This is a genomic window from Nocardia sp. NPDC049190 (assembly GCF_040648115.1).
GTDB lineage: Bacteria > Actinomycetota > Actinomycetes > Mycobacteriales > Mycobacteriaceae > Nocardia.
Window position 1 is genome coordinate 57,672 of the sequence record NZ_JBEZDE010000008.1, and the last position, 57,671, is coordinate 115,342.

Below are 57,671 nucleotides of genomic sequence, written 5' to 3' on the forward strand. Positions count from 1 at the left end.
GTCTTTCACCCCGGCACTGGCGACGTGGTTCGCTCTACGCGCTCGGCGCGGTGGCGCTGGTCGTCTCGGTCGTCGCGATCGGGGCGGCGCTTCCGCTGACCCGCCCGTTCTTCTTGGCCGACCGCTACGCGACCGTCTCCGGCGCGTTGATCGCCTCGATGATCGTCATTCCGCTGCAGACCGTGATCCCCGAGGAGCTGGCCTTCCGCGGCGTGCTGCACGGCACCCTGCTCCGCGCGTACGGTGCGCGCGGCGTCTTCGCGGCGGGCTCTGTACTGTTCGGCCTCTGGCACATCGCGTCTTCCTTCGGCCTCACCGCGGGCAACCGCGGCCTGACCGACATCATCGGGGACGGCCTCGCCGGACAGGTCATCGGCATCGCGCTCGCCGTCGTGGCGACAGCCGCGGCGGGCGTGGCGTTCACTTGGCTGCGCCACCGCAGCGGAAGTCTGCTCGCGCCGATCGCGCTGCACTGGTCGGTCAACGGCTCGGGTGCACTGGCGGCCGCCATAGTCTGGCACACGACACTCACCTGATCCGGCGACGCCGCGATTTCCGACCGGTAACCAGGTCTTGCGTCGGCGTCGTTCGTGACACAGACCGGAAAATCATCAGCCGAGATTCGCAATCAACAGCCCGATCGCGCCTATCGGACACCGAAGCGGTGGGAAATCGGCTCATTGTGACAAGTGAATTCGAACCGAGTTTCGACACGCGGGGAAAGTGAATGAAAGCGCCGCTCATCCGGATATTCGATGCACGCCGTGGATTTCAGTAGCGCGGCGTGTCGCTCGCCGCCACAAGACCGCCACATTGACCACGGGCAGAGGTCGGTTTAGTCTCACTCCGATCACACATATGTTCGAGCACTCAGGTCTACATCACGGACATGACACCTGCGTTTGGGAAGGCTCGCGATGCCCGACGAACTGTCGAATGGTAGTTCCGAGATTGCCGCGCTGGCACAACAAGTCGAGACCGCACGCGGCAAATTGCCCCTGCAACTCGATCCGGCGCTACTGCGGGTGCTCTCCGAACGCGAGATCGCCGCGGAGCGCGAACTCGCGGAATGGATTCGGGCGCAACGCCGCCGGCAACGGCGCACCGAAATCGTAGAAGAGCTGGCCGCCGAGCGGCGCGATCGCAAATCAGCGGCCGCAGTGCGCCGCTCGGACGAGGCGGATGCCCGCTGGCACCGCCGCGCGCTGGCCGCGCGGCGGCGGGTGTCCAGCGAGGATGCGCGTCTGGCGCAGCTCTACCGGCGGGCCGAATGGTCCTCGCGCGCCTTGATCGCCGTCGTCGTGCTCGGCATGGTGTGGGCCGGAGTCAATGTGCAGCACAATCTGGTGCCCAGCGGCGACATGACCGATCCGCTGTACTGGCTCAGCTACGGCATCGAGGCGATGATCTCGATCCCGATCATCACCATCATGGTCGCGGCGACGACGGCCGCGCGCTGGGGCCGGGAGCTGGCACGGGGCAAAGTGATCTTCTTCGAGGCCGCCCTGCTCGGCACGACCGTCGCGCTCAACACCGGGCCCCATGTCGCCGCGCGCGAGTTCGGCCGGGCCACCGAGTACGCGATCGCTCCGGTGATGGTCGGTGTCGTCATCTGGCTGCACGCCTGGGTCTCTGCGCGATACGCGGTGCTGATCGACGGCGCGCCGGTGGTCGATCGCGACCCGCAACCGATCCGGGTCGACGCGGAGCGCGCGCACCGAGATGGCGGCCGTTATCCCTCGGGCGAAGACTCGTCGACGGACGGCGGCCGATTTCGTCGGGACGGACGCCCCGGCGCACCGCAGGCGAGTGGCGAATACGATGCGGACTCCGGAGCGCGGATCGAATATCCGGATGGCTGGGGCATCCGTCGAGCCGGGTACGAACCTGTCGATGGCTACTCGTTTCCGCTCGGCACCACGAGTTCTCCCATCGAGGGAGGGCGCGACGAGTCCATCGCGGCGACGGCGACGACGGCGGTCGCTCACCCCGACCGGTCACCGGCCGACGGCCATGTCGTCGATTCGCCGACCACTGGCCACGTCAGCCGGGAACAGACCAACGGTCATTCCGTCGATCACGCCGCAGGCGATCACCACTCGCTGCCGATGAACCAGGTGGAAGGTAGCCCCCGCACTACATCCGCACCGGCGAGCCGGCCGGACAGGCCATCCGTCAACGGCCACCCGCACCGCGTTCCGCTGAACGGCCACACCGCCGAAAACACCACCAGCGGCCGCACCCACAACCACCACGTCGACGGCTACACCGTGCCCAGCACAACCGATCGCAACGCGCACAACCCCGTGGCCGGCGAGCACATCGCGTCGGCCGCCGATGGCCACCCTGTCGAGGACACGATCAACGGCAAGACGCACAACTCGGACGTCAAAGGACACGCGGTTCTGCCGAGCACCAACGGCAATACGAGCGACACTCGAGACAACAAGCATCCTGCACTTTCCGCAACAAATGGGCGTACCGCGGCGGACGGCAGCCACACGGGCGTGCCCGTCCCCCAGGACAGCACGGGCGAATCCACAGCAGCGAGTCTGCGGATTTCGCCCACACGCCCGCAATCCCCGGTCGCCGACTACGTATTCGATCTCTCCAGCAACGGGCACACGCCAACGGAGAACTCGGCGGCACAGCAATTCTCGGCCAGCACCCGAGCAGCGGGAACGGCGAGCGCGGGGGTATTCGTCGTTTCCAGCGACACAGTGGAAATCCGCGAGGACACCAGGACGAACACCGGCGAGCCTCCGCTCGAATCCGCGAAGGCAACTGCGCCACAACAGATCTCGCTCGCCGAACTGCACGACGGATTCGAATTCGACGACCGATCCGCGACGGCGACCGCTGGCACGAACCCTCTGGTCGCACAACAACTTCCGACTACACATCGCGCGAGCCGTTCGTTCGATCGCCCACACCGCGGCTCGGACGGTAGCCGCCACCCGAGCCCCGGCGGCATCGATCCTGTGCGCACACCACCCCCCTTGCAGGCCGCCGATACCGCCGCTCAGGTACACCCGGCCGCCACCGCCCCGCGCACACCGAAACGCGAGAATTCACTGGCTGCCGAGCAGAGCGACCGCTCCGCCGACGCGGAGAGCGAACGACTCGCGCTCGACGAAACTCCGGAGCCCCCGCTGTTGGTCGCCGAGCGGATGCCGCTTCTCGATGTGGACGACGAGGACGACGATTCCCGCGCCGAGCCCGAGGAAGCCGACACCGACGACGACGAGATCTCGGCCATCGCCCGGGCCATCACCGGCCGCCGCCTGTCCGCCCTGCCGATCGAAGAGGTCAGGGAGATTCTGACCCTCGCGGACCAAGGCGGGTCGACCCCCGCGATCGCCAACGAACTCGGTGTTTCCCGCGCGGCGGTCACCCGTGTTCTGGACTCCGCGATCAAGGTGCACCGCCCCTACGCGATTACCGGCTGACCGCCTGCCGAGATCGGACCCCGGTTCCGGCGGATCACAATACGGTCAGCTCCCACCACCACAGCCACCCCCACTACCACCGCCACAGCCACCCCCACCACAGCTGCTTCCGCCACCACAGCTGCTTCCGCCACCACAGTTGCTTCCGCCACCGCCGCAACCGGACCCACCGCCGGAATACCAACCGCCGCCTCCTGCGCCCCAGCGGCGCCTGCGCTGCCGCTGTCGCTGTCGCTGAGCGTTGTCGGATCGACTCTTGGCAATGCCCGCGACAGCGATGAGCACGATTACGACGACCACTAGGAAGAACCAGAACCCCATAGCACAACGCTATCCATCGGGCTGCCATCACACAGCAATATCGTTGCGCCACAAGAGCTGTGCACCGCGGAAGTTCCGGGTGCACAGCCCCCGTGCCGTCAATTCGGCCCGAGCGGGCCCCGTATCACCGGATCAACTTTCGACCGCCGCGGCTCGCGCCTCTTCTGCCACGGGCGGGGTCGTCATAGTTCCCCGCCGCGGCTGATTCGGCCCCGAATCGTCCGGCTTGCGGTCACCGTGCCCTGGCCACCACGCTGTGTGCCCGATGATCGCGGTGAGCGCAGGGGTGAAGAACATCGCCATGACGAAGGCCGCGATCGCGATGCCCGCCGAGATGGCGAAGCCCATCTGCGCCAGCACGTTGTTGCCTGCCAGCATCATCGACGCGAACGTTCCCGCGAGGATCACGCCCGCCGCCGCGATGGTCGGTCCGGTGTGTCGCAGGGCCAGCGCCGCAGCCTGTTTCGGCTCGTTGCCCTCGCGCGCCTCCTCGCGCAACCGGGCAACCATCAAGATGTTGTAGTCGGTGCCCAACGCGACGACGAAGAGATACATGATCACCGGCAGCGTGAAGATCAAGCCGGATTCGCCTCGGCAGTGCTGGAACACCAGCACTGCCGCACCGAGCGTGGCCGCGAAGCCGAGGAACACCGACGCCATGAGATACCACGGTGCGACCAGACTGCGCAGCAACAACCCCAGCACGATCATGATGAGCAGGGCAGCCACCGGGAACACGATCGAGTAGTCGCGCGCCATCGCGTCCTGGAAGTCGACGAAGACCGAGGTCAAACCACCGACTGCGACCGTCGCTCCGGCGGGCGCCGCCGAATGCGCCGTCTCCCGCAACGGACCCTGCACCGTGTCGAGCGCGGCATCCGATTCCGGAATGTCGGCGAGCGTCACCACGTAATCGGCGATCGTTCTGTCCGCGGACAACTTCGGCTCGGCGACCTGTCCCACGCCCGGCACCGCGGCCAGCGCACCACGGTAGGCGGTGAGCTGATCGACGGTCAGCTCACCACCGCCGGAGCGCAACAGCACGTCCGAAGGCTGGGTTGTCCCGGCGGGCATGCCCTTGACCAGTTCCTTGCTGTAGACCACGGATTCGGACGCTTCCGATGTCGACCCGGAGCTCAGGTCGAAGGTCGGGTGGAACCCGAGAGCGAACACGCCGAACACGACCAGCACACCGCCGGACACCACGGCGAAGGCGCCCGGCCTCCGGCCGAGCGCGTTGCCGACCGCGGTGAACCTCGCGCCCTTCGGCTCGGTCCGCCACGCGGTGGACGGCCAGAAGACCTTGGTGCCGATCAGCGAAACCACTGCCGGCACCAGAGTCAGCCCGGCCACCAGCGCGATCGCCACCGCGATGGCCAGTGCGGGCCCCAGCGCGCGGAACATGCCGAGTGTGGACAGCACGAGTGCCAGGAACGCGATGATCACCGCACCCGCCGCGGACGTGATCGCCTCACCGACCCGGGTCACGGCGCTGATCATGGCGGTCTTGGAGTCCTCGCCCGCGCGCAACCGCTCCCGGTAGCGGAACATGAGGAACAGGATGTAGTCGGTGCCGACCCCGAACAGCACGACGACCAGAATGGCGTTGATCGATGCGTCGATCTGGAGGTCGAATGCCTTGGCCACCACCGCGATCAACCCGCCGACCATGCTGGAGATCGTGCCGATCACCACGATCGGAAGCACGGCGATCACCGGACTGCGGAAGATGACCAGCAGCAGCACCAAAATCAGGACGATAGTGGCGATGCCGATGATGGTCATCCCCTTCTCACCCGATTCCAGTTGGTCGAGCACCTGCGCCGCCTCGCCGGTGATGCCGGCCTTCAGCTCGGTATCCGCGATCCGCTGCTTCAGCTCCGCACGCAGCGCCTTGACCGCGTCACCTCGAGTGGTGTCGTTCGGATTCGTCACCTTGGTCATCTGCACCGCGATGATCTGGATCAGCCGGTTCTGCGACGGTGGCATCGGTTGAATGGCCGTGACATCGTTGATCTGCGCGCCGCGTAGGTCAGCGGCGACCGAGAGGACCGAAGCCGCGTCCGCGTCGGTGAGCGCGGCGCCGTCCTTTCGCGCGAACACGATGATCGCAGCCGGGGCGGAGCTATCCGGGAATGCCTCTTGCTGCAGGTGCATTGCCTGAATGGACTCGTAATGCGAAGGCAGAAAGGCCGATTGGTCGGTCGTTGATTTCAGTTCCGGCGCCGTAGCCACCACCGCGACGGCGAGCAGTACCCATAGGCCGATCACCTTCCACGGATTGTGGACGACTACAGCCCCCAGTCGTGCGAACATCTACAGTGAAATCCTTTCTGGATGTGGGAAAACCGCCGATATCTCAGAGGTGAGAATTGCGCGAGTTCGGGTTCTCGGCCGCATCGACGACCGTCCGATAGATGTGGTCGGGAATCCGGCCCCGCAACTCGGCGGGCGAGTTCGCGATCTCGACTGTGTAGTCACCCCACGCGCGCTCATCGCCACCCAAGGCGGCGAGCAGTTCGCGCCAATTCGTCCAGTCGATCGCGACGGACATCTCGCGCCACGTCGACTCCTGCCGGTGCACCACGAACTTGCCTTTGCGGCTCAGATAAACCCGCACCACGGTGATCCCGACCGTGCTGTACCGCCGGGACCGGCCCAGGAGCCTGCCGAAGAACCGCTGCCTGCGCCCGCCGCCCGGACCCACGCGCAGCACGATCTCACCGCCATCCTCCGGTCCGCCCGGGTGGTGCGGCTCGCCGGTGGCGCTGCCGACCTGCTCGTCGGCGATCGCGACATCGACCAGGTTTTTCGGATCGGTGGTCATGACATTTCCCCGTTCGTGGATGAATGCACACCCGAGCGTGCGCCTACCGTCAGCCGGCCCGGTCCAGAACCCGCTGTGCAGGTGCGGATTCGATGGTGTCAGAAAGTTCGGACCGCCATCTCACTATAAGTAGATGTATACGTATAGAGCAAGGCCTGATCACAGAACACTCGAAACGCCAGCCGGGGACGAGACAGCTCCCGAGACGCCGGTGCACCGGTAGGGCCGCGAGTACATCGGCGGCGGAGTAGGCGATTCATCCACAGGCGCACACAGGGCAGGTGTCCGCTACCGTGCCGCCTTCTCGGATCTGTCCACATCCGGGAACGACAAAGGCCCGCCCTCCCGAATGGAGGACGGGCCTTCGTTGTTCGACTTGCCAGCCGCGTAGGAGGCTTACTTGGCCTTCTCCAGGACCTCGACCAGCCGCCAGCGCTTGGTCGCCGACAGCGGACGGGTCTCCATCAGCTGAACGCGGTCGCCGATGCCGGCGATCTCGTTCTCGTCGTGCGCCTTCACCTTCGAGGTGGTGCGAATGATCTTGCCGTAGAGCGGGTGCCGGTTACGGTCTTCCAGCTCGACGACGATCGTCTTGTTCATCTTGTCGGAGACAACGTAACCGACACGCACCTTACGGCTGCCGCGCTGCCCTTCTACTTTGTCGCTCATGCCGCATCTCCCTTGCCAGCAGGTCCGGTGGCCAGACCGAGTTCACGCTCACGCATGACCGTGTAGATGCGCGCGATCTCATGACGGACGACGCGCAGACGACGGTTGTTGTCCAGCTGACCCGTCGCCATCTGGAAGCGCAGGTTGAACAGCTCTTCCTTGGAGTCGCGCAGCTTGGCCACCAACTCCTCTTCGGTGAGCTCGCGGAGCTCTGCGGCCGGTGTTTCGGTAGCCATCAGAACTGCTCCTCCCTGGTCACGATCCGGCACTTCATCGGGAGCTTATGCATCGCGCGGCGCAGGGCCTCACGAGCGGTCTCCTCGTTCGGGTAGCTCATCTCGAACATCACGCGCCCTGGCTTGACGTTCGCGACCCACCACTCCGGCGAACCCTTACCCGAACCCATGCGGGTTTCGGCGGGCTTCTTGGTCAGCGGACGATCCGGGTAGATATTGATCCAGATCTTGCCGCCACGACGGATGTGGCGAGTCATCGCGATACGCGCCGACTCGATCTGCCGGTTGGTGACGTAAGCAGGCTCCAGCGCCTGGATGCCGAAGTCGCCGAACGCCACCGAGGTGCCGCCCTTGGCCATGCCGGAACGGCCGGGGTGATGCTGCTTGCGGTGCTTCACCTTACGAGGCATCAGCATGCGTCAGCCCTCCTGTGTCTCTGCCGGAGCGTCGGCCACCGCGGTGGCGGCGCGCCCGGCCTCGGTGCTGGTCGCCGTGGTGCCGGCGGAACCGGACCGACGCGGGCGGCTCGGCCGCTCCCGGCGCGGACGCTCGGGCGCGGCGGCAGCGGCAGCCAGCTCACGCTTGCCACCGACGATGTCGCCCTTGTAGATCCAGACCTTCACGCCGATGCGACCGAAGGTGGTCTTGGCCTCGTACAGGCCGTAGTCGATGTCGGCACGCAGCGTGTGCAGCGGCACCCGACCCTCGCGGTAGAACTCCGAGCGCGACATCTCGGCGCCACCGAGGCGGCCCGAGCACTGCACGCGGATGCCCTTGACGTTCTGCGCCCGCATGGCCGACTGGATGGCCTTACGCATCGCGCGACGGAACGCCACACGGTTGGACAACTGCTCCGCGACCGCCTGAGCGACCAACTGCGCATCCGACTCGGGGTTTTTGACCTCGAGGATGTTCAGCTGAACCTGCTTGCCGGTGAGCTTCTCCAGCTCGGCACGGATGCGGTCGGCCTCCGCGCCGCGGCGACCGATCACGATGCCCGGACGCGCGGTGTGGATGTCCACCCGCACGCGGTCGCGGGTGCGCTCGATCTCGACCTTGGAGATGCCCGCCCGCTCCATGCCGGTGGCCAGCAGCTTGCGGATCGCGACATCTTCCTTCACGTAGTCCGCGTACTGCTTGTCCGCGTACCAACGCGACTTCCAGTCGGTGGTGATACCAAGGCGGAAGCCATGGGGGTTGATTTTCTGTCCCATTTACTTTGCCCCTCCCTTCCGGCGGCTACGAGTGGATCCACCGGCGGTGGGGATGCTCTCGACCTCGATGGTGATGTGGCTGGTGCGCTTGCGGATTCGGAACGCACGGCCCTGGGCACGCGGCTGGAACCGCTTCATGGTCGCGCCTTCGTCGACGTAGGCCGTCGAGATGACCAGCGTCGCCGGGTCGAGGCCGAGATTGTTCTCGGCATTGGCCGCTGCACTGGCGACGACCTTGGCGACCGGCTCGCTCGCGGCCTGGGGCGCGAACTTCAGCAGGGCGATGGCGTCCTCGACCCGTTTGCCGCGGACCAGGTCCACAACACGACGAGCCTTCATCGGGGTCACGCGAACGTGCTTGGCCGTCGCGCGCGCGGTCGGGTTCGTCGGAGACGTCAGCAGTGTCTGATTGCTCTTCGCTTCGCTCATCGCCGCTTGCTCTTCCGGTCTTCCTTGACGTGGCTCTTGAACGTCCTGGTCGGCGCGAACTCACCGAGCTTGTGCCCGACCATGTTGTCCGAGACGAACACCGGCACGTGCTTGCGGCCGTCGTGGACCGCGAACGTGTGCCCGATGAAATCGGGGATGATGGTCGAACGACGCGACCAGGTCTTGATGACCTGCTTGGTGCCCTTCTCGTTCTGCACGTCCACCTTCGCGAGGAGGTGGTCGTCGACAAACGGGCCTTTCTTGAGGCTGCGTGGCATTTCTTACCTCCTCCTTCAGCGCTTCTTGCCGGTCTTGCGACGGCGGACGATGAGCTTGTCGCTCGGACGGTTGGGCTTGCGGGTGCGGCCTTCCGGCTGACCCCACGGCGAGACCGGGTGACGACCACCGGAGGTCTTGCCTTCACCACCACCATGCGGGTGGTCGACCGGGTTCATGACGACACCACGGACCGTGGGGCGACGACCCTTCCAGCGCATGCGCCCGGCCTTGCCCCAGTTGATGTTCGACTGTTCGGCATTGCCGACCTCGCCGACGGTGGCGCGGCAGCGCACGTCGACGCGACGGATTTCGCCGGAGGGCATACGCAGCGTGGCGTAGGGGCCTTCCTTACCGAGCAGCTGGATGCTCATGCCCGCGGAACGAGCCAGCTTGGCGCCGCCGCCCGGACGCAGTTCCACGTTGTGGATGGTGGTACCGGTCGGGATGTTGCGCAGCGGCAGGTTGTTGCCCGGCTTGATGTCGGCCGTGGGGCCGGACTCGATCGGGGTGCCCTGCCGGATGCCCTTCGGCGCGATGATGTAGCGCTTCTCACCGTCTTTGTAGTGCAGCAGCGCGATGTTCGCGGTCCGGTTCGGGTCGTACTCGATGTGCGCGACCTTGGCCGGGATCCCGTCCTTGTCCAGTCGACGGAAGTCGATGACCCGGTAGGCCCGCTTGTGCCCGCCACCGCGATGCCGGGTGGTGATGCGGCCGTGCGCGTTACGACCACCGCTCTTGGACAGCGGACGCAGCAGCGACTTCTCCGGCGTCGACCGGGTGATCTCGGCGAAGTCCGAGACGCTGGCGCCACGACGGCCGGGCGTTGTCGGCTTGTACTTACGAATTGCCATGAGTTCTTCTCTACTTTCTGGATTCCCAGACGCTTACGCGACCGGGCCTCCGAAGATCTCGATGGGCTTGCTGTCGGCCGAGATGGTCACGAGCGCACGCTTGGTGTCCTTGCGCTTGCCGTAACCGAAGCGGGTCCGCTTGCGCTTGCCCTGACGGTTGGCGGTGTTGACGCTGGTGACCTTCACACCGAAGACCTTCTCGACGGCGATCTTGATCTGCGTCTTGTTCGAGTCCGGGTGCACCAGGAAGGTGTAGGTGCCTTCCTCGATCAATCCGTAGGACTTCTCCGAGATGACCGGCGCCAGCAGGATGTCGCGGGGGTCGGCGATGGTGGTCACTTGCTCTCCTCCTGTGCCGCCACAGTGTCCTGCGGAGACTCCGCGGGCCCGTGAACGAAGGTGTTCAAAGCCTCCACGCTGAACACCACTTCGTCGCTGTTCAGCACGTCGTAGGTGTTGAGCTGATCCGGGGCGATCGGCTGCACGTTCTGCAGGTTCGCCACGCTCTTCCACGCGGCGACGTCCTCGCGTCCGACGACGACCAGGAACTTCTTGCGGTCCGACAACTCGGCCAGGAAGGTCTTGGCGGTCTTGGTCGACGGGGCCTGCCCGGCGACCAGCTCGGTGATCACGTGGATGCGCTCGTTGCGGGCCCGGTCCGACAGGGCGCCGCGCAGGGCGGCGGCCTTCATCTTCTTCGGGGTGCGCTGGCTGTAGTCGCGCGGCTGCGGGCCGTGCACGGTGCCACCACCGGCGAACTGCGGCGCGCGGGTCGAACCCTGGCGGGCGCGGCCGGTGCCCTTCTGCCGGTAGGGCTTGCGGCCACCACCGGAGACCTCGCCACGCGTCTTGGTCGCGTGCGTGCCTTGGCGGGCCGCGGCCAGCTGCGCGACGACGACCTGATGCATCAGCGCGATATTGGCGGTCACGTCGAAGATCTCCGCGGGGAGCTCGACGGTGCCGTTGGTCTTGCCACCGATCTCTTTCACCGGCAGCGTGAGGTTGGCGGACTTCTTCTCGGTGTCCGATTTCCGCGTGTTCACTGCGGAGCTGCTCATGCGTGCGCACCACCCTTCACGGCGCTCTTGACGATCACGACGCCGCCCTTGCGACCCGGGATCGCTCCCTTGATCAGCAGCAGGCCGTTCTCGGCGTCCACCTTGTGCACCGACAGGTTCTGCGTGGTGACTCGGTCGTTACCCATCCGGCCCGACATGCGCATGCCCTTGAACACGCGGCCGGGGGTGGCGCAACCGCCGATGGAACCCGGGCGGCGGTGCACCGCCTGCGCACCGTGCGAAGCGCCCTGGCCGCGGAAGCCGTGGCGCTTCATGGTGCCGGCGAAGCCCTTGCCCTTGCTGGTGCCGGTGACGTCGACGTAGGCGCCCTCTTCGAACACGTCGGCGTTGATCTCCTGGCCGACCTCGAAGGTGGAGGCGTCCGCGACGCGGATCTCGACGACGTGGCGACGCGGGGTGACACCGGCCTTGGCGAACTGGCCGGAGACCGGCTTGTTCACCTTGCGCGGGTCGACGGCGCCGAAAGCGACCTGGACGGCGCTGTAGCCGTCGCGCTCCACGGTGCGGATCTGGGTAACGACGTTCGGTCCGGCCTTGATGACGGTCACGGGAACGACGCGGTTCTTGTCGTCGAAGACCTGGGTCATGCCGAGTTTGGTGCCCAGGATGCCGGCCGCCGGCCTGTTCTTGTTGTCAGTCATGTCTCGAGTCCCCGTCACTGAATGTTGACGTCGACGCTGGCCGGCAGGTCGATACGCATGAGCGCATCCACCGTCTTCGGCGTCGGGTCGAGGATGTCGATAAGCCGCTTGTGCGTACGCATCTCGAAGTGCTCGCGCGAGTCCTTGTACTTGTGCGGCGAACGGATGACGCAGTACACGTTCTTCTCGGTCGGCAACGGCACCGGGCCCACGACGCGTGCCCCGGTGCGGGTCACCGTCTCCACGATCTTGCGCGCAGATGCGTCGATCGCCTCGTGGTCATAGGCCTTGAGCCTGATGCGGATCTTTTGTCCCGCCACGCTAAGTGTCCTTTTCTCCGCTTTCCTTCGTGGCCCGGAAGCTGGCTGCGCCAACTGTCTGGACCACCCTCAATGTGCACAGCCCGAACACACGAAGACGTCTCTGCCCGAGAGGTCAGGGCCCGGAGGCGGCGGCCTGCGTAACCTCGCAGGGCCCCCGATCGGGCACTATCCAACACAGTCGAGAACGCGACCGGGCACGCCCGGTCCTCGCCGCTGTTCATCTGTCATGGTTCTCCGGTCCACGCGGTCGGGCGTGTCGCCCGTCCGCTCATTCCTCGGCCATGGAGAAATTCACCATCAGGCCTGGAACACTGTCCCGGACGTACCCACACCGGAAACCCGATGAGGTACACGATTGGAAACTGCTCGCCTCGCCCGACCACAACCCGTTTCACACGGAAACAGGCACGGCCCGGTTCAAGGCAACCCGAACAGTATGCCCGACGCACTCCTACACTTCAAATCAGGTGCCGTGTTCGGTTCGGCAGCGCTGGGCGCTGCGGGTTTACGGCCCGGCGCTCACGTCCGGGCGAGCCGGGCCGCAGCGGGGAAGACCCGGTCTCACTTCACTCGACAGGAGGAGTTGCGCCGAACTCGCCGTTCGGTCGGCAGTCACCAGTAGCCGGTGGACCTGGACCGCGCGCGAACTCTCGACTGTAACTTACTTGCTAGTAATATAGCGGTCATGACGACGGAGACCGCCACGTATCGCAGCTGGAAGAAGCTGCCGGACAACCGGCTCGGCCACCTCCTGTTCTCGCTGGGAATGGTGGCCAGGGTGCCGTACTTCGGCACGGTGCTGCCGAGCGTGGTCCGACTCGAACCGGGACTGTGCGAGGTGACCTCGCCGAAGTGGTTCGGCATCTACAACCACCTGCACACCTTCCACGCGATCGCGGCATGCAACCTCGCCGAGGTGGCGATGGGCATGCTCAGCGAAGCGACCGTTCCCGCGACGCACCGGTGGATCCCGAAAGCTATGCATGTGCAGTACTTGGCCAAGGCCGAGACCGGACTGCGCGCGGTGGCGAAACTGCCCGAGGTCCCCGAGTTCGCGACCATCACCGAAGGCCACGAACTGATTGTGCCGGTGTCGATCTACGACAACCACGGCGTCGAGGTCGTGCACGCCGACATCACCACCTGGGTGACACCCGCATAGCCTCGGTTGTCGGCCGCCGACCGGCCGGTCTCGCCGCGGCGGCCATGTCTCGCGCGGAGGCCCGTCCGGGGCGGGCAGGTCAGCACGGAAGGGGTCGGTTGTCGTCGACGAGTGCCGCGAGCACGGCCGCCGCCGCGCGCGGGTCGGTGAGCAAGCCGCCGTGATCGGCGGCATCGGCGGGACAGCCGTCTTGCAGCCACACATTGCGATCGCGGTCGGACGGGGCCGCGAGCAACGCCGTGTCCTGCGGGGTGATCACGTCGTCGGTATGCGAAGCGATCGCCGTGTACCGGATACCGGGCGTTGTCTCGCCGCCCGCGTTCAGCCGGTTCAGTAGTGGCGACCCCACCATCTGCTGTTGCCCCGCGGTTCCGTAGACCTGGGCGGCTATCTGATTGTCGTTCAGGCCGAGTACGGCCAGGTCCGGGTAATCGGTGCGCAACCCGGCCCAAGTAGAGCCGCGATATGGCGTCCCCAGCGTGACCACTTGCGCTGCCGCGTCCGCTCCGCGGGTCCACAGATACTGACGAATAACGGTGCCACCGGTGGAATGCCCGACCAACGCAACCCGGCTCGCGCCGGTCACCTGTCGTACCAACTGCACGACATCGGCGAGTTCGCCTGCCATCCGGTCGATATCGGCCACGCCGAACAGGGCTTGCCCGAGCAACGCCGCGCCGATCGGTCCGACGCCGGTCGAACTGGATCCGGCCCGCCCGGTCATCATGTCGACAACGCCGGGCGCCGCACCGAGATTCGCGGCGAATACACAGTGCCCCTCGGCCCGCAAGGCGGGCGCCAGCACCGCGAAACTGCGGGTGGCGTCGGTCCCCGACCCGTGCACGAGTACCACCGGCTCCGGTCGTCGAGCCGTAGGCCGACAAGTCCACTCGTTGGCACCGTCCAGTGCCGGAATCTGCACCACGGCAACCGCGCTCGGCGCGGGCAGCAGGGCCGCGCAGGCGAGCGCCGCCACCAGGCCGCAGATCCGCGCGAACCATGCGCGAATACCCATGTCATATTCCCAACGCGGCGGCCAGAACCGGCCAGGAATCCTTCAACGCGTCCTCCCAGTAGCCCCAGGAATGAGTGCCCTCCGGTCGGAAGTTGTAGTGCGCGGGGATGCCGAGGCCGTCCAGTCGGGCTTGCATATTGTGTGCGCAATAATTCGTGGCCGCTTCGATCAGTCCACCGAGTACCAGCTGATTCGAGAATCCCCATGGACCGGGCAGTGAAAATTTCCCGCCATACTGGTCGTAGACGCCGGGGATTCCATTCCCACTGGAAATATAGATCGCTTTTCCACGCAAACCCTCCGCATGAACGTAGGGATCGTTGGCCATCCACTCCGGGTCACCCTCGGGTCCCCACATATTGTCCAGCTCCGCCAGCCCCCATTCCTCGACGGTGAGCCGAACGAATTCGCGGCCGATCGGGTCACTTGTCTGCGCACAACCGCTGTAGGCTGCGACGCCGGAGAACAGATCTCCGGTGGTCGCGGCCAGCGCAAGCGTTGTGGTCGCCGACATCGAGTATCCCGCGAGCGCATTGCGACCATTGGTTCCGAGATAATTGTCGATCAGCGGCGGAAGCTCCCTGCTCAGGAATGTCTTCCATTTCTGACGCCCGAGCCTGTCGTCGTCTTTCTGCCAGTCCGCGTAGTAGCTGAACATCCCGCCGATCGGCGTGATGACGTGCACGTTCTTGTCCGAGAGAAAGCTCATCGCATCGGTTTTCGTGGCCCAGGTCGAGCCGTCGACACCGCCGCCCGCACCGAGCAGCATATACAGCACCGGACGCGGCGCACCGGTATCGGCGGCACGCTGCACCTCCACTGGAATATCAAGGTCCATGGCGGCTGAATGCACCGTTACAGTATGAATCCGCGCCGTGTGCTCTTGCACGGAAACAATAGATGTCTCCGCGGGCGCCGCAGACGCCTGCTCCGGAACGACCACAGATGCGACCGCGCCCACCGCGGCTGCGAACAGCACCAGCCGACGGAGATGATTTCCTCTCATGATTCCCCTTCTCGAGAACGGAACGCAGCACGTTCCGAGCTCAGAATATGGAGCGCCCCAAGTAATCTCACGACCGAAGTTGCGGGGCCACCAATTCTGGGGGCATGCCCGAAAGGGATTTCGCCGATGTCCGGCTTGCGCTCGATGCGCGAGACCCCAATTCTTCGGGCTCGCCCGGTCTCGGTAGTTGCGCTCGCCTCGGCCGAGCCGATTGAATGCCCTCATGGGTGCCAGTACGGTCCAGGAGGTCGATATCTGCGTGGTCGGGCTCGGTCCTACCGGACGGGCGTTGGCCCATCGCGCACTGCGGGCCGGGCTGTCGGTGACCGCTATCGATCCACGCCCCGACCGGATGTGGCCGCCCACCTACTCCTGCTGGGTCGACGAGTTGCCGGACTGGCTGCCCTCTGACGTCATCGCGACCACGATCGCCGCGCCCACCGTCTGGACGACCACCGAGCATCACATCGATCGCCCCTACTGTGTGCTGTCCAAACCCGGTCTGCGGGAGGCGCTCCCGCTCGACGACGCCACCGTCGTGGCGGGCCGGGCGACGCGGGTGGACGCGCACGAGGTGGAGCTGGCCGACGGCACGGGTCATACCGCGGCGACGGTCGTCGACACTCGCGGACTGCCCGCGCTCGGACGCCGCAGAGCCGCGAGCGCGCACGGCGTCTTCGTCGACGCCGAGACCGCCGCGCCGATGGTCGCCGAGGGCGAGGGCCTGCTGCTGGACTGGCGGCCGGAGAACGGCGCGGGCCAGGACGCGCCGCCATCGTTTCTCTACGCCGTACCGCTCGGCGACGGCACGGTGATCTTCGAGGAGACCAGCCTCGGCCTGCCCGGCGGTATGCCGCAGCACGAACTGCGCAGGCGGATGCTCAACCGCCTCGCCGCGCACGGTATCCGGCTCACCGGCGCCGAACCGAGCGAGGCCGCGCATTACCCGCTCGACCAGCCGCCGCCGCGCAAGGGCGAGGCGCGGGCGATTCCGTTCGGTTCCCGCGGCGGCATGATGCACCCGTGCACCGGCTACAGCGTCGCCACCTCACTGACCCTGGCCGACACCGCGGTCACCGCGCTGCGGCAGGGCCGCGACCTGATCGCCGAGTTGTGGCCGTGGCGCGCACGACTGGTGTATTGGATGCGCACGCGCGGTCTCTACGGGCTGGGCAGACTTACCACCGAACAATCCGTCGCCATGTTCGAGGCATTCTTCACCGCCTCCCCGCGCGGCCGGCGCGCCCTGCTGTCCGCGCGCGACGACTACACCGCGCTCGGCGCCGTGCTGTTCGACACCGTCGCACACACCTGGCCATTCCGCTGGCGCTACGACCTGGTCGGCTGGACCAACCGGAGCCGCTGGGAGGACTACGACTTCGGTCAGGCGCCGGTCTCGGCCGCACGGCGATAGCCGCGGACCGCGGGGTAGGCGAAGACCACGATCATCCCGATCGTCCACGCGAGGGTCTTCAGCAGCGGCTGCGCTACCGGGCCGCCGTAGGACAGTCCGCGCATGGCGTCGATGGCACAGCTCATCGGCTGGTTACCGACCACACCCTGCAGCCAGCTCGGGTAAACGAAAGTCGGGACGAATCCGGAGTTGAAGAACATCAGCAGCGTATTGACGATCCCGATGATGTTCACCAGCATCACGCCCTCGGACACCGTCGCCAGCGCGGTGACCAGTACGGCGAAAGCGACCCCGAACAGGACCGGAATACCGATCAGGGCCAGTGCGGCCGCCGGCCCTTGGTCGAAACGGAAGCCGATGGTGAACCCGACCAGGAGCACGAACAACGTGGTGACCAGCACCCGGATCGCCTCGGCGAGCAGTCGCCCGGTCACACCGGCCGCGCGATGGATCGGCATGGTCCAGAAGCGGCCGAGCAACCCGGTCATCTTCTCGACCTTGAAGCCGAGCGCGCTCACCACGGCGCCGGACATCGCCGCGACCAGAGTGATCAGCGGAACTGTTCCGTAGACGCTCGGTTTGCCGGTCGCCAGCGTGATCGAGTCGCCGAGCACGATACGGAACATCAGCAGGGTGAGCGCCGGGTAGAGCAGGGTCTGGATCGTCGTCGCGGGATCGCGCGCCCACGCCAGCAGCAGTCGCCTGCACTGGATCAGGCTGTGCGCAGCCCAGGTGCGCACCGAATCCTCCGCGCGTGCGGCCACCTCGGGCAGCGACGACCGGCCTAGGTGCGCGATCACGTTGTCGGCGGGTGCCACGGTCGCCTCCACAGAACTCATGACCGCCTCACACTCGCCCAGATCGCCAACGGGATGAATACCACCGCGAGTCCGGTCACCCACACCAACGGCACCCACAACACCTGCCAGGACACTCCGTCCGCCGCCATATCGCGCAAAGCGAAGGAGAACTGGGAGATCGGCTGGTTGCGCACGAACGGCCGAATCCACATCGGAAAGCTCCGTTCGGGCACGAACCCGCAGGAAAGCATGCCGAAGATCAGCGTCGGAAGGGTCAGCGCCTGACTCAGCGACTCCGGGCTCTTGGTCAGACTGCCGAGCGCGTCGGCGCCGATCGCGAGCACCGTACCGATGGCGAGCGCGAAGCCACAGAACAGCACCGCCTGCCCGAGACCCGCGACGAAGCGGAATCCGATGACGTAGCCGAAGGCGAGCGCGGCGGTCAACGAAGTGACCGACCGGACCAGCCCGGCCGCGATGCGCGAGGTGAACGGGACGAGCGTGCCGATCGGCATGGTCTGCATTCGGGTGCTCAACCCGGTCATCGCCTCGAACGCGGCCACCTGCGCGTTGGACATCATCGTGAAGGCCATGGTCTGCAGCACGATGATCGGCATGACGAATTGGGCGTAGTCGATGCCCTGGAACTTCATCACGTAGCGCAGCGGCAGGTAGAAGCCGAGCGTGAACACCAACGGCGTGACCATCGCGACGACCAACTCGCCTTTGGTCACCATGGTGCGGACGATTCGACCGGTCAGCGCGCGCCACTGCGCGAACGACGACAGCCGCGCGTCGGGAAGCTCGGCGAAGAGAGTCGCCACGGCCGGTGTGCTCTCCGAGGCGGTCGCAGCGGTCACGCGCGACCGCCGGTGTGCCCGGTGATGGACAGGAACACGTCGTCCAGGGAGGGGCGACGCAGTGCGATGTCGGCCAGATCCACGCCCGCGCTGTCGAGCCTGCGCAGCGCTTCGGTCAGCGTGACCGCGCCCTCGGGCGCCGGAATGGAGAGCCGGTCGGCGCCGTCGAGGTCGGCGAGCAGCGCGGGCGGCACCAGGTCGCCGAGCGCGTAAGCGGCGGTGCGCAGCTTGGTCGGATCCAACGGGACGACCTCGCAGTAGCTCCCGCCGGTCTTCTCCTTGAGTTCGTCGGCGGTGCCCTCCGCGATCACAGTGCCCTTGTCGATCACGATGATGTTGTCGCTGAGCACGTCGGCTTCCTCGAGGTACTGCGTGGTCAGCAGCACCGTGATGCCCTGCGTTTTGAGCGCGTTCACCAGATCCCACACACCCTGGCGGCTGCGCGGATCGAGGCCGGTGGTCGGCTCGTCCAGAAACACCACCTCCGGGCGTACCACGAGGCCGCAGGCGATGTCGACGCGGCGGCGCATGCCGCCCGAGTAGTGCCGCACCGCGCGGCGGCCCGCGCTCACCAGGTCGAACTCCTCGAGCAAGGTGTCGGCGCGCTTACGGGCCGCGGATTTGGCCAGGCCCATCAGCCTGCCGAACAGCTCCAGGTTCTCCCGGCCGGAGAGATTCTCGTCCAGCGCCGCGTATTGCCCGGTCATCATGATCGAGCGGCGGACGCCCGCCGGATCCTGCACGACGTCGTGCCCGGCGACGACCGCGGTGCCGGAATCGGGGCGAAGCAGGGTGGACAGGACCTTCACCATCGTCGTCTTGCCCGCGCCGTTCGGGCCGAGGACACCGAGGACGGATGCGCGGTCGGCGACGAAGCTGACGCCTTGCAGTGCATGCACATCGCCGAATGACTTGCGGACATCCGCTACCCGGACCGCTGGCTCACTCGCATGCGAATCTGCTTGGTTGGAACTCGGCATCAACTCTCCACTATCGGCCGGTGCGGCGACGAGGTCGCCCGAGCGCGGGCTGCGCTCCGCTTGGTGATCCGTCGCGCTCGGCGTGATGTTACCGGCCCGGCTGCCTCGGCCATCTCGTCGCGCGCTATACCCACCCGGTGGTGCACCAAATGTGCGCTTACTCACATTTGCCGCTTTCAGTCGACACACCAAGGATCGGCGCTGGTGAGGGCGATCACAGAGGCGAAACGAGGTCGACGACCAAGCCTTGTCGGCCCGCGTCGGCAGACCATAGTCTGCTTGCGGGGGACTACACCCACTCGTCCACGACGGTGCCCCCGCAGACCGGTCCACACGCTGTTGTCGACACTGCGAGAGGTGACCATGGCCGATTCCGCGCAGCCACGATTGGCGGCGCAGCCGGGAGGAACGGGCCGATCGACCGTGCTGACCTCCTACGACCCGCGCACCGGCGAGGCGGTCGGCAGCTATGCCGTGATGCATTCCGGTGAGCTGACCCGCGCCGTGCGCGCCGCGCGCGCCGCCGAGAAGTGGTGGGCGGAACTGGGATTCAGCACCCGCAAGCGCTGGCTGCTGGACTGGAAGCGCGACATCGTCCGACGCTCGGGCGAGTTGATCGACATCGTGTCCGCGGAGACCGGAAAACCGGAAGCGGACGCCGCGATCGAGGTGATGCTCGCGGTGGAGAATCTGGACTGGGCCGCGCGCAACGCGAGCCGCGCGCTCGGCCGCCGACGACTCGGCTCCACCTGGCTGTCCCGCAACCAGTTGGCTTCGGTCGGCTATCTGCCGCTCGGCGTGGTCGGCGTGCTCGGACCGTGGAACAACCCGGTATTCACCCCGATGGGCTCGATCGCCTACGCGATGGCGGCGGGCAACGCCGTGGTGTTCAAACCGCATGAGTTGACCACCGGCGTCGGGGTGTGGCTGGCCGACAGTTGGGCCGGACTCGCGCCGAATCAGCCGGTGCTGCAGGCGGTGACCGGCGACACCGCGACCGGCGCCGCGCTGTGTCGCGCCAAGGTCGACAAGATCGCCTACGCGGGCTCGGAAGCGGGTGCGCGCGAGGTGATCGCCTTGTGCGCACAGACCATGACTCCGGTTGTCGTGGAGCGCGGCGGCAAGGGTTGCCTGGTCGTGCACGTGGACGCGAAGCTCGACGACGCCGCGGCGGCCGCGGTGTTCGGCGCGATGGCCAATTCCGGCCAGAATGCCACCGGCATTCACCGCGCCTACGTCGCCGAGTCGGTCTACGACCGGTTCCTGAAACTGGTGGTGGACCAGACCCGCAAGCTGCGGCCGGGCGCGGACCGGAAGGCTTCGTACGGTCCGATGACCATGGAGTCCCAGATCGACCTGGTGCGCAGACAAGTACGCGACGCGGTGGCCAGCGGCGGGCGCACGGTGGTCGGCGGGCTGGATTCGATCCGTGAGCCCTATATCGCGCCGATCGTGCTCGCCGAGGTGCCCGAGGCGAGTATCGCGGTCACCGGCGAGGGGATCGGCCCGGTGCTCATCGTGAACAAGGTGGCGAGTATGGACGACGCCGCCGAGCGGATCAACGCGGTCGGCTCCGATGTCGCGGTGTCGGTGTTCACCAGGGATGTGCACGACATCGAGGCATTCGCCGAACAACTGCGGGTCGGGGTGGTGACCATCAACTCCGCCACGGCCCACGCGGGTATCCCCGCACTGCCTTTCGGTGGCGTCGGCGAGTACGGGCACGGCCACAGCCACGGCGACCAGGGGCTACGCGAGTTCAGCCGGACTCTCGCCATCGCACGGAAGCGTTACCGAGCCCCGGTGAGCCTGTCCACATTCGACCGCCACCCGCGGCATCTACGACTGGCCAGGACGATCTTCCAGGTCCGGCACGGGCGCCGCGCCTGAGGACTGCACCGGCATGAGCGGTCAGGGCCCGGAGGCGGGAGCGCAGCGTAACCACGCAGGGCCCCCGCTCATGCCACAAAAGGCACCGGCATGAGCGGTCAGGGCCCCGGAGGCGGGAGCGCCGCGTAACCACGCAGGGCCCCCGCTCATGCCAGAAACGGCACCGACTCAGCCCAGCAGTACCGCGTCCATCAGTGCCGTGACCCGCGCCACGTGCGCGGGACGGGAATCGAATCGGATCAGCCTGCCGACGTCGATCACCTGGCCGATGGCGGCGTGCACCCGAAAGCGCGCCTCGACCGGATCGCCGTCGAGCAGGTTGGCCCACTCCAGCACGTTCTGCCGCTGGATGGCACGCAGCTTGTGCTGCTCGGCCTGCGGCAGGTTGCTGAATTCGGCGTAGTAGACCGGCATGATCTCCGGCATGGCGAAGCTGAGTTTGGCGTAACGGTCGGCAATGCGCCGCGCCGCGTCCTGCTTGCTGGTCGCCTCGGCCAACGCCTCGGTGATCGCGATGGCCAGCCGGTCACCGGTGCGGTAGAAGGCCGCGGCGAGCAGGTCGGCTTTACTCGCGAAGTATCGGTACACGCTGGAGGCGTTGATGCCGACGGCCGCGCCGATCTCCTCGATACTCGCCTCGTGGTAGCCCTGCCTGCCGAAGATCCGGATCGCCTCGGTGAGCAACTGCTCGCGCTTCGAGGTCACCGGGATGCCCCGCACGGACGGCTCGGTGTTCGGTTCCGCGGGAGCGGGGGGCAGTTCGGCGCGCAGCATTGCCCAGGCCATATCCGCTTGCAGCGGAAGCAACTTGGCGCTCGACAGCGCGGTGCGATGCGCGGAGATGCTGGCGATCGCACTGAGCACGCCTGCGGCGAGCATGGCCACGTCGGCGGGTGGCGCGGCCGGCCGTAATTGCGCGATCGGCGTCGCGAGGGTGTTGTTCAGATCGTCGTAGATCTTCTTGATCCGGGTCCGGTCGGCAGGCTCGAGATAGCGGCGTTCCCAGCGATAGAGGCCGGCCTCCCGGCGGATCTCGATGGTGTGCTCGCCGATGGCGCGAATCAGCCGGTCCAAGCGGCCTTTCGGGTCGAGCCGCTCGTCATCGGCGGCTACCGCGACATTCAGCAGATGGCGAGCGCCCTCCTCGGCCGCCGCGACCAACAGCGCGTACTTGTTGGTGAAATGCCGATACAGCGCGGGACCGGAAATGCCCACCTCGGCGGCGATCTCGTCGACGCCGACCGGGTAATACCCGCGTTCGCTGAACGCTCGCGCGGCCGCCCTGATGATCTGCACCTTGCGATCCTTCGGGCGACGTCGCGCCGACGAGGCCGCGGTGGCGCCTGCCCTACTCCCCCGGTCGGGCCGCGCGGGAGCGAGATCGATCTCGCTGCGTTCGGCGACCATGCACCTCTCCGTTCTCCGGCGACACTGGTGGTTGACAGTGCCCGACATGAAACCTAAGTTAACCACAATTCGCATAGTTAACCACTATTCACAGCGAGATATCCATCGAACGACCTGGGTAGGAGCGAAAATGAGCGACCCTGATTCCGCAGGCTCGACTGCCGCCCCCCTGCCCACGCCGGGGTTCGCGACGGTCAAGGACGGCGCGGTGCTGCGGGTCACCATCACCCAGCCGAAGCGGAAGAACGCCATCGACTACGACACGATGCTCGCGCTCGGAGACGCCTTCCACGCGGCAGCCGAGGACAGTGCCGTGCGGGTGATCGTGCTGACCGGAGAAGGCGGTGATTTCTGCAGCGGCGCCGACCTGTCGGCGACCGCGCGCGCGGCGCGGCGCGGCGCGGTATCAGCTCGGACATGGTGATGGACGCGGCGAACCGACTGGTGCGCGCCGTCGTCGACGCTCCGGTTCCGGTGATCGTGCGGATCAGGGGCGCGGCGGCGGGCATCGGGGTCGGCATCGCGCTGGCGGCCGACCTGGTCTACGCGAGCGAGGACTCCTATCTCCTGCTCGCTTTCATCAACATCGGGCTGATGCCCGACGGCGGCGCCTCCGCGCTGGTCGCCGCGGCGGCCGGGCGCCCGCTGGCCGCGGCGATGGCACTGCTCGGTGAGCGGCTGCCCGCCACCGCCGCTCGAGCGGCCGGCCTGATCACGGCGGTCGTACCCGACGAGGAACTCGACGCGACGGTGCAGACCGCGGCCCCGAAGATCGCCGCAGGCCCGCGCCGTGCGCTCGAACTCACCAAGAAGGCGCTCAACCAGGCGACACTGACCTCGCTGGATACGGCACTGGCCACCGAGAAGGCCGGCAGTCCGAATTGCTGCGGTCCGCGGATTTCGTCGAGGGCGCCACAGCCATGCTCACCAAGCGCAAGGCCGTCTTCGCGGACTGATCAGCCCGCCGTAACGGACCGGCCGATCGCAGACTATGTTCATCGGCTATGACTTACCTGGTTACCGGGGCAACTGGGTTCATCGGTCGGTTCCTCATCCCCGAGCTGCTCGAACGCGAGGGTGACATCCATGTGCTGGTACGGCCGGGCGACGCGTCGGCCGACCGGTTCGCCTGTTGCGCGCGGGAGTGGGCGGGCGGCGACCGCGTCCGTCCGGTGCGCGGCGATCTCGGCGCGCCGGGGCTCGGCGTCGACCCGGCCTGGCTGGACGAGCACCGCGGCACGATCGAGCACGTCTTCCATCTGGCTGCCAGCTACGACCTGACCGAGCGCGGGGCGGGGACCCGGCATGTGGTCGACGTCGCCGAGAACCTCGAAGCCGGTCTGCTGCACCACATGTCGACGGTGGAAGTGGCCGGGTCCAGCGCGGGCCTGTTCACCGAGGACATGTTCGACCGCGGTCAGGCGCTGGCCACGCCGATGCAGCGCGCCAAGTTCGAGGCCGAACGAATCGTGCGGGAATCCCCCCTCCGGTGGCGCATCTACCGGCCCTCGATCGTGATCGGTCATTCCAGGACCGGCGAGATCGATCGGATCGACGGCCCCTACTATTTCTTCCGCCTGCTGCGCATGGGCGCGCAATTACCGAGGCTGCTGCCGGTGCTGGTGCCGAGACTCGGCGAAACCAACATGGTTCCGGTCGATTTCGTCGCCCGCGCCCTGGACCACATCGCCCACCGGCCCTGCTCGGACAAGACCACCTACCATTTGGCCGATCCGCGCAGGCAGGGCGCCGTCGAGGCGCTGAACCTGTTCGCCGACGAGGCGGGCGCGCCGCACCTGGTCGAGGTGATGCCCAAGCGCACCCTCGACATGCTGCTGCGCGTCCCCGGTGCGAACGCACTGCTCCCCCGCGTCGGCGTTCCGCTGGATGTGCTGGAGCACAGTGAATTCACCTGCTGGTTCGACTGCCGACACACCACCGCGGCCCTCGCGGGCACCGACATCAAGGTCCCGCCCCTGGCCGGTTACGCCCCGCTGATCTGGAAGTACTGGATCGAGAACTGGGTCTGAGCCGCTGCGCGACGGGCGTAGCCGCAGCGAGCCGATGGGTAGCTCACGCCCGGCGAGATAACCGCATGACCGGCGCAGCTCGCCGCCCGCGCCGGGCGAGCGAAGGCAGGGCAGCCGCCTAGCTACCGGTGACGGTGAGGTAGATCAGGGCGATATTGAGCATCGAGATGATGGCGGCGACCAGCCAGGCCAACATCGTGGTCACGCGATGGTTGACGTCCTCGCCCATCAGGGCGCGGTCGCTGGTGAAGCGCACCAAGGGGATCAGCGCGAACGGAATGCCGAAGGAGAGCGCCACCTGCGAAACGATCAGCGCGCGCGTGGGATCGATGCCGGCGGCCAGGATCACTATGGCCGGGACCAAGGTGACCAGGCGGCGCCACAGGAGCGGAATGCGCTTGCGCAGCAAACCCTGCATGATCATCGCGCCCGCGTACGCGCCGACCGAGGTGGAGGCCAGACCGGAGGCCAGCAGACCGATCGCGAGCAGCAGCGCGGCGACCGGACCGAGCGCGTCGCCGACGGCGGCGTGCGCATCCTCGATGGTCGTGACCTCGCGCCCGCGCAGCGTGTTCGCCGCCATCAGGAGCATGGCCAGGTTCACCGTGCCCGCCAGAATCATGGCGAGGCCGACATCGACCCTGGTCATCCGCAGCAACCTGGTGCGCGGCGGACCCGGCTGCGGGTGCCCATGCCGGTCGCGGGCCAGCCCGGAATGCAGGTACACCGCGTGCGGCATGACCGTCGCGCCGATCATGGCCGCGGCGAGCAGCACACTCTCGGCGCCCTGGAAGCGCGGAAGCAGGCCGCCGACGGTGCTGCCGACCGATGGCGGCGAGATCACCACGCTGGCCAGGAAGCCGATCGCGACTATCGCCAGCAGCCCGGTGATCATCCGCTCGAACGGCCGCTGCCCGCGCCGGTCCTGGACCAGCAGCAGCGCCATCGATACCGCGCCGGTGATCACGCCGCCGACCAGCAGCGGCAGCCCGAACAGCAGGTTCAGCGCGATCGCGCCGCCGACCACCTCGGCGAGGTCGGTGGCCATGGCAACCGTCTCGGCCTGGCCCCAGTACGCCAATCGGACCGGGCGGCTCGCCTTTTCCCGCACCGCCTCCGGCAGCGACAGACCGGTCACCAGTCCCAGCTTGGCGGAGAGGAACTGGACCAGACCGGCCATGACGTTCGCCATCACGATGACCCAGACGAGAAGGTAACCGAACTGCGCGCCCGCGCTGATGTTGGACGCGACGTTGCCGGGATCGACATAGGCGATGGCGGCGACGAACGCGGGCCCGAGCAGAACGGTTGTCGCGCGCGCCCGCTGTGTGGCGGATCGGGCGGACTCGACCAAGGCGATACTCACAACAGTATTTTACGGGTTGCCAAACTTTTTGGTTAGCTGAACCCGCAAAAAAGCGACCGCCCGGCCGCGCAGTGGGCGCGACCAGGCGGTCGGGTTCGTGTTCAGCCGGGATATTCGGCTCGGCTCACCGGCTCAGATGCCGAGACCCTTCGCCAGGACCGGCCACGAACGCAGGAACTCGTCGCGCCAGTATCCCCACGAGTGCGTGCCCGAATCCCGGAAGTTCCAGGTCGCCGGGATGCCCAGCTCGTTCAGCTTGTTCTGCAGGTTGTGCGTGCAGTAGTTGGTCCCGGCCTCGATCACGCCGCCGATGACGATCTGGTTGGCCAGGCCGTAAGCGCCCGGCAGCGCGTACTGGCCGTTGAGCGTGTCGTACTGCCCGGGAAGGCCGTTGCCGGTGGAGATGTACAGATCGAGCCCACGCAGCCCCTCGGCATTCACGTACGGGTCGTTGGCCACCCACTCCGCCGACCCCTGCGGGCCCCACATGTTGTTGGTGTCACCGCCACCCCAGGTCTCGACGGTGAGTTTCACGAACTCCGAGCCGATCGGATCGCTGGTCTGCGCGCAGCCGCTGTAGGCCGCGACCGCCTTGTACAGCCCCTGCTTGGCGATCGGCAACGCGAGCACGGTGGTGCCCGAGGTGGACAGGCCCGCAATGGCGTTCACGCCGTTGGTGCCGAGCGCGCCGTCGACCAGCGGCGGCAGCTCCTCGGTGAAGAACGTCTTCCACTTGTTGCGGCCGAGTACCGGGTCGTCCTTGATCCAGTCGGTGTAGTAACTCCACTTGCCGCCGATCGGCTGGATCACGTTGACGTTCTTGTCCGACAAGAACTGCAGCGCGTCCGACTTCGCCTGCCACGACGCGTCGTCCTCGCCGCCGCCGGCGCCGTTGAGCAGGTACAACGTCGGGCGCGGCACCGACGCGTCGGCCGGGCGCTGGACGTCGATGATCACCTTCTCGTCCATCGCCGCCGAGTACACGTACAACCGGATGTTGCGCGCGTCCTTGTATTCGGCCTTCGCGATACGCGAACCATCCGGGGCGGTCGGGTTGCCGAGCAGGGTTTTGGAATCGATGATCGGGTCAGCTGTCGCACTGGTCGCGCCGAGACCGGTCATGACCCCCGCAAGCACCGCTGTTGCCGCGATCGCGGCCGCGGCACGTAGGCCGCCACGCCGGGTCTGTCGACGTATCAATTTCGCACCTTCGCTTCGTCTCGAGATTCTGCATTCCCCACCTACCGGGGTCGATGCCCTGGACATCACGCCCGACCATACGGCCAATGTAATCGTGACGACAGCGGGCTTCGTTACCGCAGCGTTGCCCTATCATGCCCGAACGATCCGGGTCCGATCATTGCTGCCCCACATTCCGCGTTGTCGCCGGCGCCGGCGAATCGAGTAGCTCGGACAACCGAGGACCGATCTGCGCCAGCGCTTCCGGTGCGGTCATCTGATCGTGCGCTACGCCGACCCGATGGTCGTCGACCCAGCCCTCGACATACGGGCGCCAACCCGACGCCGCGCTGTCGTGACCCGCCGCGCTGAAGTAGTCCAGCCTGCCGCGGAAGACCTCGGGCCGATGCTCGGCGATCAACTCGGCCGAACGCACCGCGCTGCGATAGATCCGACGCACCCGCTCCGGGGTGAGTACCGCCATGTCCGGTGGGATGGTGGCATGCAGCGCGGCGAGCGCGTCCTCGCTCAAATCGTGGATGTCGCCCTCGCCGGGCAGGAGCGCGTCCGCGCCGATGCCGAGTTCGGCCAGCGCCTCGCGGATCGCCGCGCGGAAGTCCGTGACGTCGATGTCCGGATGGCTGTCCAGCATCGCCAACAGGCCGATCTCCTCACCCGCGGCTTGCAACTCGGTCGCCACCGCATGTGCGAGCACACCGCCGAGCGACCAACCGAGTAGCCGGTAAGGCCCGGCCGGCTGTACGGCACGGATCTCCGCCAGGTAGCGGTGTGCCATCTCGGTCAGCGACTCCGGCAGGTAGCGTTCCTCGGTCAGCGCCGGCGATTGCAGACCGAAGATCGGCGTGCTCGCGGGCAGGTAACGCGCGAGACCCGCGTAGCACCAGGACAATCCGTACATCGGATGGAGGCAGAACAGCGGCTCGGCGGCGGCGGTGTCGTGCGGCACCATGGTCCGGATCGGCAACAGCACGCCGAGCGCGGCATTCGAGTCCAGGTCGTAGTCATGGTCGTCGGCCAGCACCGCCAGGATCCGGGCGGCCAGTGCCGCCGGGGTCGAGTCGGTGAAGAACCACTGCACCCGCACTTCGGCGCCGGTGCGGGTACGCAGTCTGCTGACCGCGCGTGTCGCGACCAGCGAATTGCCGCCCAGTTCGAAGAAATCGTCGTCCATCCCGACCCGGTGTCCGTCGCCGAGATCGAGCACGTCGGCGAAGACGTCACTCACGGTGCGCTCCAGCGGCGTGCTCGGCGCGCGGTACGCCCGACCGGTCGGTCGCGGCGCCGGCAGCGCCGTACGGTCGAGTTTGCCGCTGGCGTTCAGCGGCAACGCGTCCAGCACGATCATCGCCGAGGGCACCATGTAGGGCGCGAGCGCGCCGCGCGCGTGCCGCAGCAGCGCGGTCTCGTCGATGCGCTCCCCAGGCGCCGGGACCAGGTAGGCGACCAACTGGTCCCCGGCGGCGCCACGCACCAGGGCGACCGCGGCATGACGCACCTGGGCGTTGCCGAGCAGCGCGGTCTCGATCTCGCCGAGTTCGACGCGCTGGCCGCGCAGTTTCACCTGGAAATCGCTGCGACCCAGATATTCCAGTGCTCCGTCACGCCAGCGCACGATGTCGCCGGTGCGATAGAGGCGTTCGCCGCCCCCATGCGCGACGAAACGCTCGGCGCTGAGCGCCGGGGCGCCGAGGTAACCGCGGGCCAGTTGCACGCCGGCGAGATACAGCTCGCCCGCGGCACCCGGCGGCACCGGGCACAGCTGCCGGTCGAGCACGTGCACGCGAGTGTTGGCCACCGGGATGCCGATCGGGATCGCCACGCGGTCGGTGTCGCGCACCGGATGGTCGGTGACCACCGTGGCCTCGGCAGGGCCGTACCAATTGATCAACGCGGCGCCCGGCACGGCCGCGGCGAACCTCGCCGCGGTCTCGCCGGACAACGCCTCGCCCGCGGCGAACACTCGCCGCAGCGAGGGATATTCCCCGATCGGATCGGCGGTCGGGTCGAGGAAAACATCCAACATCGAAGGGACGAAATGCACGGTGGTCACCGCGTTCTCGACGATGGTCGCGGCCAGGTAGGCCGGGTCGCGGTGGCCGTCGGGCTCGGCGATCAGGATCGCCGCGCCGGTCTGCAGCGGCCAGAACAGCTCCCACGTAGAGATGTCGAAGGTGATCGGGGTCTTGTGCAGCACCAGGTCGCCGACGCCGTGCGGATAGCTCAGCTGGGCCCAGCGGAACTGGTTGGCCATCTGCCGGTGCGTGATCAGCACACCCTTCGGGCGGCCGGTGGAGCCGGAAGTGTAGATCACGTAGGCGACGTTGTCCGGGTGGATATCGCTGTCCGGCATGGCCACCACCTGCGGCGCCAGATACAGCGTGTCCACCGCGATCACCGGAATCCCCGTGGCGGTGTCGAACCCGTCGGCAGTCGTGGTCAGCGCGCAGATCGGGGCCGCGCTGTTCAGCACGTACTCATTGCGTTCGGCAGGGTGGTCCGGATCGATCGGGACGTAACCACCGCCCGCCCGTAACACCGCGTATATCGCGACGACCAAGTCGAGGCTGCGCCGCATGGCCACCGCGACCAGTGTCTCCGGACCGACGCCCCAGTTCATCAGCTCGATGGCCAATGCCTTCGCGCGCATGTCGAGTTCGGAGTAGGTCATGGTGGCCGCGCCGAAGCGGACCGCGAGCGCGTCCGGGGTGCGCGCCACCTGCGCGTCGAACAGCGAAAGCAGCGTCGCGTCGTCGAGCAGTCCGGGAAGGTCGGTGGCATTGCGCGCGGCCAGCTCGGCGCGCTCGGCAGCCGAGAGCACGTCGACCTCGCCGACCCTTGCCTGCGGGTCGGTGACGAATCGGCCGATCAGTGTCGAAAGCCGGTGCGCGAGCATCTGTGCCGCGGGTTCGTCGAACAGGTCGCGCAGGTATTTCAGCGTGACCCGCAGCTGGTTGTCCAGCACCACCATCACGGTGATCGGGTAATGGGTGCCGTTGACCGCGCCGACACCGGTGACGTTCATGCCGTCGATGGCACCGGCCCGGTCGAGCCCCTCGCGGTCCACCGGGAACGATTCGAACACCACGAGCGTGTCGAACAACCCTTCCACACCGATGGTCTCCTGAATGTCGCTCAGGCCGAGGTAGTGGTGATCGATCAGCGCGGCCTGTTCGGCCTGCAGTCGGCGCAGCAGGCCGTCGAGGGTGGCGGTCGCGCCGAGACGCACCCGCACCGGGATCGCGTTGAGGAACAGCCCGACCATCGTCTCGACACCGTCGAGCTGCGGCGGCCGTCCGGACACGGTCGCGCCGAAGACCACGTCGTCGCGATCGACACTGCGGCCGATCAACAGACCCCAGGCCGCTTGCACCACGGTATTCACCGTCACGCCGAGACCGGACGCGAGCGAGTTCAACGCGGTGGTGTCGGCCGGGGACAGCTCGAAACCGACCTCGCCGATGCCCGCGGTGACTTCGCGGCCGCGATCGACCGCCAGCAGCGGCGTCGGTTCGGTGATTCCGGCCAGCGCGGTGCGCCATGCCGCACGGGCCGCCTCCGCGTCCTGCGCCACCAGCCAGGCCAGATAGTCACGGTAGGGCGGCACCTTCGGCAGGTGCCGCGAGGCGCCGCCGAGTGCGTAGAGCGTCAGCAGATCCTTCATCAGCAGCGGCATGGACCAGCCGTCGATCAGGATGTGGTGGCTGGTCACCAGCAGGTGATAGGCGTCGGACGAGGCGCGGACCAGCGTGCACCGCAGCAGTGGCGCGGTCCGCATGTCGAAGTGGTCGGCCAGTTCGGCGGCGGAGATCCCGGCCAGTTCGGCGGCCGCGGCGTCCGGCTCCAGCCGGCGCAGATCGATCAACCGCCATGGCACGTCGACCGAATCCTGCACGACCTGAACGGGATTGCCTTCGGCATCGGCGGCGAACGCGACCCGGAGGTTGTCGTGCCGGTCCACCAGGGCCTGCGCGGCCGCGTGCAACCGGTCGGCGTCCACGGCGCCGCCGAGGTCGAGCACGAACTGCGTGGTGTAGACGTCCACCGAGGACTCCGCGAGCAGTGCGTGGAACAGCATGCCCGATTGCAACGGCGTGACCGGCCACGCGTCCGACAGCGTGGGGTAGGCGAGAGCGAACCGGTCGATGTCGGGCTGCTTCAGCCGCACCAGCGGGAAGTCCGACGGGGTGAATCCGCCCGCGTCCGGTCGCAGGCCATGCTCGGCGAGCCCGCCGAGCGCGCGGATCCAGTGCTCGGCGAACGTCTTCGCGTCGTCGCCGGTGAACGTGGCGGCGGCGTAGTCGAACCGGGCGAGCAGGCCGTCATCGGTGGCGTCGACGGTGAGCACGAGCAGCAGGTCGTCGGCCGGGATGTCGGTGTGGACCCGGGCCGGCCGCACATCCCGATAGCGCAAGGCGAACCGCCCCTGGCCGAGCCCGCGCAGTTCCGCCGCGGTGTCCGCGTTGAGATAGCGCAACAGGCCGTAGCCGACGCCGTGCGACGGCACCGACCGGCGCAGTTCTTTGATCTGTGCGATCGCCGCGCCCGCCGCGGGCCCGCCGACCAACGCGTCGTCGACATCGATCCTGGTGAGCCGCAACGGCAGCGGGTACTCGGTGACGAAACCGCCCACCACACTCTCGGAGTCGGCGCGCGCCACCATCCGGCCGTCGGCGGCCAGCCGAATCACCGAACCGACAGCGCGCGTGACGGTCTCGCGCGCCGAAGTCCGCAAGGCCAGCGCGACCGCGGTGAGCAGGACGTCTTCCATACCAGCGTGGTACGCCTCGGCCGCCGCGGCGACGGCGGCCGCGCCTTCGCCCGTGATCGTGAGCGACACCCGGCTGCGGGCACCCAGATCCCGTACTTCGGCCATCGCCGGCGCCGACACGGTGCCGAGTGTCCGGCGCCACCAGTCCATTTCATCGACGGTCGCCGGATCGTGCGCCCGAGCCGACAGCGCACGGATGAGCGTGCCGAGACCGGACGCGGGCTGCGTGGGCGCAGCGTGGCGGGCCCGATTCCCTCGAACCGTCAACTGGTCGACCATGGCGTGCCAGGAGATATCGTCGACCACGAGACTGCTCGCCACCACGATCAGGGTCGAGCGGGCCCCTGGGTCGCCGGTGAGCACGAAGTGGATATTGCGCCCCTGCTCCGGATCCAGCGCCGCCGCGGCCGCCTGCACCACGTCATCGATCGGCAGCGAGGTCTCGCCGCGCTGCGGATCGAGTCGGCGCAACGCCTCGCCGGTGCGCTCGGCGACAGCGGGGATGCGCAGCATCGGCTTTCCGTCGACGGCGTACTCCAACCGCGCCCACAGCATCGGGTGCTGCTCGAGCACGGCGGCCACCGCGGCCCGCACCATCTCGACCGAGCAGGTCTCGGGGACGTCCATGGCGATAGCCCGCACCTCGATACCCGTGTCGAGCAGCCGTGCCGCGTGCGGCGTCAACGGCAGCTCATCCGATTCTTCGCCGGGCTCGTCCTCGACCCCCGCGACCCGGGCCAGCGCGGCAACGGTAGGCGACTCGAAGACCTCGCGCGGGGCGAAGGTCACGCCGCGGGCGCGCGAGCGCGACACCACCTGAAGTGAGACGATGCTATCGCCGCCGAGCGCGAAGAAGTTGTCGTCGAGGCCGACCCGGTCGATGCCGAGCACCTCGCCGATCACCGCGGCGATCACCAGTTCGGCCCGCGTCCGCGGGGGACGGTAGGCGCGGGTCGCCACATCCGGTTCCGGCAGCGCCCTGCGGTCCAGCTTCCCGACCGGCGTGAGCGGAATCTCGTCGAGCACGACGATCGCCGTCGGAACCATGTGGTCCGGCAGTATCTGCCCGATCCGCTCGGTCAGTACGGCCGACTCCAGCGTCGCCCCCGTGGCCGGCAGCACGTAGGAGACCAGAATCGTTGCGCCGGAGCCGGATTCGCGACCGATGGTGACCGCGAACTCGACATCCGGCTGGGCCGCGAGCACGGCATCGATCTCACCGAGTTCGATGCGGAAGCCGCGCACCTTCACCTGGAAGTCGTTGCGGCCCAGGTATTCCAGCACCGGGACGGCTACGCCTCTGCTCCAGCGCACCACGTCCCCGGTGCGGTAGAGACGCTCGCCGGGCGCGCCGTACGGGTCGGCGACGAACCGCGCCGCCGTGAGTCCCGGCCGCGCGTGGTAGCCGCGCGCCAGTTGGATACCGCCCAGATACAGTTCACCGGCGACGCCCTCGGGCACCGGGCGCAGCCTGCTGTCGAGCACCAGCGACCGCAAGCCGCGGATCGGACCGCCGATGGTGACCGGTGCACCGGACCGTAGCGGATCGCTGATATTCGTCATGATCGTCGTCTCGGTGGGCCCGTACCCATTGTGGAAGGCACGTCCGGGTGCGCCCGCCCACTTGGCGACCAAGTCGACGGGCACGGCTTCGCCACCCGCCACGATCACCCGCATACTCGACAGCGCGTCCGGCTCCAGCGAAGCGAGCACCGACGGGGTGAGGAAAGCGTGTGTGACGCGCTCGGCGCGGATCAGGTCGGCCAGCGCTTCGCCACCGACGGTCAGCGGCGGCGCGACCACGAGCCCGCCCGCCGCGCCGAGTGCGAGCAGCAGTTCCAGCATCGACGCATCGAAGGACGGCGACGCGAACGCGAGGGCGCGCGTCGACCGGTCGAGTGCGTAACGCTCGACCTGCTCGGCACTGAAGTTGGCCAGGCCGGCCTGGGTGACCACGACGCCCTTGGGCAGACCGGTCGACCCCGAGGTGTAGATCACGTACGCGGCGTTGTCGCTGCGCAGCGGGCCGCGCAGCTCGCCGGGAGACAACGGGCGATCCGACCGCGCCGCGACGTCGACGGTGACATCGTGATCGTCCAACGCGACCCAGCCGGTACCGGGCAGATCAGGCAGGCCGACCAGCTCGGCGGTGAGCGTCACGCCCAGCGTCACCCCGGAATCGACGACCATGTGCGCGATGCGGTCGGCCGGATAGGTCGGATCGATCGGAACGAACGCCGCCCCGGTCTTGGCCACCGCCCACAGTGCGAGCACGGATTCGACCGAACGCCGGATCGCGATGGCCACCCCCACGTCCGGACCCGCGCCGCGGTCGATCAGCGCGCGCGCCAGCTGAGCCGAGGCCGCGTCGAGCTCGGTGTAGCCGAACGTGCGACCGTCCGCGACCACGGCCACCCCGGTCGGATTCGCGGCGACGGCGTCGGCCATCAGCTCCGGCAGCGTGCGCGCCGGCACCGCGTCGCCGCCCCGCCGCGCGATCAGATCCTCGTACTCCGAGTCGTCCAGGATCATCAGATCGCCGACGGCAGTGGCCGGCTGCTGCGCGATGGCGGCGAGCAGACGGCGGAACCCGCGGCCCAGCTCGACCACGGTCTGCTCGTCGAACAAGTCACGGGCATAGGTGAATTCGGCTGCCAGGCCCGCCTCGTCGCCGGTCTCGGTGCGCTGCTCACGAACGGTCAGCAGCAGGTCGAACTTGGCGGTGTCGACGGCCGGATCGATCGCGGCGACGCTGAGGCCGGGCAGTTCGACGCTGGTGGCGGCAAGATTCTCGAACGACAACGCCACCTGGAACAGCGGGTGGCGACCCGCCGAGCGCTCCGGGTCGAGCGCCTCGACCAGCCGCTCGAACGGAATATCCGCGTTGGCGAACGCGCGCAGATCGGATTCTCGGTTGGCGGCGAGCAACTCGGTGAAACCCGCGCCGGGCGCGACCCGGGTGCGCAGCACCAAGGTGTTCACGAACATGCCGATCAGATCATCGAGTTCGGCGTCACCCCGTCCCGCGATCGGGGTGCCCACCGCGATGTCCTCGGCGCCGGACACCCGAGCGAGAAATACCGCGAGCGCGGTGTGCACAACCATGAACAATGTCGCGTTGTGCTGCCGAGCGAGCCCGGCCAGGGCGGCGTGCACGTCGGCGTCGACGACGAACCCCGTCGTGCCACCCGCGAAGGACTGGGCGGACGGACGCGGGCGGTCCGTCGGCAGGTCGAGCGCGTCGGGCAGGTCGGCGAGTGCGGTGGTCCAATAGGCCAGCTGCGCACCGGCCGGCGATTCCGGATCGTCGGCGTCGCCGAGTGCTTCGCGCTGCCACAGCGCGTAGTCGGCGTACTGGACGGCTAGTGGCGCCCAGGACGGCGCTTCGCCGCTACTGCGCGCCGCGTAGGCCAGCATCAGGTCCTTGGTCAATGGACCCATCGACCAGCCGTCGGCACTGATGTGGTGTGCCACGAAGACCAGGACATGCTCGGTGCCCGCGAGCTGGAACAGTCTGGTGCGCAACGGCACCTCGCTGGTCACGTCGAATCCCGCGCCGACGACGCGGCGCACCTCGTGGGCGAGGTGCTCGTCATCGATCAACGTGGGCGTGAGATCCACCGGCGCCGCGTCCGGCGGCAGTACCTGCTGTACCGGACCGTCCGGCGTGTGCGGGTAGACGGTCCGCAGGATCTCGTGGCGTGCGACGAGGTCGGCCACGGCCTGCCGCAAAGCGCCGACATCCAGGTCACCCATGAGGCGGATCACGGCCGGAATGTGGTAGACCGAGACCGACGTGTCGAACTGGTTGAGGAACCACATGCGCTGTTGTGCGAACGACAGCGGGATACGGTCCGGGCGCGTGCGGGCAGCCAGCGCGGCGCGCTTGCGCTCACCCGCGCTCTGTTCGAGCTTGACCGCGAGCCCCGCGACCGTCGACGCCTCGAACAACACCCGCACCGGAACACGCCCGTCCAAGGCCGCACCGATCCGCGCCACGACCTGCGTCGCCAGCAACGAATTACCGCCGAGCGCGAAGAAATCGTCCTCCGCGCCGACCCGATCGACACCCAATACCTCGGCGAACACCGACGCCACGATCTCCTCGATGGGCGTCGACGCGGCCCGGAACGCCTGAACCTCGAACTCCGGCTCCGGCAACGCCTTCCGGTCGAGTTTGCCGTGCACACTCAACGGCAACCGATCCAGCACCACGAACGCCGACGGCACCATGTACGACGGCAGACCAGCAGCCAGTTCCGACTTCACTCCCGCCACATCGACACCAGCGGCAACATCGGCGGCAACCAAGTACCCCACCAACCGGTCACCGGTCTTCGGATCCGACTTCGCGATCACGGCCGCTTGTGCGATCTGCGGCAACGCGAGCAACGCGGCCTCGATCTCACCCAACTCGATACGGAAACCGCGCACCTTCACCTGGAAATCCGTACGACCCCGATACTCCAGCTCCCCGAGGCGATTCCAAGCAACCACGTCACCCGTGCGATACATCCGCACACCAGGCTGGAACGGATTGGCCACAAACCGATCCGCCGTCGATTCCCCCTGACCGAAATAACCACGCGCCAACTGCGCGCCCGCCAGATACAGTTCACCCGAAACACCCACCGGCACCGGCCGCAACCGTCCATCGAGGACATACACCTGGCTGTTCCATACCGGCACACCGATCGACACCGAGGACTGATCCGCCTCGGTCACCCGATGACAGGTGACCGACACCGCCGCCTCCGTCGGACCATAGAGGTTGAACAATTCGGTCCGCGGATACGTCGCCCGCAAGCGCTGGGCCAGCGCGGCGGGCAGTGCCTCGCCGATGGCGAGTACCCGCCGCGGCGCCCAGTCGGTGGTGTCGCCGGCGGAGCCTCGGTGCGCCAGTAGCGCGTCCAGCTTGGACGGCACCGCATGCAGCGTCGTGACCGACTCCCGGGCCATCAGTTCGGTCAGGTACGCCGGATCCCGATGTCCATCCGGCGCCGCGATCACCAACCTGCCGCCACACACGGCGGCCGTCCAGAACTGCCACACCGACAAATCGAACGTCGCCGCGGTGTCGAGCAGCACCGCGTCATCCGCCATCAGCTCGAAGGTCGCAGCCTTCCACAGCAATTGGTTCACGATGGCGGCGTGCGGCACGGCCACGCCTTTCGGGCGTCCGGTCGAGCCCGACGTGAAGATCACGTACGCGGTATTGCCCGACCGCAGCGGTGCGATCCGCTCGGCATCGGAGATCAGCCCGCTCGCCATGCCGGTCAGGTCGATCTCGTCGAGCCGCGCCACCGCAGCGACATCGGTGTCGAACCCGGTGTCCGTGTCGGTCAGCACACACACCGGCGCGGACACGGCCAGGATGTAGGCGGTGCGTTCGGCGGGCTGGTCCGGATCCACCGGTACGTATGCGCCACCGGCCTCTGCCACCGCGTACATCGCTACGACCAGGTTCACCGAGCGGCGCAATGCCAGCCCGACCCGCGACTCCGGACCGACACCGAGGGAAATCAGATAGCGGGCGAGACGATTCACCCGGATCGCCAGCTCGAAGTAACTCAGCTCGCTGCGCCCGCCCTGGGGCAGGTCCGCGACCAGTGCGGCCGATCCCGGCGCAGTCATCACCGACCGCCGCAGCAACGATCCCAGTTTCGCCGCCGTGGCTACCGAATGGGCGGTGTCGTTCCACACCGTGAGAACCTCGGCGCGCTCGGCGTCGGCCAGCACGTCGATATCCCCGACGGGGATGGCGGCGTCGGCGACCACGGAGGACAAGATCCGCGCCAGCCGCTCGGCGAAGTCCTGCACTGTCGCCGCGTCGAACAGGTCGGTGGCATAAGTGAAGAAGCCACCGATACCGGCGGGAGCACCGGACTCGTCATAGCTGTCGCCGATGATCAAATGCAGATCGAATTGCGAAACATCGAGATCGACCTCGACCTCCGACACCGCGAGCCCGGGAAGTTGCAGCGCGGTGCGCGCGATGTTCTGGAATGACAACCCCACCTGGAACAAGGGATGATGCGCCGTCGAACGCGGCGGGTTGAGTACTTCCACCAACCGCTCGAACGGAATATCCGCGTGCGCGAAGGCCTGTAGATCGGTTTCGCGCTGCCGGGCAAGGACATCGGAGAACGATTCGCCGCCGGCGAACCGGGCGCGGAAGACCACGGTGTTGACGAACATACCGATGAGATCGTCCAGCTCAGGCTCGCCACGTCCCGAGACGGGCGTACCGATCGCGATATCGTCCGAACCCGACAGCCGAGCCAGCAATACCGCGAACGCGGTGTGCACGACCATGAACAACGTCGCACCGTGCGCACGGGCGAGGTCGACGAGACCGGCATGCGTCGTAGCGTCGACGTGCACGCTCACTCGAGCGCCCGCCATCGACGCCACGGCCGGACGTGGCCGATCCGTCGGCAACGTCAGCACATCGGGGAGATCGGCCAACTGCCTGCGCCAGAACCCGATCTGCTGTGCCGCGACAGATTCGGGATCGGTCTCGGCGCCGAGTCGCACGCGCTGCCACTGCGCGTAGTCCGCGTACTGCACGCGCAACGGCGCCCATGCCGGGGCAGCACCCGCCGTCCGCGCGGCGTACGCGACCATCACGTCTCGCACCAGCGGACCCATCGACGACGCATCCGCTGCGATGTGATGCACCACGACTGCCAGCACGTACTCGTGCGGCGATCCCGCGGCGGCATCGGCGATCTGCAGCAGACGCACCCGCACGGGCACCTCGGCCGTGACGTCGAACGGTGTCGAGGCGAGCGTCCGCACCTCGTCCGCGATCTCGGCCGCACCCACCGGGTGTACGGCCACATCCAAGGCTGCCTGCCCGGCAGGCAGCACGACCTGCACCGGACCGTTTGCGCCCGACTCCCCCGAACCCGCCCAGAGTTCCGGATACACGGTGCGCAGCACCTCGTGCCGAGCCACGACGTCCTGCAGGGCCGCGGCGAGCGCGGACACCTCGAGCGCACCGGTCAACCGCAACGCGAAGGGCAGGTTGTACGCCACCGAGCCGGTCACCGCGGCGGCCGCGTCGGCATGATCGAAGCGGTTCAGGAACCACATCCGCCGCTGCGCCAACGACAACGGCACCCGCTCCGGACGAGCGACACTGCCCAGTTCCACTCCACGCGTACCCTGCGCCCGCGATTCGATCGCGGCGGCGAGTGCGCACACGGTCGGCGTCTCGAACAGCGCGCGAACCGGGACCGTGGCGCCGACGGCCGCGCCGAGCCGAGCCGCCACCTGGGTGGCGATCAACGAGTTACCGCCGAGTGCGAAGAAGTCGTCGTCCGCGCCGACCGGGATCGATCCGAGTACCCCGCCGAACACGTCGGCCACGATCTCCTCGACCGGGGTCGCAGGCGCGCGGAATTCCCGTGTGGCGAACGTCGGCTCGGGCAGCGCCGTGCGATCGAGCTTGCCGCTGGAGTTCAGCGGGAAGGCGTCCAGCAGCACGATCGCGGCCGGAACCATGTAGGCGGGCAACTTGTCGCGCAGCGCCGCGAGCACCTCGACCTGCTCGATCCGCTGTCCCGGCGTGGGGACGACGTAGGCAACCAGCTGGTCGCCCGGCGTCGAGCGCGCCACCATCGCCACGGCCTGACCCACCGCCGGCTGCGCCGCCAGCGCGGCCTCGATCTCCCCCAACTCGATCCGCTGACCACGGAACTTGACCTGAAAATCGGTCCGACCCAGGTAATCGAGCACCGCCTCGTCGGCATACCTGCGCCACACCACCACGTCACCGGTGCGGTACATCCGCTCACCCGAGCCGAACGGATTCGCCACGAACCGATCCGCGGTCAGATCCGGTCGTCGCACATATCCCCGCGCCAGCTGATCACCGGCGAGATAGAGCTCGCCCGGAACACCCACCGGCACGGGAAGCAGACGTGCGTCCAACACATACACCTGGGTGTTCCACTGCGGCAGGCCGATCGGCACAGACCGTTGCGTGACAGCGGCCGACGCGGGCCAGTACGTGACCGACACCGCGGCCTCGGTCGGACCGTAGAGGTTGTGCACGTTCGCGTTCGACACCGCGCGCAGCGCGGCGACGGTTTCCGGCGTGAGCGCCTCACCGATCACGAAGATGTCCTGCAGGCTCGGACACGCGCCGGGCGCGGTGTGCGCGGCGAACACCGTCAGCATCGACGGCACGAAGTCCGTCACCGTCACCTGCTGCGCGGCGATGGTTTCCGCGAGATAGGCCGGATCCCGATGTCCGTCGTTGGTCGCGACGACCAGCCGCGCACCGGTACGAAGCGGCATGAAATAGCCCCACAGCGATACGTCGAACGTCGTCGCGGTCTTCTGCAGGTACACATCGCCGGGACCGAGCGGATACGCCGCGAGCATCCAGGTGATCTGGTTGTGAATCGCCGCATGCGACATCGCCACGCCCTTGGGCCGTCCGGTCGACCCCGACGTGAACAGGACATACGCCGGATGCTGTGGCAGGACCGGACGCAACAGTTCCTCGGCCCGCACCGGAGTGTCGTCGACCGTGTCGAGATCGATCGCGTCCAGCAGCAACACCGCGGTGTCCTGGGGCACCTCGACCGCGTCGGCCGCCGTGGTGAGCACACACGCGGGCTGCGCCGTCCGCAGGATGTGCGCGATGCGCTCGGCGGGATGGTCCGGGTCCAAGGGCACATACGCCCCACCCGCCGCCATGATCGCGTACATGCCGACCACCAGGTCCAGCGAACGCCGAACCGCGAGCCCTACCAATGATTCGGCGCCGACGCCCTGCGAAATCAACAGCCGTGCGAGTTGATTCACCCGCGCGTCGAACTCGCGGTAGGTCAGCTCGACCCCCTCGAACACCACCGCGACCGTGTCCGGGAACACCTCCACCGCACGCCGATATCCGTCGAGCAACAACTCGGCGGCGACCGCTTGCCGGGTGTTGTTCCACCCGAACAGAAGATGCTCCCGCTCGACCGGATCCAACAGATCGATCCCGCCGATGGCCCGATCCGGCTGCTCGACGACGCCCACGAGCAACCGCCGCAGCCGCCAGGCGAACTCGGCGATCGTGGCCTCGTCGAACAGGTCGGTGGCGTAGGTGAACATCGCCGAGAAGCCGGCGGCGCCCGCATCACCCTTGGGGAGCACGGTCAACTGCAAATCGAACTCGGCGAGTGCCCCGTCCACCGCCACCGTCTGTGCCGACAGCCCAGGCAGCCGCACCTGCGGCGTGGCCAGGTTCTGGAAGAACAGCGCCACTTGGAACAGCGGATGATGCGCTTGGGTACGCACCGGGTCCAGTACTTCGACCAATCGCTCGAACGGCAGTTCGGCATGTGAAAACGCCGCCAGATCGGTTTCTTTCGTCGCGGCGAGCAGCGCGCGGAACGACACGCCTCGGTCGATCCGGGTGCGCAGCACCAGCGTGTTGACGAACATGCCGATCAGCCCGTCGAGTTCCCGCTCGCCGCGACCCGCGACGGGGGTGCCGACGGTGATGTCGTCGGTCCCGGTGAGCCGGGCGAGCAGGACCGCGAACGCGCTGTGCATCGCCATGAACTCCGACGCGCCGGTGTGCTGCGCGAGCTCGGCGAGTCCGCGGCGCACCGAGGCATCCACCTCGAAGGTGTAGTGCGCGCCGCGGCCGGAGGCGACGGCGGGACGCGGCCGGTCCGCGGGGAGGTCGATCCGATCCGGGATGCCCGCCAAGGCACGGCGCCAATACGCGATCTGGGCCGCCGCCACCGAGTTCGGGTCGTTCTCGTCGCCGAGCACCGCGCGCTGCCACAGCGTGTAGTCCGCGTACTGCACCGGCAGCGGAGCCCAGGACGGCCGCGCCCCGTTGCGCCGGGACAGAAACGCGGTGAGCAGGTCCCGAAGGAACGGCGCGACGGAGGCGCCATCAGCGGCGATATGGTGCACCACCAGCACGATCGCGTGTTCGTCGGGGCCGAGCTCGGCCAGGACGATGCGCACCGGCACCTCGGCCGCGACATCGAACCCGGTCAGCGCGAATTCGTGCAACCAGTCCAGGAATTCGGGCTCGGCGATCGGCTTCGGCGTCAGATCCGGGACCGCCCGGGCAGCCGGCACAACCACCTGATACCCCGTGCCGTCCACCGCCGGATAGACCGTGCGCAGCGTCTCATGGCGCTCGACCACATCCGCGACCGCCGCCTGCAGCGCCCCCACGTCCAAGGCGCCCGACAACCGAATGGCAAAAGGAATATTGCCGGCGGCGGAACCGGGATCGAACTGATTCAGAAACCACATCCGCTGCTGCGCCAACGACAGCGGCACCTGCTCCGGTCGCTCCACCGCCACCAACGCGCGGCGGTCCCCCGCCCCCTGCAGCGGCTCCAGCCGCTCGGCGAGCCGGGCGACGGTGGGGTCCTCGAAGATCAAGCGGGCGGGCACTCGCGCCGAGATGGCGGCGCCGAGCCGCGCAGCGACCTGGGTGGCGATCAGCGAGTTGCCGCCGAGTTCGAAGAAGTCATCGTCCGCGCCGACCGGCGCGCCCGGCCCCAGCACCGCGGCGAACACCTCGCCGACCAGCTCTTCCCACGGTCCGACCGGTGCGCGAAACGCCTTGGTCTGCAAGCGCGGTGTGGGCAACGCCGCGCGGTCCAACTTGCCCACCGCGGTAAGCGGAATGGTGTCGAGCACCATGACAACGGTCGGCACCATATGCGCGGGCAGGCCGTGCTCGGCGACTGCGGCCAGCTCGGCCGCGTCCGCGACCATTCCGGGCGCGGCGTGCACGTAGGTCACCAGGATTGTCGCGCCGTTGTCCAAGCGGTGTCCCACGGTGACCGCGAAGTCGACACTCTGGTGCGCGGCGAGCACCGCGTCGATCTCACCCAGCTCGATCCGGAAGCCACGGATCTTCACTTGGAAGTCGTTGCGGCCCAGATACTCCAACTCGCCGCCGGCGGTCCAGCGCACCAAGTCGCCGGTGCGGTAGAGGCGCGAACCGTTCGCGTCGAACGGGTTGGCCACGAAGCGGGCGGCGGTCAGCCCGCGCCGTTCGTGGTAGCCACGGGCCAGCTGAGCCCCGGTGAGGTACAGCTCGCCGACCACGCCGATAGGCACGGGCGCCAGTCGTTCGTCCAGCACGTATTCGGTGACGGCGCGGATCGGCGCGCCGATGGTCACCGGTGTGCCGGGCAGCAGCGGCGCGCTGATGTTCGTCATAATCGTGGTCTCGGTCGGCCCGTAACCATTGAAGAACTCGCGGGCCCGCCCGTCCGCGACCGGTACCGCCCAGCGCCGCACCAACTCCGACGGACACGCCTCGCCACCGACGACCACCACGAGCAGCTCGTCGAGGCCCGCCGGATCCACCGATGCCAGCGCGGCGGGCGTGACGAACGCGTGCGTCACACCCTCCCGCCGCACCAGGGAAGCGAACTCCTCGCCGCCGAACACCGTCGGGGAGGCGATCACCATCGTGGCCGCGCCGCCGAGCGCGAGCAGCAGTTCCAGCACCGACGCGTCGAACGACGGCGACGCGAAGTGCAGTGTGCGGGACGCGGTGGTCACCCGGTATCGGCTGTGCTGCTCGGCGCAGAAGTTCGCCAACCCCGCCTGGGTCACCACTACGCCTTTCGGCGTGCCCGTGGAGCCCGAGGTGTAGATCACGTACGCGGGATGTTCGGCTCGTATCGGGCGCACTCGGTCGGTGTAGGTGACCGGGTCGGCCGGGAATTCCTCCAACAGCCGCGCACACTCGACCGTATCGATCGAGAGCCATTCGACCCGATCCGGCAGATCCGCACGGACCTCGTCGACGACGAGGCCGAAGACCGCGCCGGAGTCGGCGATCATGTGCTCGACCCGATCGGCCGGATAGTTCGGGTCGACCGGGACGAACCCGGCGCCGGTCTTGGCCACCGCCCACACCGCGACCACGGAGTCGATCGAACGCGGAATCGCGACCGCGACCAAGTCCTCGGGTCCGATTCCGCGTCCGATCAGCAGCCTGGCCAAGCGCGAGGACCACTCGTCCAACTCGGCGTAGCTCACCCTGGCCGATGTGGTGGTCGCGTCGGCGAATACCAGAGCGGTGCCACTCGGGTTGATCTCGACGGCGGTGGACATCAGCTGCGGAAGCGTGGTGACACGCGGGCGCCGGGTCCGGGTCGGGCGCACGCGGGCCGACCGGGTCATGGGCGCACCGCTTCCGCAGTCTCGTCACATCGCTGCCCGACCGCCCGAACCATCGAGATGCCTCGCCCTGTCTGTTGTCGTCACCTGCACATCACACTGCGCCCCGCCCATGATCATCGAACGCGCACCAGCCGATCGTTACCGAATCGGCCGCGCACGCCGAGGACGACCGACCCGCGGGATTCGGGCGAGTACGGCTGTGTGTGACGAGTGCCGGGGACGATTATGACCTGTCGACGCCTGATTCGGGTCGCGACGTCAGCAGTCGTCGAACCGGGCGCATCGGTGGACCACCGACCGATCGCGACGAGTACCTCACGCGTCGCGCTGCGCGCGCGGTATCTCGATCGACTCGGGAACTCGCCGGGAACCATTCAGACCGCCGGTGGCGCCTCCCGCGGCGGTTCGAGCAGACCCGCGAGCTGTGGACCGATCTCGGCGAGCGCCTCGGGGGTGGCCATCTGCTGATGGTTCGCCTCGATCGGGCGATCGACGATCTCGCCGGCTACGTAAGGCCGCCATCGGGTCGCCGCCGCCCGCAGATCCGCCGCGGTCTGCCCAGGGCCGCCGATGCCTGCGCTGAAGTACTCGAGTGTGCCGTGGTACACCTCGGGACGGTATTCGGCGATCAGTTCGACCGATCGCACCGCACTGCGATAGATCCCGCGCAGCCGCTCCTTGGTCAGCACGGCCAACTCGGGCGGAATCGATGCGTGCAACGAGTTCAGCGCCTCGTCACCGAGCTCATGGATGTCGCCGTCCTCGGCGATCGCGTCCGCGCCGATCCCGATCTCGGCCAAGCCCTGGCGGATCGCGCCGCGGAAGTCGGAGACATCCACATCCGGGTAACTGTCCAACATGGCCAGCAGCGCCACCTGTTCGCCGACCGCTTGCAGCTCGGTCGCCACCGCATGGGCCACGACCCCGCCCAACGACCAGCCGAGCAACCGGTAGGGTCCGGCGGGCTGCACCGCTCGAATCTCGGCGACGTAGCGACGGGCCATCTCGGTGAGCGATTCGGGCAGATAGCCTTCCTCCGACAAGGCAGGCGACTGAATGCCCAGAATGGGCTGCTCGGGCGGCAGGAACCGGGCCAGACCCACATAGCTCCACGACAATCCGTACATCGGATGCAAGCAGAACAGCGGATCCGCGGTCCCTTCGGCCCGGATCGGCAGCAGCACCCCGAGCCCGTCGTCGGAATCCGGGCCGAAATCGTAGCCCTGCGCCAGCGCCGTCTCGATCCGGCCGCTCAGGCCCGCCACGGTGGAATCGGTGAAGAACCACTGCACTCGGACCTCGGCGCCGGTCACGCGACGCAACCGGCTGACCGCCTGCGTCGCGATGAGGGAATTACCACCGAGACCGAAGAAGTCGTCGTCGAGACCTACCTCCGCGACGCCGAGGACCTCGCCGAATACCCCGGCCACGCGCTGTTCGAGCGGGGTGGACGGTGGCCGGAATCGTGCCTGCTCGAGCACGGGCTTCGGCAGTGACGCGCGATCGAGCTTGCCATTCGCCGTCAAGGGAAGCGCGCTCAGTTCGATGATCGCGGCCGGCACCATGTACGACGGCAATTGCGTCGCGAGCACCGCGCCGAGCTGCTGAGTGTCGATCCCGCCGTGGGTGACGACGTAGGCGACGAGGCGATCCCCCGCGCTCGGATCCGTATGAGCGACAACCACGGCGGCCGTGACTTCGTCCTGGCGCAGCAGCGCGGCCTCGATCTCACCGAGTTCGATCCGGAATCCGCGAATCTTCACCTGGAAGTCCGTACGGCCTCGATATTCCAGAACACGGTATTCGGGTCGTTCGGTAAGACTGGCGTCCGCGCCGCGAACGGCATTCCACGCCACCAGGTCGCCGGTCCGATACATCCGGGTGCCGTGCCCGAACGGGTTGGCCACGAAACGATCCGCCGACAGATCCGGCCGACCGAAGTACCCGCGCGCCAACTGGGCCCCGGCCAGATACAGCTCGCCGGAGACGCCGGCGGGCACCGGCCGCAATCGTGCGTCCAAGACGAACACCTGACTGTTCCATTCCGGCGCACCGATGGGTACCGAGGCCACATCGGTCTCGGTCACTCGATGACTGGTGATGGACACCGCCGCCTCGGTCGGACCGTACAGGTTGTACAGCGCCACCTCCGGATTCGCGGACCGGAAACGCTGTGCCGTCGCGGCGGGCAACGCCTCACCGATGGCGAGCACTCGCCGCAAGGACGCGGGCAAGCGCGCGTCCGAGTCGATGAGCAACGCGTCGAGCATCGCGGGCACCGTGTGCAGGGTGGTCACCGCGGTGTCGCGGAGGAGACTGTTCAGGTACGACGGATCACGATGCCCCTCCGGCGTCGCGATCACCAGTCGTCCGCCGGACACCGCGGCCGACCAGAACTCCCAGACCGACAGGTCGAACGTCGCCGCCGTCTTCAACAACACCGCATCGTCGGGTCCCAACCCGAACTCGGCCTGTTTCCAGAGCAACTGGTTGACGATCGCACCGTGCGAGATGGCGACACCCTTCGGGCGGCCGGTCGAGCCCGAGGTGAAGATCACGTACGCGGTGTTGGCCGCGGTGAGTTCACCACGCCGTTCCGCGGCGCTGATCGGCTCGTCGCCGTACTCGGACAGATCGAGTTCGTCGATACGCACCGCTTCGGGCGCCGAACCCCGTCGATCCCGGATGACCGGCGCCGCGTCCACGACATCGGAGGGCGCGCCCTCGACCGTGACGGGCGCGATGGTGGCGTCGAATCCGTCGCGGCTCGTCGTCAGCACGCACGCCGGGGCGCTACCGGCCAGGAGGTACTCGGTCCGCTCGGCCGGATGATCCGGATCGATCGGCACATACGCGGCGCCGGCCTTGGCGACCGCGTACATGGCGACAACAAGATCGACCGAGCGGCCGATTGCCAGCGCGACCCGCGATTCCGGACCGATACCTCGCGAAATCAGGTACCTGGCAAGACGGTTGACCCGCCGGTCCAGTTCGGCGTAGGTCAGGGTCAGCGTGGCCACACCATCCCCCGACTCGTCGGCGGCGACCGCGATGGCGTCGGGTGTGGCAGCCACCGATGCCTCGAGGAGCGTCACCAAGGTCGCCGACTCCGGCACGGGGTGATCGGTGGCGTTGGGCGCCGACACCAGCGCGGTCAGCTCGGTCTCGGCCAGCCACGGCAGGTCACCGACCGGCAGCCGGGAATCCGCGACGACGGCGCGAATGATCCGCGCCAGCCGATCGATGAATTCCTGTGCCGTTTGCCGATCGAACAGGTCCGTGGCGTAGGTCATGAATCCACCGATGCCCGCGGGGTTTCCGTCCTCGTCGTAGCCGTCGGCCACAATCAGATGCAGGTCGAACTGCGAGAGTTGCGTGTCGATGCCGAACGACTCGACCGAAAGACCCGACAGTTCCAGCGTGGCTCTGGCCAGGTTCTGGAACGACAGGCCCACCTGGAACAGCGGGTGCCGTGCGGTCGAGCGAACCGGATTCAGCACCTCCACGAGTCGTTCGAACGGAACGTCGGCGTTCGCGAAGGCCTGCACGTCCGTCTCACGCTGGCGGGCGAGCAGATCCGCGAACGACAGCGCGGGATCGACCCGACTACGGAAGACCAGCGTATTGACGAACATGCCGATCAGCTCGTCCAGGACGGCCTCACCGCGTCCGGCGATCGGGGTGCCGATCGCGATGTCCTCGGTGCCGGACAGCCGGGACAACAGCACAGCGAACGCGGTGTGCACCACCATGAACAGGGTGGCGCCCTCGGCCCGCGCCAGCTCGATCAACGCTCGGTGGGTGTCCGCGTCGATGTGCACATCGACCTTGCCACCGGCGAACGACTGAACCGGCGGGCGCGGTCGATCCGACGGTAGTTCCAGCTGATCCGGCAACCCCGCCAACGCCGCCCGCCAGTAGGCGACCTGCTTGGCCGCGAGCGAATCCGCGTCGTCCTCACTGCCGAGCAGCTCACGCTGCCAGACGCTGAAATCGGCGTACTGCACCGGCAGCGGCGCCCAGTTCGGCGCCGCACCGGTCGAGCGCGCCGCGTACGCGGTCATCAGATCGCGCGTCAGCGGACCGACCGACCATCCGTCGGCACTGATGTGATGTACGGCCATGGCCAACACATAGGCGCGCTCGGGTCCGGCGGCATCGATCTCGAAGAGTGCGACGCGCAACGGCACCTCGGTGGTGACGTCGAAGATGGTCGAGACCAATTCGACCACGGAGGTCTCGATCTCGGCCGCACCGACCGTTCGCACGATCAGGTCCGGAATCGCCTGCGCCGGCGGCAGAATCACCTGTGCCGGACCACTGTCGGTCTGCGGGTAGACGGTGCGCAGGATCTCGTGCCTGCCGATGACGTCGCCGATGGCGGCGCGCAGTGCGGGCACATCGAGGTCACCGGCCAGGCGAACCGCGACCGGCACGTTGTAGGCCGCCGATTCGGTGTCGAACTGGTTGAGGAACCACATGCGCTGCTGCGCGAGCGACAGCGGGATGTGCTCCACCGTCGCATCGGGGTGCGCCGCCGCTGGCCGGGGCCGTGCCACCAGGGCACGGCGCTGCTCACCAGCACCCGCCTGTTGTTCGACCTTCACTGCCAGTCCGGCTACCGTGGCCGCCTCGAACAACAACCGCACCGGCACCCGCGAGTCCAGCGCGGCGCCCAACCGTGCCGCCACCTGCGTCGCCAGCAGCGAGTTCCCGCCGAGCGCGAAGAAATCGTCGTCGCGGCCGAGGTAGCGGGCGCTGTTGCGGTCGCCGAGCCCGAGCACCTCGGCGAAAATATCCGCGATGATCTGTTCGATCGGCGTGGTCGGCGCCCGGAAGACCGCTTTTTCGAAGACGGGCTCGGGCAGCGCTTTTCGATCGAGTTTGCCGACCGGGGTCAGCGGAATCTCATCCAGTACCACGATCGCGGCGGGCACCATGTGCGGCGGCAGGGTCCGCGCGGCATGGTCGGTGAGGTCAGCGGTATCGATGGACCGGCCCGGCGCGGCGAGCACATAGGACACCAGCGTTTTTCCACCGGCCGTATCGCGGCCGAGTGTGACCGCGAACTCGACGTCCGCATGTCCGCCGAGCACGGCGTCGATCTCGCCCAGCTCGATGCGGAATCCGCGGATCTTCACTTGGAAGTCCGAGCGGCCGACGTAGTCCAGTTCCCAATCTCGCGGCGCCGGGCCGCGATCGCCCGCCGTGTCGCCAGGTTCGGCGTACCACCGCACCACGTCACCGGTCCGGTACATCCGAGTTCCCGGCGCACCCCACGGGTTCGCGACGAACCGCTCGGCGGTCAGACCCATGCGGTGCTGGTAGCCACGGGCAAGCGCGCCACCGGCCAGATACAGCTCTCCTGCGACGCCGGGCGGCACCGGATTGAGCCGGGTATCCAGCACCAACGCCGACATGCCGTGCACCGGCTTGCCGATAGTGATGTGCCGCCCCGCGGTCAAGGCGGCGTACGACGCGATGATCGTCGCCTCGGTCGGCCCGTACCCGTTGACGTATCGCCGTCCCGGCTGCCATTTGGCCAACAGTTCCGGAGTCGTCGCATCGCCCGCGACCGACACGACTTCGAAGTCGTCCAGACCGTCCGGCGCGACCGTCCCGAGCATCGCCGGCGTGATGACGGCGTGTGTCACCGCTTCGGCCTGCAGCAGCTCGCCCAGATCCGAGCCGCCGAGCACAGTCGGCGGCACGACCACCAACGTCGCGCCGTTATAGAACGTGCACAACCATTCCAGCACCGACACGTCGAAGCTCGGTGAGCAGACGTGCAGGAACCGGTGTTGCGCCTGGATGCCGTACAGCTCGGTCGCGTACTCGACCAAGCTGGCCAGCCCCGCGTGGGTGACGGTGACGCCCTTCGGCATACCCGTCGATCCCGACGTATAGATCACATACGCCGGATGCCGCACCGTCAGCGGCCTGCGCCGGTCCGCATCGGTGACCGGCGCGGTGGACTTGTCGGCCAGCAGATCATCGGTGCCGGGATCGTCGAGCACCAACCACGCGACCTCGTCGGGCAACTGGTCGACGTACTCGGCGCCGGTGAGTCCGATGACCGCCTTCGAATCGGTCACCATGTGCCGCAACCGATCCGCTGGATATGCCGGGTCGATCGGAACGTACGCTCCACCGGCCTTGGCCACCGCCCACACCGCGGCGACCATCTCGTACGACCTCGAGAAGGACAGCGCGACCAGCTTTTCCGGGCCGACGCCACGGTCGATCAGTACCCGCGCCAACCGCGACGAGTACTCGTCGAGTTTGCGGTAGGTGATCGACCGGCCTCGATCGCGCACCGCGATATGCCCAGGACTCGACCGCGCACCGCGGGTCAGCAGATCCGGCAGCAGTCCGGCCGACAGCACATGGTCACTGTGTACGCGGGTGAGTGACGTACGTTCGGCGTCGGCCAACAACGGCAGATCACCGACCGGACGATGCGGCGCAGTCGCGATCGCCGCCAGCAGCCGGGTGAACCGCTCGGCGAGAACCCGCATCGTGGCGTCGTCGAAAAGGTCACGGGCAAAAGAGAACTCGGCGTACATGCCCGCGCCGTCGGCATTGCCGCCCGCCTCCCGGACGGTCAGGAACAGATCGAACTTCGCGGTCTCGACATCGAAATCGACCGCTTCGACTCGTAATCCGGGCAGCTCGAAGCCGGTCTGCGGCAGGTTCTCGAACGAGAGCGCCACCTGGAACAGCGGATGCCGCGCGGTCGAGCGCTCCGGGTTGAGGATTTCCACCAGCCGCTCGAACGGGATGTCGGCGTGCGCGAAGGCCCCCAGGTCGGCGTCTTTGGTCCGCGCGAGCAACGCACTGAAGTCCTCCGCACCCCGCACCTGCGTGCGCAATACCAGGGTGTTGACGAACATGCCGATGACATCGTCGAGTTCGGCCTCGCCGCGGCCGGCGACGGGCGTCCCGATGGCGATATCGCCGGTACCGGACATCCGGGCCAGAAACAGCGCCAGCGCGGCGTGCACGACCATGAACATCGTCGCGTTCTGCTCGCGAGCCAGTCGAACCAAGCCCGCATGCACCGGCGAGTCGATCACGAAATCGACCTTGCCGCCGGCGAACGACTGCGTGACCGGGCGAGGACGGTCGGCGGGCAGGTTGAGTTCGTCCGGGAGGCCGGCCAGCGTGGTGCGCCAGTAGTCCGCCTGCTCGGTGATCAGGCTCTGCGGATCGGTCTCCGAGCCGAGTACCTCGCGCTGCCAGACGCTGAAATCGGCGTACTGCACCGGCAACGGCGCCCACGCCGGGGCCGCGCCGCCGCTGCGTGCGACGTAGGCCAGCATCAGATCACGGACGAGCGGCCGCATCGACCAGCCGTCCGCGCTGATGTGGTGGGCCACGAATACCAGGACGTATTCCGTCGCGCCGAGTTGGAACAGATCGGTGCGGAACGGAACTTCCACCGTGACGTCGAAACCGGCGGCGACGGCCCGCTGCACTTCCGTGCCGACGCGGTCCAGCTCCAGCGACACAGGTGTCAGATCGACCGGGACCTCGCCTGGTTCCAGAATCTGTTGCACCGGTCCATCGGGGGTCTGCGGGTAGATGGTGCGCAGGATCTCGTGCCGGGCGACCATATCCGTGACCGCCGCGTGCAACGCGGCGACATCGAGTTCACCGGTCAACCGAATCGCGACGGGAATGTTGTTGACGGCGGAGGCGGTGTCGAACTGGTTGAGGAACCACATGCGCTGCTGCGCCAACGACAACGGAATCCGCTCCGGACGCGGACCCGCCACCAAAGCGCGACGGCCACCGGCCCCAGCATGCTGCTCCACCTTGACCGCGAGTCCCGCGACCGTCGACGCCTCGAACAACACCCGCACCGGAACACGCGCGTCCAAGGCCGCACCGATCCGCGCCGCGACCTGCGTCGCCAGGAGCGAATTACCACCGAGCGCGAAGAAATCGTCATCCGCGCCGACCCGCTCGACACCGAGTACCTCGGCGAATACGCCGGCGACGATCTCCTCGACCGGCGTCGACAGGGCACGGAACGCCTGAACCTCGAATTCCGGCTCCGGCAACGCCTTCCGATCCACCTTGCCGTTGACATTGAGTGGCAACGCATCCAGAACCACGAAAGCCGACGGCACCATATAGGACGGCAACCCCGCGCCGAGTTCGGACTTGACCTCCCCTACATCGACGCCCGTGTCGACATCGGCAGCCACCACATAGGCAACCAGGCGGTCACCGGTCCGCGGATCCGACTTGGCCACCACCACCGATTGCGCGATGTCAGGCAGCGCCAGCAACGCGGCCTCGATCTCACCCAACTCGATACGGAAACCACGAATCTTCACCTGGAAATCCGTACGGCCCCGATACTCGAGTTCGCCGGCACCGTTCCAGGCCACCAGGTCACCCGTGCGATACATTCGGGCGCCGAGCTGGAATGGGTTGGCCACGAACCGATCCGCGGTCAGATCCGGCCGACCGACGTAGCCGCGCGCCAACTGCGCACCCGCGAGGTACAGCTCACCGGAAACGCCCGCCGGGACCGGCCGTAACCGTCCATCGAGGACGTAGACCCGGCTGTTCCATTCGGGCGCACCGATCGACACCGACGTCGCATCACCGAGCGTGACACGATGGCTGGTAATCGACACCGCCGCCTCGGTCGGCCCGTAGAGGTTGAACAGTTCGGTGCGCGAGTGCGCACGCAGCAACCGTTGCGCCAGCACACCGGGCAAGGCCTCACCGATCGCGAGCACCCGCCACAACGAGTCCGGCATGCCGGCGGTCAAGAGTGCGTCCACCATGGACGGCACCGCATGCAGTGTGGTGACCCACTCACGGGCCATCAATTCGTTGAGGTAGGCGGGATCCCGGTGACCGTCAGGCGCGGCAATCACCAAGCGACCACCACACACCGCCGCCGACCAGAACTCCCACACCGACAAATCGAACGTCGCCGCCGTCTTCAACAACACCGCGTCCGCGGCATCGAGCCCGAACTCGACATTCTTCCACTGCAATTGGTTGGCGATCGCGCCATGCGACACCGCGACACCCTTCGGGCGCCCCGTCGAACCCGACGTGAAAATCACGTACGCCGTGTTCTGCGACCGCAACGGCGACACACGATCGCCATCGGTGACGACAGTGGTAGCCACCGCCGCCAAGTCGAGCTCATCGATCCGCACCACCGGCGCGACATCCGTACCGAACCCGGCATCGGTGTTGGTCAGCACACACACCGGCGCGGCGGTCTCGAGAATGTAAGCGGTCCGCTCCGCCGCCTGATCCGGATCGATCGGCACATACGCACCACCGGACTTCGCCACCGCGTACATGGCGACCACCAGGTCCACCGATCGGCGAAGCGCGAGCGCCACCCGCGACTCCGGACCGACGCCCAACGAAATCAAATGTCGCGCAAGACGATTCACTCGCGCATCGAGCGCGCCGTAGGTCAGTTCTACCCGCCCGGCGCCCGTCGGATCGTCACACACCAGTGCCACCGACTTCGGGTCCGCGGCGACGGTGGCATCCAGCAGCGACACCAACGTCGCCGAGGACTCCACAGCGACATCGGTCGCATTACGCCCGACAACCAATTCCGCCCGCTCGACGGCGTCGAGCAATTCGATATCGCCCACGGCGACATCCGGAGTCGCGACGATCGCGCTCAGCAAACGAACGAACCGATCGACGAAGCTCGCTACCGTGTCCCGGTCGAACAGGTCGGTCGCGTAGGTGAAAATCCCACTGATGCCGAGGGGTTCGCCCGCCTCACCGTAGTGGTCGGTGGCGATCAGGTGCAGGTCGAACTGTGACAACGCGGTGTCGATATCGAACCCGGCGACCGTGATTCCCGGCAACGCCAAGCTCGTCCGCGCCAAGTTCTGGAACGACAACCCCACCTGGAACAAGGGGTGCCGTGCCGTCGACCGCACCGGGTTGAGAACCTCCACGAGCCGCTCGAACGGCACATCGGCGTTCGCGAAGGCCGCCACGTCCCGCTCGCGCTGCCGGGCGAGCAGATCGTTGAACGCGACCTGTCCGTCCACCTGCGTCCGGAACACCAGCGTGTTGACGAACATGCCGATCAGCTCGTCCAACACCGCCTCACCGCGACCCGCCATCGGCGTCCCGATCGCGATATCGTCGGTGCCGGACAACCGCGACAACAGCACGGCGAGCGCGGTGTGCACGACCATGAACAGCGTCGCACCCTCCGAGCGCGCCACCTCGAGCAACGCCCGATGGGTGGCCGCATCGATCCGCAGCTCCACCTTGCCGCCGGCGAAGGATTGCACCGCGGGACGCGCCCGATCCGACGGCAGATCCAATTGATCCGGCAACTCCGCCAATGCGGTTCGCCAATATCCGATCTGCTTGGCGGCCAGCGACTCCGGGTCGTCCTCGCTGCCCAGCAGGTCACGCTGCCACATGCTGTAATCCGCGTACTGCACCGGCAACGGCGCCCAATTCGGCGCAGCTCCCGCCGAACGAGCCGCGTATGCCGCCATCAGGTCCCGGGTCAGAGGGCCGACCGACGAGGCATCACAGGAAATGTGATGCACCACCATCGCCAGTACGTACTCGGCCGCCGCGGCAGCGCCGACGGAGGCTGCGACCAGCGTGGACGCCTCGGTGCCGGATTCCATGGATCGCACCGGCGCGCCGGAATCCGCGGTACCGTCGGCGATCCGGAACAAGGCTGCCCGTACCGGCACCTCGCTGGTCACATCGAAGATCGTCGACGTCAACGCCACCACGGCGGATTCGACATCCGCCAGCGCCACAACCTGCACGTCCAAGCGCGGGACCGCCTGCCCCGGCGGCAGGATGACCTGCACCGGACCACCATCGGTGTCCGGATAGACGGTGCGCAGAATCTCGTGCCGGACCACGACATCCGACACGGCCTGCTGCAGCGCGGCGATATCGAGCGCCCCGGTCAGCCGTACCGCGATCGGCACGTTGTAGGCAGCCGACTGGGTATCGAATCGGTTGAGGAACCACATCCGCTGCTGCGCGAGGGACAACGGAATGCGCTCCGGGCGCGGACCCGCCACCAACTCCCGGCGACCGCCCGTTCCCGCGTGCTGCTCCACCCGTTGCGCCAGCCCCGCGACCGTGGACACCTCGAACAGCGTCCGCACCGGCACCTTCGCGTCCAACGCTCTACCGACGCGCGCCGCGACCTGGGTCGCCAGCAGCGAATTGCCGCCGAGCGCGAAGAAGTCGTCATCGGCGCCGACGCGGTCGGCGCCGAGCACCTCCGCGAACACATCGGCGACGATCTCCTCGATCGGCGTCGACGGCGCACGGAATACCTGCGCCGTGAATTCCGGATCCGGCAATGCCTTTCGATCCAGTTTGCCGTTGGCATTGAGCGGCAACGCATCCAGAACCACGAAGGCGTCCGGCACCATGTAGGACGGCAACCCGGCACTGAGCGCCGACTTCACCTGCGCGACGTCGACGGTTGTGCCGACCGGCACCAGGTAGGCGACCAACCGATCACCGGTGTGCGGACTCGATCTGGCGAGCACCGCGGTGTGAGCCACCTCCGACAGCGACCGCAGCGCCGCCTCGATCTCGCCGAGTTCGATTCGGAAGCCGCGAATCTTCACCTGGAAGTCGGTGCGGCCCCGATACTCCAACTCGCCGTGTCGATTCCACGCCACGAGGTCACCGGTCCGATACAGGCGCACTCCCGGTTCGAACGGATTGGCCACAAACCGATCCGCCGTCAAGTCGGCACGGTTCAAATAGCCGCGCGCCAACTGGGTACCGGCCAGATACAGCTCGCCGGCGACGCCGACGGGCACCGGATGCAACCGCGCGTCCAGCACGTATACCCGGCTGTTCCATGCTGGTGCGCCGATCGGCACCGACAGCCGATCGGCCTCGCTCACCGGATGGCAAGTTATGGACACCGCCGCCTCGGTCGGCCCATACAGATTGAACAGCGCGGCCTTCGGATTCGCGATCTGGAAGCGCTTCGCCGTCTCGGCGGGCAATGCCTCGCCGATCGCCAACACCCGCCGCAGCGCGGAGGGCGGGGTGTCATTGTCCGCGCCGGCGACCAACGCTTCGAGCATGGACGGCACCGCATGCAGTGTGGTCACCGATTCGCGGGCCATCAGCTCGTTCAGGTACGCCGGATCACGATGCCCGTCGGGCGCCGCGATCACCAGCCGTCCCCGGCATGCCACCGCCGACCAGAACTCCCACACCGACAGGTCGAACGTCGCCGCCGTCTTCAACAACACCGCGTCGTCGTCCTCGAGACCGAACTCGAACGACTTCCACAGCAACTGGTTCACGATCGCGCCATGGGAGACCGACACGCCCTTGGGGCGTCCGGTCGATCCCGACGTGAAGATCACATACGCCGTGTTCGCCGGCCGCAGCGGCGCCAACCGCTCCGCATCGGTGATCGCGGAACCGGGATGTTCGCTGACCTCGGGTCCGTCCACTCGCAGCACCGGCGCCGCGTCGGACGCGAAGTCCGTCCAGGCGTCGGTCAACAGACAGACCGGCGCCGCTGTCTCGAGAATGTAGGCAGTCCGCTCGGCGGGCTGATCCGGGTCCACCGGCACATAGGCGCCACCGGCCCGCGCCACCGCGTACATGGCCACGACCAGGTCCACCGACCGGCGCAACGCCAGCGCCACCCGTGATTCCGGGCCGACACCTTCCGCGATCAGGTAGCGGGCCAGCCGGTTGACCCGATCGTCCAGCTGCGCGTAGGTCAGTTCTCGACGACCGTCGACCGTGTGCGGTTGGTCGGCCACCAGCGCGACCGCGTCCGCCGCCGCGGCGACGGCGGAATCCAACAATGTCACCAGCGTGGCGCTGCCGAGCAGCGCGGCAGGCTCGATCACCCGGTCGGTCGCGTTCCGCTCCGACACCACGTCGAACCGCTGCGCGGCATCGAGAATCTCGATGTCCCCGACCGGCATTGCCGCATCCGCCACCACCGCGGCCAGAACGCGCGCCAACTGCTCGGCGAAACCCCGCACCGTGACCGCGTCGAAAAGGTCCGTGGCGTAGGTGAAGTAGCCACCGATCCCCGCCGCGGCGCCGGCCTCGTCATAGGTGTCGGTCACGATCAGATGGAGATCGAACTGCGACACATTCAGATCCGCCTCGACCCCGGCGATCGCCAAGTCGGGCAACTCCAGCGCGGTCCGCGCCACGTTCTGGAACGACAAACCCACCTGGAACAGCGGGTGATGGGCGGTGGAGCGACGCGGATTGAGCACCTCCACCAGCCGC

Annotated in this window: 31 protein-coding genes (2 of these 31 cut by a window edge); 8 read left to right on the plus strand and 23 right to left on the minus strand. The window is 67.7% G+C overall.

Going from position 1 to position 57,671, the window contains the following annotated elements:
• Both AB0B25_RS09775 and AB0B25_RS09780 read left to right on the plus strand, forming a co-directional pair.
• On the plus strand, positions 1-536 hold the 3' portion of the coding sequence (locus AB0B25_RS09775; protein WP_357176830.1) for a CPBP family intramembrane glutamic endopeptidase. Its footprint begins 208 nt before the window's first position; the window shows 536 of its 744 coding nt (coding positions 209-744); the start codon falls outside the window, past its left edge; the stop codon is at positions 534-536.
• Positions 537-917: 381 nt separating this feature from the next.
• Positions 918-3,449: a hypothetical protein gene (locus AB0B25_RS09780; RefSeq protein ID WP_357176831.1), complete on the plus strand. Its 2,532-nt coding sequence runs from the start codon at positions 918-920 to the stop codon at positions 3,447-3,449.
• Positions 3,450-3,902: 453 nt separating this feature from the next.
• Here AB0B25_RS09780 and AB0B25_RS09785 read toward each other — a convergent pair whose 3' ends face one another.
• From AB0B25_RS09785 to rpsJ, 13 genes are all read right to left on the minus strand, one after another.
• Positions 3,903-6,086, minus strand: a complete 2,184-nt coding sequence (locus AB0B25_RS09785) for an MMPL family transporter (protein ID WP_357176832.1) — start codon at positions 6,084-6,086, stop codon at positions 3,903-3,905.
• Between the two features lie 43 nt (positions 6,087-6,129).
• Positions 6,130-6,597, minus strand: a complete 468-nt coding sequence (locus tag AB0B25_RS09790) for an EXLDI protein (protein ID WP_357176833.1) — start codon at positions 6,595-6,597, stop codon at positions 6,130-6,132.
• Between the two features lie 396 nt (positions 6,598-6,993).
• Positions 6,994-7,266 carry a 30S ribosomal protein S17 gene (gene rpsQ / locus AB0B25_RS09795; protein ID WP_357176834.1) on the minus strand — a complete coding sequence of 91 codons (273 nt, stop codon included), beginning with the start codon at positions 7,264-7,266 and terminating at the stop codon, positions 6,994-6,996.
• Positions 7,263-7,502, minus strand: coding sequence for a 50S ribosomal protein L29 (gene rpmC / locus AB0B25_RS09800; protein WP_357176835.1), 240 nt, complete (start codon positions 7,500-7,502; stop codon positions 7,263-7,265). The genes rpsQ and rpmC overlap by 4 nt, the downstream gene beginning before the upstream one ends.
• A complete protein-coding gene (gene rplP / locus AB0B25_RS09805; protein WP_357176836.1) occupies positions 7,502-7,918 on the minus strand; it encodes a 50S ribosomal protein L16 in 417 nt (138 codons plus the stop codon). Before rplP ends, rpmC begins: the two co-directional genes overlap by 1 nt.
• Positions 7,919-7,921: 3 nt before the next feature.
• Positions 7,922-8,716, minus strand: coding sequence for a 30S ribosomal protein S3 (gene rpsC, locus AB0B25_RS09810; protein WP_357176837.1), 795 nt, complete (start codon positions 8,714-8,716; stop codon positions 7,922-7,924).
• On the minus strand, positions 8,717-9,145 hold the full coding sequence (rplV, locus tag AB0B25_RS09815; protein ID WP_357176838.1) for a 50S ribosomal protein L22: 429 nt from the start codon (positions 9,143-9,145) through the stop codon (positions 8,717-8,719).
• On the minus strand, positions 9,142-9,423 hold the full coding sequence (gene rpsS / locus AB0B25_RS09820) for a 30S ribosomal protein S19 (protein WP_039795442.1): 282 nt from the start codon (positions 9,421-9,423) through the stop codon (positions 9,142-9,144). The genes rplV and rpsS overlap by 4 nt, the downstream gene beginning before the upstream one ends.
• 15 nt (positions 9,424-9,438) lie before the next feature.
• The gene (gene rplB, locus AB0B25_RS09825; RefSeq protein WP_357071096.1) at positions 9,439-10,275 is read right to left on the minus strand and encodes a 50S ribosomal protein L2; all 837 of its coding nucleotides are present in this window, start codon (positions 10,273-10,275) and stop codon (positions 9,439-9,441) included.
• 33 nt (positions 10,276-10,308) lie between these two features.
• A complete protein-coding gene (gene rplW, locus AB0B25_RS09830) occupies positions 10,309-10,614 on the minus strand; it encodes a 50S ribosomal protein L23 (RefSeq protein WP_014981657.1) in 306 nt (101 codons plus the stop codon).
• Positions 10,611-11,333, minus strand: coding sequence for a 50S ribosomal protein L4 (gene rplD / locus AB0B25_RS09835; protein WP_357176839.1), 723 nt, complete (start codon positions 11,331-11,333; stop codon positions 10,611-10,613). Before rplD ends, rplW begins: the two co-directional genes overlap by 4 nt.
• On the minus strand, positions 11,330-11,995 hold the full coding sequence (rplC, locus tag AB0B25_RS09840; protein WP_357071086.1) for a 50S ribosomal protein L3: 666 nt from the start codon (positions 11,993-11,995) through the stop codon (positions 11,330-11,332). The genes rplD and rplC overlap by 4 nt, the downstream gene beginning before the upstream one ends.
• A gap of 14 nt (positions 11,996-12,009) precedes the next feature.
• Positions 12,010-12,315 carry a 30S ribosomal protein S10 gene (rpsJ, locus tag AB0B25_RS09845; protein WP_003938093.1) on the minus strand — a complete coding sequence of 102 codons (306 nt, stop codon included), beginning with the start codon at positions 12,313-12,315 and terminating at the stop codon, positions 12,010-12,012.
• Positions 12,316-13,003: 688 nt separating this feature from the next.
• On the opposite strand from rpsJ, the gene AB0B25_RS09850 reads away from it, so the two are divergent.
• Entirely contained in the window at positions 13,004-13,480 is a 477-nt protein-coding gene (locus AB0B25_RS09850) for a hotdog fold domain-containing protein (RefSeq protein ID WP_357176840.1), read from the plus strand.
• Positions 13,481-13,559: 79 nt separating this feature from the next.
• On the opposite strand, the gene AB0B25_RS09855 is transcribed toward AB0B25_RS09850, so the two are convergent.
• Both AB0B25_RS09855 and AB0B25_RS09860 read right to left on the minus strand, forming a co-directional pair.
• Complete coding sequence (locus AB0B25_RS09855) at positions 13,560-14,495, minus strand: triacylglycerol lipase (protein ID WP_357176841.1); 936 nt, start codon at positions 14,493-14,495, stop codon at positions 13,560-13,562.
• Between the two features lies 1 nt (position 14,496).
• Entirely contained in the window at positions 14,497-15,348 is an 852-nt protein-coding gene (locus tag AB0B25_RS09860) for an alpha/beta hydrolase family protein (protein WP_357176842.1), read from the minus strand.
• Positions 15,349-15,724: 376 nt separating this feature from the next.
• Here AB0B25_RS09860 and AB0B25_RS09865 point away from each other — a divergent pair, with 376 nt between their 5' ends.
• On the plus strand, positions 15,725-16,915 hold the full coding sequence (locus AB0B25_RS09865) for a lycopene cyclase family protein (RefSeq protein ID WP_357176843.1): 1,191 nt from the start codon (positions 15,725-15,727) through the stop codon (positions 16,913-16,915).
• Here AB0B25_RS09865 and AB0B25_RS09870 read toward each other — a convergent pair.
• Genes AB0B25_RS09870 through AB0B25_RS09880 form a run of 3 tightly spaced genes read right to left on the minus strand, consistent with a single transcriptional unit; the run spans position 16,885 to position 19,555 of the window.
• Positions 16,885-17,754, minus strand: coding sequence for an ABC transporter permease (locus tag AB0B25_RS09870; protein WP_357176844.1), 870 nt, complete (start codon positions 17,752-17,754; stop codon positions 16,885-16,887). The genes AB0B25_RS09865 and AB0B25_RS09870 overlap by 31 nt on opposite strands.
• Positions 17,751-18,539, minus strand: coding sequence for an ABC transporter permease (locus AB0B25_RS09875; protein ID WP_357176919.1), 789 nt, complete (start codon positions 18,537-18,539; stop codon positions 17,751-17,753). Before AB0B25_RS09875 ends, AB0B25_RS09870 begins: the two co-directional genes overlap by 4 nt.
• Before the next feature lie 32 nt (positions 18,540-18,571).
• Entirely contained in the window at positions 18,572-19,555 is a 984-nt protein-coding gene (locus tag AB0B25_RS09880; RefSeq protein WP_357176845.1) for an ATP-binding cassette domain-containing protein, read from the minus strand.
• A gap of 363 nt (positions 19,556-19,918) precedes the next feature.
• On the opposite strand from AB0B25_RS09880, the gene AB0B25_RS09885 reads away from it, so the two are divergent.
• Entirely contained in the window at positions 19,919-21,445 is a 1,527-nt protein-coding gene (locus tag AB0B25_RS09885) for an aldehyde dehydrogenase family protein (RefSeq protein WP_357176920.1), read from the plus strand.
• A 168-nt stretch (positions 21,446-21,613) separates the two neighbouring features.
• Here AB0B25_RS09885 and AB0B25_RS09890 read toward each other — a convergent pair whose 3' ends face one another.
• Positions 21,614-22,852 (minus strand): helix-turn-helix domain-containing protein, encoded by a 1,239-nt coding sequence (locus AB0B25_RS09890; protein WP_357176846.1) that lies wholly within the window; start codon positions 22,850-22,852, stop codon positions 21,614-21,616.
• Between the two features lie 130 nt (positions 22,853-22,982).
• Here AB0B25_RS09890 and AB0B25_RS09895 point away from each other — a divergent pair, with 130 nt between their 5' ends.
• Genes AB0B25_RS09895 through AB0B25_RS09905 form a run of 3 tightly spaced genes read left to right on the plus strand, consistent with a single transcriptional unit; the run spans position 22,983 to position 24,882 of the window.
• Positions 22,983-23,276 (plus strand): enoyl-CoA hydratase-related protein, encoded by a 294-nt coding sequence (locus AB0B25_RS09895; RefSeq protein ID WP_357176847.1) that lies wholly within the window; start codon positions 22,983-22,985, stop codon positions 23,274-23,276.
• Positions 23,270-23,860, plus strand: a complete 591-nt coding sequence (locus AB0B25_RS09900) for an enoyl-CoA hydratase-related protein (RefSeq protein WP_357176848.1) — start codon at positions 23,270-23,272, stop codon at positions 23,858-23,860. The genes AB0B25_RS09895 and AB0B25_RS09900 overlap by 7 nt, the downstream gene beginning before the upstream one ends.
• The gene (locus AB0B25_RS09905; protein WP_357176849.1) at positions 23,857-24,882 is read left to right on the plus strand and encodes an SDR family oxidoreductase; all 1,026 of its coding nucleotides are present in this window, start codon (positions 23,857-23,859) and stop codon (positions 24,880-24,882) included. The genes AB0B25_RS09900 and AB0B25_RS09905 overlap by 4 nt, the downstream gene beginning before the upstream one ends.
• Positions 24,883-25,000: 118 nt before the next feature.
• Here the strand turns inward: AB0B25_RS09905 and AB0B25_RS09910 are convergent, their stop codons facing one another.
• The 4 genes from AB0B25_RS09910 to AB0B25_RS09925 all read right to left on the minus strand — a co-directional run.
• Complete coding sequence (locus AB0B25_RS09910; protein WP_357176921.1) at positions 25,001-26,242, minus strand: Nramp family divalent metal transporter; 1,242 nt, start codon at positions 26,240-26,242, stop codon at positions 25,001-25,003.
• 138 nt (positions 26,243-26,380) lie between these two features.
• A complete protein-coding gene (locus AB0B25_RS09915; RefSeq protein WP_357176922.1) occupies positions 26,381-27,370 on the minus strand; it encodes an alpha/beta hydrolase family protein in 990 nt (329 codons plus the stop codon).
• A 235-nt stretch (positions 27,371-27,605) separates the two neighbouring features.
• The gene (locus AB0B25_RS09920) at positions 27,606-44,393 is read right to left on the minus strand and encodes an amino acid adenylation domain-containing protein (RefSeq protein ID WP_357176850.1); all 16,788 of its coding nucleotides are present in this window, start codon (positions 44,391-44,393) and stop codon (positions 27,606-27,608) included.
• A 374-nt stretch (positions 44,394-44,767) separates the two neighbouring features.
• A protein-coding gene (locus AB0B25_RS09925) for a non-ribosomal peptide synthase/polyketide synthase (RefSeq protein ID WP_357176851.1) crosses the window boundary here: on the minus strand, positions 44,768-57,671 show its 3' portion. 7,103 nt of this gene lie beyond the right edge of the window; the window shows 12,904 of its 20,007 coding nt (coding positions 7,104-20,007); its start codon lies off the right edge, out of view — the gene reads right to left on this strand; its stop codon occupies positions 44,768-44,770.

Excerpts from the sequence above, each read along its gene's own strand:
- AB0B25_RS09780 (WP_357176831.1), top strand. The coding sequence starts at position 918 with ATGCCCGACGAACTGTCGAATGGTAGTTCCGAGATTGCCGCGCTGGCA.
- AB0B25_RS09785 (WP_357176832.1), bottom strand. The coding sequence starts at position 6,086 with ATGTTCGCACGACTGGGGGCTGTAGTCGTCCACAATCCGTGGAAGGTG.
- AB0B25_RS09790 (WP_357176833.1), bottom strand. The coding sequence starts at position 6,597 with ATGACCACCGATCCGAAAAACCTGGTCGATGTCGCGATCGCCGACGAG.
- rpsQ (WP_357176834.1), bottom strand. The coding sequence starts at position 7,266 with ATGAGCGACAAAGTAGAAGGGCAGCGCGGCAGCCGTAAGGTGCGTGTC.
- rpmC (WP_357176835.1), bottom strand. The coding sequence starts at position 7,502 with ATGGCTACCGAAACACCGGCCGCAGAGCTCCGCGAGCTCACCGAAGAG.
- rplP (WP_357176836.1), bottom strand. The coding sequence starts at position 7,918 with ATGCTGATGCCTCGTAAGGTGAAGCACCGCAAGCAGCATCACCCCGGC.
- rpsC (WP_357176837.1), bottom strand. The coding sequence starts at position 8,716 with ATGGGACAGAAAATCAACCCCCATGGCTTCCGCCTTGGTATCACCACC.
- rplV (WP_357176838.1), bottom strand. The coding sequence starts at position 9,145 with ATGAGCGAAGCGAAGAGCAATCAGACACTGCTGACGTCTCCGACGAAC.
- rpsS (WP_039795442.1), bottom strand. The coding sequence starts at position 9,423 with ATGCCACGCAGCCTCAAGAAAGGCCCGTTTGTCGACGACCACCTCCTC.
- rplB (WP_357071096.1), bottom strand. The coding sequence starts at position 10,275 with ATGGCAATTCGTAAGTACAAGCCGACAACGCCCGGCCGTCGTGGCGCC.
- rplD (WP_357176839.1), bottom strand. The coding sequence starts at position 11,333 with ATGAGCAGCTCCGCAGTGAACACGCGGAAATCGGACACCGAGAAGAAG.
- rplC (WP_357071086.1), bottom strand. The coding sequence starts at position 11,995 with ATGACTGACAACAAGAACAGGCCGGCGGCCGGCATCCTGGGCACCAAA.
- AB0B25_RS09850 (WP_357176840.1), top strand. The coding sequence starts at position 13,004 with ATGACGACGGAGACCGCCACGTATCGCAGCTGGAAGAAGCTGCCGGAC.
- AB0B25_RS09855 (WP_357176841.1), bottom strand. The coding sequence starts at position 14,495 with ATGGGTATTCGCGCATGGTTCGCGCGGATCTGCGGCCTGGTGGCGGCG.
- AB0B25_RS09865 (WP_357176843.1), top strand. The coding sequence starts at position 15,725 with ATGGGTGCCAGTACGGTCCAGGAGGTCGATATCTGCGTGGTCGGGCTC.
- AB0B25_RS09870 (WP_357176844.1), bottom strand. The coding sequence starts at position 17,754 with ATGAGTTCTGTGGAGGCGACCGTGGCACCCGCCGACAACGTGATCGCG.
- AB0B25_RS09880 (WP_357176845.1), bottom strand. The coding sequence starts at position 19,555 with ATGCCGAGTTCCAACCAAGCAGATTCGCATGCGAGTGAGCCAGCGGTC.
- AB0B25_RS09885 (WP_357176920.1), top strand. The coding sequence starts at position 19,919 with ATGGCCGATTCCGCGCAGCCACGATTGGCGGCGCAGCCGGGAGGAACG.
- AB0B25_RS09890 (WP_357176846.1), bottom strand. The coding sequence starts at position 22,852 with ATGGTCGCCGAACGCAGCGAGATCGATCTCGCTCCCGCGCGGCCCGAC.
- AB0B25_RS09895 (WP_357176847.1), top strand. The coding sequence starts at position 22,983 with ATGAGCGACCCTGATTCCGCAGGCTCGACTGCCGCCCCCCTGCCCACG.
- AB0B25_RS09900 (WP_357176848.1), top strand. The coding sequence starts at position 23,270 with ATGGTGATGGACGCGGCGAACCGACTGGTGCGCGCCGTCGTCGACGCT.
- AB0B25_RS09905 (WP_357176849.1), top strand. The coding sequence starts at position 23,857 with ATGACTTACCTGGTTACCGGGGCAACTGGGTTCATCGGTCGGTTCCTC.
- AB0B25_RS09915 (WP_357176922.1), bottom strand. The coding sequence starts at position 27,370 with ATGACCGGTCTCGGCGCGACCAGTGCGACAGCTGACCCGATCATCGAT.
- AB0B25_RS09920 (WP_357176850.1), bottom strand. The coding sequence starts at position 44,393 with ATGACCCGGTCGGCCCGCGTGCGCCCGACCCGGACCCGGCGCCCGCGT.